Consider the following 53,628-nt stretch of genomic DNA (forward strand, 5'->3'; position numbering starts at 1 on the left):
GCTATGCCGGCTGTCCGGTCAAAATGGGGTGCGCTCCATTTCTCAAGGTCAGATCTGCTTTTGAAAGGAAAGCGCGATCTCACTTGATGGTCTTCCAGCATACGCAAATTGGCCAATGCACGGTCCAGAACGCGCTCGATCGGAAGTTCTTTGCCGCTTGCCCGAGCCAGAAGGGGCGCAAAGACAGTCACGAAGTCTTTCAGTCGATTTGTGGATGGGCCCCTGTTCCTAAGGTCGGGATGTGCGGCGAAATCACCAATCTCCCTGAAGCTTTCATGGTCCCCCGCATTGGAGCGCAGGCCTGCGAAAATATGGCCGACGTCGGCAGCCTCTGCACGCCCCTCCAGCAACCGCTTTACCCTAGATCGCAGACCCCTCTGATGGATCGACAATTCTTCCGTCGTCATGATGCCCCCCACACATTCAACCAGCGAGGAGCTCGACGTAGCACCTCATTTCCCCGCCGATGATATCAGCCGCTTTGTGCTGCGTCCGGATGGAGAAATGATCGGCGTTTAGGATCGACCCAAGGAATCTTGGAAATTAGCGAAATCGACCCATGATCCTTTGGAGCATCGACCCAAGAAAATTTGGCGGGTTGAGGAATCTCAACGGCTTAATCGCCCCAAGATTCATTGGTCCCGACAACATCCTCCGCACGCAACGGGCCCTTGATGCCGACTTTGGCGCGGGCCAGGGCGAAACCCCGACGGGCGGCATCGAGGACGGCGTCGGGCCGCGTGCAGAAATGCCAGAGAAAGGCCCCGCAGAAGGTGTCGCCGGCCCCAGTGGAATCACGGATCATTTCGGGCAATGGGCTTTCCGGCAGACGCCGGGTTTCCACGGGCAGACCTGCCCTGCCCTGATGCAGTGCGACGTCGTTATGGGTGCGGGCGACGATGAGCCAGCTTTCCCCATGGAGCCGCCCGCCCAAGGCGGCTATGGCGGTGGGATCGGAGCCGAAATGGGCCAGTTCCTCATTGTTGAGCTGAAGAATGTCGGCCTGCCCGAGCAGGCGTTCAAAACCCTCGCCACCGGGAACGATCCAGGCGGCGCCAGGATCCAGCGAGACCAGGAGGCGCGGATTGATCCGCCGGGCGGCGGCGAGCAGGTCGGCGGCCAAGCCCGGCGATTCCGGATCGAGAAACGAGGTGACATGCACCAGATCGCAGGCCGCCAGATTGCGGGCGAGTTCGCCGCTCCCATCGCGCAGATAGGAGGCTATCCCGGCATTCGCTCCGGCGGCCGTCAGCAGGGTTCGCCCCGCAGGCTCGACCATGGCGAGGCAGGTGGCCGGGGGAGCCGGGCTTCGCCGCACGCAGCCACCCGCAACGCCCCATTCCGACAATGCCTCCATATGCGGCGCCCGTCCGTCCACTTGTCCGGCAATGCCGAAAAAGGCCAGGTCGAGCTCGCGCCCCCGGGCATTCAGCAACGCCGCGATGCGTGCGGCATTGAAGGCCGAGCCGCCCAGATAATCGGCAGCGCCCAGGCCAGACAGGATGGCGGCGCCAGCGGCCGCCTGCTCATCGGAGATAGGCGTCTCGATCAGCGCAGGAGCATCGATACCAAGCTGTTTCAGCAGCGTGCCGCCAGCGATATCGACGACCAGGTCGCGGTTCATGGCGCCGAGAAAGGCAAGTCTTTTCATGACCGAGTGGTAGCGGGGGCCGAGGACGGCGACAAGCGGGTCTGGGCTCAATCCCGGCAAGGATTTCTAGAGTCCGTATTTCTCCAGCGTCGCGTAATATTCGTCGCGCAATTCTTCCATGTCGCGGCCGGACGACCAGGAGGCATCGATGGCCGCCTTCACCGCTTCGGGCATGGCTTTCCAGCGGGCTTCCCAAGCTTCGCCATCCTGAGTCCAGTAGCCGACGAGCTCATAGCGCTCGGGCGGCCATCTCAAGTCCTGCCGCACATATTTCCGGATGGCGCGCACCACTCTCTGCTCGCCGGCCACCCAGATATAGCCGGGCGTGGGCGAAAGCGGCATGGCCTTGACGACATCGACCATGCGGCTGGGCGCCACGCCATTGCCGCTGCGGTGCAACCAGGTCACTGTCGCGAATTCATGATGCGGCAGCGGTTGCTCGTGCTCGGCGGCCGCGATTTCGATGAAGACCCGCGACTGTACGTGCCTGGGCGTCTGTTCGAGAATGCGCGCCAGGGCCGGCAGGCCGGTGGCGTCGGAGACAAGCAATTGCCAGGTAATATCGGCGGGCGGCGCATAGAGGCCGCGCGGGCGGTTGATGGTGATGGCATCGCCAGGCCGGGCATTCTGCGCCCATTCACTGGCCAGGCCGCCTTCATGCACCACGAAGTCGATGTCGATTTCGCCCTCGTGGGGCCGATGCTGGCGCACCGTATAGGTCGAATAGCGGATGGCATCCTGGCCGTCGGGATAGGTCCAGCGGCCATCCTCGGTGATGATCGGCAGATGCAGCTTGCCAGTCTGCTCGTTGGGGAAGAACAGGCGCAGATATTCATCCGGAATGCCGGTGCCGAGGAAACCGGCCAGTCCCTCGCCGCCAAAGGTCAGCCGAACCATGCCGGGCGTCAGCACATGGCGCGCCAACACCCTGGCTTCGAAAAACATCTGACTCATGCGATTTCCCTGGGCGTCGCCAACCCGCCGAACTGGGCGGCGTGCAGATGGGCATAAGCGCCATTCCGCGCCAGCAATTCGTCATGCGGCCCCTGTTCGACGATGCCGGTTTCATCGACGACGACGATGCGATCGGCATGCTGGATGGTCGCCAGGCGATGCGCGATGACCAGGGTGGTGCGCCCGCGCGACAGCTCGGCCAGTGATTGCTGGATGGCAAGCTCGGTGGCGGTATCGAGCGCCGAGGTGGCCTCGTCGAGCACCAATATCGGTGGGTTCTTCAGGAAAATCCGGGCAATGGCGACGCGCTGCTTCTGCCCGCCGGATAATTTCACCCCGCGTTCGCCCACCATCGTATCGAGGCCGTTCGGTAACCGGTCAATGACGTTTTCCAGGCGAGCCCGCCGCACCGCATCGAGGATTTCCGCCTCGGTGGCACCGAGCCGTCCGTAGGCGATATTGTCCCGCAGAGTGCCGCCGAAGAGGAATACATCCTGCTGCACGATGCCGATCTGGCTGCGCAGGCTGGCCTGCGTCATGTCGCGGATATCGATGCCGTCGATGGATATCGCGCCCGCGTCGATCTCGTAAAAGCGCGGCAGCAGGGCGCAGAGCGTGGTCTTGCCGGCGCCGGACGGGCCGACAATGGCAATCGTTTCGCCGGGCGACACCGCCAGATTGAGGCCGTCGATGACTTTCCGGCCGCCACGCTCGTAGGCGAAGCTCACATCCTTGAAGGCGATATCGCCGCGCAGATGTGTGACCACCTTTGCGTCCGGCTTGTCGGCGATGTCCGGCGCGGAGTCGATCAACTGGGTAAAGCGGGTGAAGCCGGCAATGCCCTTAGGGTACATTTCCAGCACCGTGGTGATCTGGTCGATCGGCTTCATGAAGACATTGACCAGGAGCAGGAAGCTGACAAAGCCGCCATAGGACAGCTCGCCCGAGGTGACCAGCCAGGCGCCGAACAGCATGACGGCCAGTTGTACCAGCCGGGTGCTGAGGAACGTGACAACATTGCTCGCCGTCATCAGCGCATAGGCCTTGAGCTTGGTTACCCGGTAGGCTTCGTTATTGCCGGCAAACAGGGTCTCTTCGTGCCGTTCATTGGCGAAAGCCTTCACGACGCGCACGCCGCCGATGGAATCCTCCACGCGGGTATTGAAATCCCCTACCCGGCCATAGAGCTCGCGCCAATTGCGGTTCATGCGCGCGCCATAGGTACTGACCAGCCAGGTCATGATCGGGACGAGCACGACAGTGATGGAGGCAAGCTGCCAATTGGTGGCGAACATCAGCACGAAAGCGCCGAGAAACGTCATGATCGCAAGGAACAGGTCCTCGGGACCATGATGGGCCACCTCGCCGATATCCTCGAGGCCCTTGGTGACATGGGTGATCAGGTGCCCCGTCTTCTGGTTGTCGAAAAACCGGAAGCTGAGTTTCTGCAGATGGGTGAAGACCTGCTGGCGCATATCGGTTTCGATATGGATGCCCAGCATGTGACCGAAGTAATTGACCACGCCCCGCAGCACCGCCGTGAGGCAATAGATTACCAGCAGCGCGATGCCGGTAAGGACGATAAGCCCGAAATCGTTCTGCGGCAGGAGCGTGTCGATAAAATAGGCTACCGCCAGCGGGAAGGCCAATTCCAACAGGCCCGCAATGACGGCGCTGCCGAAATCGAGAGCGAAGAGGCCTTTATAGGGCGCGTAATAAGAAAAAAATCGCTTGAGCATGATAAGCTGACTAAGTGTGTCCGCTTTACCCAATGCCCCAATGGCCCCGCCACCACAAGCCCCCAAATCTCAAAAGCGGCCAATCGCTGCCTTCGGGCTCAGCTCTCGACATTGTGGCCCGCGCTGGACAAGGCCAGTTCCGCCTCGAACCGGGTGCCGTCCTGGGTGATGAAGCGATAGGTGCCGCCCATCTGCGAGACTACCCCGCGGATCAGGCGCAACCCCATGCTGGTCGGAACATCCGGCACCGCGCCGATCCCCTTGCCATTATCCGCGACAACCAGGGAGCAGCGGCCATTGCCCAAGTCGCGGAGCGTGACGGCGATTTCACCGCGCCGACCATCAACAAAGGCATATTTGAGCGCATTGGTGATCAATTCGCTCAGGAGCAAGGAGAGCGGCGTGGCGTGGTCGCGGTCCACCGCGGCGTGGTCGATATCATAGCGCAGGTCGATATCGGCGCCATAGGCCTGGACGACCTCGCCGGCAACGACCGGTATCAGGTCATGCGCGTCGATGTCTTCATAGCGATCGTGGCGATAGATGTGCTCATGCATTGCCGCCATGGCACTCAGCCGGCTTTGCAGGTCGATCCGGGCATTGGCCGGCATGTCCTGCATCCGCACGAGCGATTGTACCGATTGCAGATTGTTCTTCACCCGATGATGGATTTCGCGGAACAACAGCACATTGGTTTCCTGTGCGGCCTCCAGCTCGGCGCGGCGGCGGGCATCGCGACGCAGCAACAGCAGCGCCCAGGACCCGATGCCGATCAGCCCGAGCACGATAGGCGCAACGATGATCATCACCGTACGGATGGCCTCGTTCAGCGATCGCCAGGCGCCATCGGTGGCAATGGAGGCGACCGCCAATATTTCGGTGCCCGGCACCGCCCGATAACTCACCACCCGCGCAATGCCGTCGACGGGCGAGGCATCGGAGAAATAGGTGCCGAACTCGGCCTTAGGCAGATATTCGGTAATCAGCGGGTGATCGGAGAGATCGACCGAGCCGCCCGGCGCCGGGTAGCGCGCCATCAGGACGCCGTCGCGCCGGATCAGGCTGACGGTAGAGCCCGCCCCCAATTCGAGCGAGCCCCAGAACGGCTGCACCACGTCATCGGTGAAGGAGACCATGATGGCCCCGGCGAAGGCGCCATTGCGCTGCACGCGCTTGGAGAAGACGAAGATGTCGTCGCCGGTAATGCGGCTCGTCAGCAGCCCCGATGTATAAAAAAGCCGTCCATCCCGCAGGGCGGAGAAATAGTCCCGGTCGGAAACGCCGACCCGATCGGCACCGGGAACCGTCGAAAAGATCGTCCGCGCTTCGGCATCGATAATATAGACATCGATATTGGCGGGCAGCCCCTCGACAGCCGCCTGCAGCACCGCCACGTCGCTGGTCAGAGATGGACCGAGCGCGGCATCGACCCGGCGCAAGGTCTGCTGCGCCACCTCGGCGAGCCAGCCCGCATTGGTGGCAACGATCTGGGCGGCGGCCAGCGAGCGCTCTTCCAGTCTCGCGCGAGCCTGATTGACGCCTTCGGCGACGAAATAGGCGAATATGCCTATGAAAACGGCGATGCTGAGCAGAAGAAAGGCGATGGCCACGCTCATGGCCCGCACTTCGCGTCCCGCCTTCAATGTGCCCCCAGCCAGATCGGCCTCCCCACAATGCTGCCCCTTTTGCGCGGTTTCGTGCCGCCCGCCTCGGTCTACACCGACACCTTAACGTCACATGACGCCAAATGGCTCCCCTTGATCACGAAGATGACAGGGCGCCAGCCCATTAACGCCAATGAAGATGTCCGCTGTTATGGAGCGGACAATTGATCTCTCCTCCCAGAAGGAATGACATGACGATACGCCCGATCCTCCTGAGCACCGCCCTCGCCTCGGTGCTGGTCCTAGCCGGCTGCTCCTCCTTCGGCGGTGGCAATGCCTCCCCGGGCGCCCTGGCCCCCGCCCTCTCGGCGCGGATGGACCAGCCCAATGCCACGCTCGACAGCGTGCAGGCCATCAACCTCATCAACGCCTATCGCGCGACGAACAATATGCCGCCCCTGACCGCCGATGCCGGACTCAACGGCACCGCCCAGGCCCTCGCCAACCAATATGCCCAGACTAATAACGCGCCGACCAAGCCGCAGGCCCTGGTGCAGATGAAGCTTTCGGCCGGTTATTCCACCTTCGCCGAAACCTTCTCCGGCTGGCGCAACAATGCCGCCGACGCCGTGGCGCTCACCGCGCAGGCGACCAAGGCCGGCGTGGCCGTCGCCTATAACCCGTCGTCCAGCTTCGGCACCTATTGGGTTCTCGTGATTGGCAATTGAGCCCGACATCATCGACGCCAGGGGGCTCAAATGCCCCCTGCCCGTCCTGAAGCTGGAAAAGCGGCTCGCGACCGCGCAGCCCGGAACGATATTGACCGTTCTGGCCACCGATCCCATGGCCAGGATCGATATCCCCCTCCACTGCCGGCAGAACGGGCATGACTATGCCCTGGAAGAGGCCGACGGCGTGTTCCGGTTCACCATTACCAGAAGCAGTGAGGCTTAGAGGTCGGCGGGCCTCGGCCGCGGCAGGGTGATATTCATGCCGCCGAGCGCCGTCACGCCCGGGCGCAAGACGTCCTCTATATCGGCGCTTTCGACGGAAGCCGGCGCCGGGAACATCGGCACATGGGCCGGGCGCGGCCGCGGCAGGGCAATATTGTTGCGGACGCGGCCCAGATCGACGGCGGTGTATTCGCGCAGCGCAACCGTGTCGGTCAGATAGGTCGGCTGGTCCTTGAGCCCCATCGGGAACGCGGCTTCCTGCGCCTTCACATAGGTCTGGGCATCCTTGCCGCAGATATTGGGGCGCATATCGGTCGGCGCGCCGCCATTATTGGCCAGGGTCAGCACGGTCTGGCCCGTCGGGCTGACCCGGCCATTGAGCGCGTTGACGAAAAGCTCGGCGGCGCGCTCGTTCCGTTCCCGGCCCGAGGAGCCGCCCAGAACCACAGCCAGCAATTGGCGCCCGCCCCGATCCACCGTGGCCACCAGGTTGAGCCCGGACGCACAGACATAACCGGTCTTCATGCCGGTGGTGCCGGCGAAACCTTCCAACAGGCCATTATTGGATTCCATGCGCGTCTTACCGATCGTCACCACGCCGGTCGAGAACATGGGCATGTATTGCGGAAAGGTCTGCTCGATATAGAGCGAGAGGACCGCCAGATCGCGCGCCGTGGTCACCTGCGCGGGATCGTGCAGGCCATGCGCATTGACGAAATGCGTTCCCGTGAGGCCCATGCGCCGCGCCACATCGTTCATCATGACCACGAAGCGATCCTCGCTGCCACCGATGGTCTCGGCGATGGCAACGGCGATATCATTGGCCGACTTGACGATGAGGATATAGAGCGCGTCCTTGAGCGAGACCGAGCTGTCCACGGCAAGGCCGGACCGGCTCGGCGGCTGGCTGAATGCCTTGCGGGAAATGGTCACCGGCGTATCCAGCGTCACGCTGCCCTTGGCCAGTTCCTCGAACACCACATAGGCCGTCATCAGCTTGGTCAGCGATGCCGGATGCCAAGGATTGCCGGCCTCCTGCGCATAGAGCACCTGCAGGTTCGCGCGGTCGACAAGCAACAATGGCTGGGCCCAGGCGGGCATCAGGCTGGCAAGGCTCAACAGCATGGCCAGGACGAGGCGGCGCGCGATGATCAAACCGGAGGACTCCGTGGTGGAACGTGGACGGCGCCCCTCTTAACAGCGGGTTAAGGCAAGCTCAAGGAAGCCGGTCCGCACTGACACGCATGTGAAGGTGCTGACACGGACTGTCATGGCCCGGGAACAGAGTCCTGGAAACAATGGAGTTCCGCCATGACCAGGATCGTCACCATCCTCACTCCCGGCTTCGCCGACTGGGAAACCGCTTTGCTCAATGCCGGCGCGCGGGAATATTATCGCGTCGAAACGCGCTTTGCCTCCCCCGATGGCGAAATGGTGACCTCGGCGGGCGGCCTGCAGGTCGTGCCGCATATGTCGGTGGGCGATATCTCGGTCGATGATTTCGACGCGCTGCTGGTCAATGGCGGCACGGTCTGGCAGACGCCCGGCGCGCCCGATCTCGGCCCCCTGCTCCGTTCCGCCCAGGCTGCCGGCAAGACGGTGGGCGGGATCTGCGACGGTGTGTTGGCGCTGGCGCGAGCCGGCCTGCTCGACAATGTGCGCCACACGGCCAATGGGCCGGAAAGCCTCCCCGATACGGGCTATTCCGGCGGGAATTACTATATCGGCTCTCCCCGCGCCGTGCTCGACCGGCGCATCGTCACAGCCCCCGGAACCGCTCCCGTCAGCTTCATGGGCGCAGTGCTGGAATCTCTCGGACTGCGCAATGGTGACCTGGATTTCTACCTCGGTCTCTACGCGGCCGAGCATCAGGCCGGCTGAGCGTCGCCGCCGCTCAAATCGGCTTCTGCGCGACGGGACTGGTAACAAGTAGTAACTGTGTCTATATTTGTGCCTGAGTAACCGACGCAAGGAGGCGCAAATGTCGCTGACCGATACATCGCAGCAGGAAAACTGCTCCGCCATGTCCGATGTGCTGAACCGCATCGGCGACAAGTGGAGCGTGATGGTCGTGGGCATGCTGGGCCGCAACGGCACACTGCGCTTCAACGAGCTCAAGCGCATGATCAACGGCGTTTCGCAGCGCATGCTGACGCTGACCCTGCGCAATCTCGAGCGCGATGGCCTGGTGACGCGCACCATCTATCCGGAAGTGCCGCCGCGCGTGGAATATAGCCTGACGGCCTTGGGCAAGACCCTGCAGGGCCCGATCGCGGCGCTGTGGGACTGGTCGGCCGAGAACCACCACGCCATCATCGAGGCCCGCGCCGTCTACGATTCCCGCGAAAATGCCGTCGCCGCCGACGAGGGCCGCAAGATCGCCTATGCGCGGGGCTGACGCCTCGGGATTGCCGGCTTAGCTTTCGCCGCGCGCCATATGGGCGAAACGACTGGCTTCACCGGGCTGGCTGGCGAGGACCGCGCGGCGCGCCTCGGTGCGCTGGTTATCGGGCAGGTTCAAGGCATTGACCAGGGACCTATATTCCTGCCGCGCGCTCATATGCGACATGGAGGGCATGCCACCCAGCAAATCTTCGTCCAACGGATCGAAGATGGTCATGCCGGAGGCGAAGAGCGAGCGGAAAATGACGCGCTCGGCAATACCGTCGGCCACCCGGCAACCCAGGCGCGTGGCAATGCGCTCCAGCATGGTCTGCACCTGACGCATATTGCGCGAGGACAGCATGGAGATGCGGTTGCGCACCAGGATCCAGTCGATATTCCGGCCGTCCACGGCCAGCCGCTCGGAGCGGGCGCGCTGCACCAGGCGGGCATAATGGCTGAGATCGCGGGGCTCTCCGGTCACCGGATCGACCTGCGCCATGACGCTGAGATCGATGAGGCTGTCATTGACCGGCGTGACCAGCGTATCGGCGAGCGAATGGGCTAAGCGACTGAGATTGGTATCGAAACCCGGAGTGTCGATGACGATGAAATCGGCCTGGGCCTCGACCTCGCCAATGGCCTGGCGGAACAGGTCGAACTCGATGCGATGGTTTTCCTTGACCGAATCTCCGCGCGCCAGCGGCAGGTGGAAATGGGTGGTATGCGGCACGCTGACCCCGTGCGACCGCGCCCAGTCGCGGCGGTTGCGCATATAATGAGTGAGCGTCTGCTGGCGGCTATCCGCGTCGATCGAAGCGACCTTATGGCCTTGATATAAAAGGAAAATGGCCAGATGGAAGGCCGTGGTCGACTTGCCCGAGCCACCCTTCTCATTGCCAACAACGATGACATGCGCGCCTTGCCGCAACGTCGATTCCCCAAATCAGTTGGGCGGAGTTTGTTGGTTCGGGTGCTCTGGCACAAGGGAAATCTGGGTGGTTGCCCTGCCGGGAGAGGGATTGCGACGCTTTGGTGAATTTGCCATGCGCGCGGCGCATGTTGCGCGTGACCAATCGGGCATGGAGCGCCGGGGCCAAGGCGTTCATACTGACAAGTGTGCTGCAATGGCAACAAGGGAGACAGGCCCATGTTCGTGCGTGCCGTCTGGCGCCTCAGGCGCCTGGTCGACATCCGGCAGACCTTGCGGGAAATGGACGTCCCCGCGACGCGAGATGCCGACTTTCTGGGGATTTCCGGCCCCGACTTTTCCAAGATGACCCGGTCGCTATTCGACCGCTGACATCTTTACCATTTCCTAACCACGAGCAATGGCCGCCGGCTCGCCCTCCGGCGGCCATTTCTCCGCCCCAAGCCTGAATGCACAATGAACAGGCATGGCGAGCATCTTGCACAAAATGCATAGCTTCTTTGCCTAATCTCCATCTGCTCAATCGAGATCGATGCTCCTATCTTCCAGCTCGTAAGCGAAAGGAGATTTTCCGATGGACATCCGTAAGACTTTCAAGAAGTGGGCTGCCTACCAACAGACCGTCCGTGAGCTCGCCGCTCTCGACAATCGTCAGCTCAACGACCTGGGCATTGCGCGTACTGATATCAGCCGCGTTGCTCGCGACCATGCCAACTCGCTCTAAGCTCGTCGGCACCAATATTACGATCCGAACGCCCGCCTCTTTCTAAGACGCGGGCGTTTTCTTTTTTCTACTTGCCTCGCGGCGGCCGATGCCGCCTTTCGCATATCGTCGCATTTCCCACCATATCGTCAGCAGACTGTTGCCGCCGACACTGACGCCGAGAGTGATTGCGCGCAACAGCGCCGCTTGGTATCTCGCTGGCCATGTCAAACTCTCTCATTCACATTATCGGGGGCGGCCTCGCCGGCTCCGAAGCCGCATGGCAAGCCGCCGAAGCCGGGGTCGATGTCGTCCTGCACGAGATGCGCGGCGTCAAAGGCACCGATGCCCACCAGACCGATGCCTTCGCCGAACTGGTCTGCTCCAATTCCTTCCGCTCGGACGACCACGAGCAGAACGCAGTGGGCCTGCTGCACGAGGAAATGCGGCGCTGCAATTCGCTGATCATGCGGGCGGCCGACCAGCACAAGCTGCCGGCGGGCGGCGCGCTGGCGGTGGACCGGCACGGTTTTTCGGCCGCGGTGACCGAGGCGATCTCCAACCATCCCAGGATCACCATCCGGCGCGAGGAAGTGGCGGTCTGGCCGCCGGCGGACTGGCAGCATGTCATCATCGCCACCGGGCCACTGACCTCCCCTGCTCTGGCCGATGCCGTGCTGGAAAAGACCGGCGAGGACTCGCTGGCCTTTTTCGACGCCATCGCGCCGATCATCCATTACGACAGCATCGACCACGACATCGCCTGGAAGCAGTCGCGCTATGACAAGGCCGGCCCCGGCGGCACCGGCGCCGATTACCTCAACCTGCCGATGGACCGCGATCAATATTACGCCTTTGTCGAGGCCTTGAAGACCGCGCCGCTGCACGAATTCAAGGACTGGGAAAAGGTACCCTATTTCGACGGCTGCCTGCCCATCGAGGTCATGGCCGAGCGCGGACCGGAAACGCTGCGCCACGGGCCGATGAAGCCGGTCGGCCTGACCAATCCGCGCAACCCGACCGTAAAACCCTATGCCATCGTGCAATTGCGCCAGGACAATGCCCTGGGCACGCTGTGGAACATGGTCGGCTTCCAGACCAAGATGCGTTACGGCATCCAGACCGATATCTTCCGCATGATCCCGGGACTGGAAAATGCCCAATTCGCCCGGCTGGGTGGATTGCACCGAAACACATTCATCAATTCGCCCAAGGTTTTGTCGCCCGATCTTAAGCTGAAAGCTGACCCGCGCATCCGCTTCGCCGGCCAGGTGACGGGCGTGGAAGGCTATGTCGAAAGCGCCGCCGTGGGCCTGATCACCGGCCGCATGAGCGCGGCCGAAGCCAAGGGCGGCAGCCTGGCCATTCCGCCGGCGACCACGGCGCTCGGCGCGCTGATCGGACATATTACCGGCGGCCATATCGAAGCCGAAAGCTATAGCGGCGCCCGCAGCTTCCAGCCGATGAACGTCAATTTCGGCCTGTTCCCCGAAGTGACGATCACCAAGCCGGAAGGGGTGACCCGCTGGCGCGGCCCGGAAAAGACCATCGCCAAGCGGCGGGCCATCACCAGCCGGGCGCTGAACGACCTCAAGGCCTGGGCATGAACGAAGCGGCGCTGGCGGCCTTCCTGCATGACCATATCCCGCTCTCACGGGCCATGGACGTGTCGGTAATGCGCGCCAGTGCCGAACAGGTGGTGCTGGAAGCCCCGCTGCCGCCCAATATCAATGTGCATGGCACCATGTTCGGCGGCAGCGTTTCGACGCTCGGATTGCTGGCGGCCTGGTCGGTGCTGCATCTGCGGCTGGAGGCGGAGGGGATCGCCAACCAATTGGTGATCCATAAGACCGAGGTGGATTATCTGCTGCCGGTCAAAGGCCGTGTGCGCGCGGTCGCGGGTCTCGATGGGGCCGATTGGGAGAGTTTTCGCCATATGCTGGAGCGGCGCGGCAAGGCCCGGCTGAGCGTAATGGCCGAATTGCTGTTCGAGGGCGCGGTGGCGGCGCGGCTGAAGGGCGAATTCGTGGCGTTGGTGGAGCGCTAAGCGCATTTGCCCGTCTGCGCGATGTCATCCCCCCAAGGGGCGGGACTATCGCATATGGGCAAATGTCTCGTGCCTGCCGGCACCCCCTCCCATCCCCGTCAAGGGGGAGGTGCCGCATCCAGTGTGGCAGTATTTGTGTCTCATACACCGGCCGGGCACCCTCCCCCGCGAAAGCGGGGACCTCCGTTAGCAAACAGAGGTTCCCGCTTTCGCGGGAATGACCCGGTGGGTGGAAGGCGTTCGCCTGTGCCGGGCCGGGGTCGCGACACGCTTCACGGCATCGGCCTCAACCCGGTGAACGCCCTCGGGTCAAGCCCGAGGGTGACGAGCGGTGGGTGAGGGAATGGCGGTGGGTGCGGGAAAGATCGTGGGCATCTTATGCTGTATCCTGTTTTGCAGAGCGATCCCGCCTCACCACCAGTCGTCACCCTCGGGCTTGACCCGAGGGTTCTTCCTTGTCGAACTCCTCCCACACCGAGCCGCCCCTCAGGCCCGGCCCGAGGGTAAGAAGAGGTGGGTTAGGTCCGCGATGTAGAGCGGTTGGCCGCCTATCGGTTTCGCCAGGTCCACCAGGTCAGGCGGGCGATCTTGCGCCAGTCGGCTTCGTCCTGTGGCGGGGCGAAGGGGGCGGTGGCGCGCTGGTTCCAGGCCTGGAGCTGTTGCTCGAGCACGGCAATGGCGGCGAAGGCGGGGCGCAGGCGGGCGGGCAGCGCGGCGATGGCGGGACGGGCCTTTTGCAGATGGGCTTCGGCCAGTTCGGCAATCTGGCTCAGGGCCGCATGCAGGCCCTCGCTGTCCCGGGCGCGGAACAATTCGGTTTCGCGCACGCCATTGGCCTCGAGGATGCTCCAGGGCAGCATGATGCGCCCCTGGGACGAGACATGGCCGAGGGCGCGCAGATGACCGATCATGGCCTGGGCCACGCCGAGATGGCCGGCGGCATCCCCCTGCTCTACCGGCTCACCCTGATTGAGGATCATGGCGGCAAGCTGGAACAGGGTCGAGGCGGTTTCCCCCGCATAGCCCTCGAAGGTTTCGAGGTCCGGCATGGGATCGTCGTAGAGATCGAAGCGGCGGGCGCCGATCAACCTTTGCAGCGTCCCGACCGGCAGGCCGTATTGGGCGATGGTCTGCAACAGCGCATCGGCCAGGGGGTTCTGCCGGACCTCGCCATGGCCGGAGCCCGTCAGCGCGTCGTTCCACCATTGCAGACGGATTTCGCCGGGCTGCGGGCCGGAAACGCGCGCGCGGATGGCGGCGACGTCGGCGTTGAAGGCCAGCAAGGCCGTGATGTGGGGCCGGGATTCGGCGGGCAGGACGAGCGTTGCGAGATAGCGGTCGCGATCCTGCTCGCGCAGAGCCTGGGCGGCGAAGTCGTAGCTCCCGGGCATCAGCGCGCCTTTTCGACCGCGATAAGCGCGGCGGCCACGGCGCGGTCTTCGGCGAGCAGGACATTATAGGTGCGAATGGCGCCACCGGTCTGGGTGGCTTCGACGATGATGCCGCGCTCACGGAAGGCGGCGCGGATATTTGGGTCGATGGCGACGATATCGGCGCCGAGACCGATCAGCAGCACATCGACAGGCTCGGCCAGGTCGAGAACCGGCTGCAGGCTGGCCAGGGTGAGGCCGGCGCTATCCGTCACCTCCCAGGCCTGCATGCGGCCGGGCAGGCAGAGCAACGAGCCCTTGTGCGAGAGGTCCGCGAAACGGAACCCGCCATTGCCATAGGCGTCGATGCCCACCTGTTGGGGGAAATGGCGGAAGGAAGAGCTCAAATCGTTCTGGGGTTCGGCCACGGCGTCATTCCCGCGCAAGCGGGAACCTCCGTTTCGGGATCGTCAATTGCAAACAGGGGTTCCCGCTTGCGCGGGAATGGCCCGGTGAATGTTGCATCTCCTGCCCTAAACCGAAGCCCCGTCCGGCGAACGCTTCTTCTTTTCGGCGTCGGCCTTCTCATCGTCGTCGGTCTTCTGCTTGAGGCCGAAATTGATGAGGATGGGGCCGTTGATGATGACCGAGGAATACATGCCGACAATCGAGCCGAAGGTCATGGCGATGGTGAAGCTGCGCAGCGCCTCGCCGCCGAAGAAAACCAGCGGCAAGAGCGCCAGGAGCAGGGTGAACTGCGTCAAGGACGTGCGCACGATGGTCTGGTTGATCGAAAGATCGATCAGCTCGGGCAGCGGCATCTTGCGGTGTTTTCGCAGATTTTCGCGGATACGGTCGGAGACCACCACCGTTTCGTTGAGCGAGATACCCACCAGGGTCAGCACCGCCGCAATGGAACTGAGATTGAATTCCATGCCGGTCAGCGAGAACAGACCGATGGTCATGATCAGGTCGTGCGAGGTGGTGGTGACCGCCGCCAAGGCGAACTGCCACTCGAAGCGGAACCAGATATAGATGAGGATACAGACCAGCGCGATGATGACGGCGATGGTGCCGGTCCAGGCCAGTTCGCCGGACACGGTGCCGCTGACGGCCTCGACGCGGCGCACTTCGTAGTTTTCGCCGGCCAGGGCCTCCTGCACCTGTTGCACCGCGACCTGGTCGGCCGACTGGCCGCCTTCCTGCGCCTGGACGCGCACGAGCACGTCCTGCGGGGTGCCAAAGCCCTGGACCTGGATTTCGCCGAGATCAAGGCCGCCCAGCAGCTCGCGCACCTGCCCCACATCGGCCGGGCCGCCGACATGCTGCACCTCGATGGCGGTGCCGCCGACGAAGTCGATGCCGAGATTGAAGCCCTTGGTGAAGGCCGAGCCGATGGACACCAAGGTCATGACGATGGAGAGCGCGATGACGACGCGCGAAATCTTCATGAACGGGATCTTGGTGCCATCCGGGATGAAGCGGAACTTCTGGATGTTCAGCTTCTTGGGACGAACGCGCTTGTACCAGAGGTTCACCTGGAAGGAGGTGACCGTATAGGCGGTGAACAGCGAGGTCAGGATGCCCAGGCCAAGGGTGACGGCGAAGCCCTGGATCGGGCCGGAACCCATGAAATAGAGCACCACGGCCGCGACGAGCTGGGTCAGGTGGGAGTCGATGATGGTGCCCCAGGCGCGCTGGAAGCCGGCATTGATCGCCTGCAAGGGCGATTTGCCCGAGGCCTGCTCTTCGCGCATTCGTTCATAGATCAGCACGTTGGCGTCCACGGCCATGCCGATGGTGAGCACGATGCCGGCAATGCCGGGCAATGTCAGCGTGGCGCCGAGCGTCGACAGGGCCGCGAAGATCAGGATGATGTTGAGGATCAGCGAGATATTGGCGAAGACGCCCCAGAGCCCATAGGCCACGACCATGAAGGCCAGGACCAGGATGGAGGCGACGACGCCGGCGGTGAAGCCGGCCTGGATGGAATCCGCGCCCAGGCTCGCGTCCACGGTGCGCTCCTCGATGACATCGAGGCTGGCGGGCAGCGCGCCGGCGCGCAGCAGTACGGCCAGGTCATTGGCCGAGGCGGTGGTGAAGGAGCCGCTGATCTGGCCCGAACCGCCGGTGATCGGCTGCTGGATGACCGGGGCGGTGATGACGGTGTTGTCGAGAACGATGGCGAAGCGCTGGTTGACATTGCGCGAGGTGAGTTCGCCAAAGGTGATGGCGCCGCGCGTGTCGAACTTGAAGCTGACCACGGGGATGCCGCGCTGCTGGTCATAGGCAGGCTGGGCATCGACCAGGGATTCGCCGCCAATGGCGACATCCTCGTAGAGCAGTTCGCGGCCGCCGTCCTGGCTGGGCAGGATCATGGTGCCGGCCGGCAGGCCCTGGGCCTCGGCCTGGTCGGCGGTCATGCCCGGATAGACCATGTGGAAGGTGAGGCGCGCGGTCTGGGAAATGATGTTCTTGAGGCGCTCGCTGTCGCCGAAGCCGGGCACCTGCACCATGACGCGGGTATCGCCCTGGCGCTGGATGGTGGGCTCGGTGGTGCCCAATTCGTCGATACGCGAACGGATGACTTCCATGGACTGGGCCACCAGCGAGCTCATGCGCTGGTTGATGCCGTCGGGGGTCAGGGTGATGGTGAGCCTGCCGTCGCCGGTTTCCCCAAAGCTCAGCTCATCCACGCCGACGCCGGAGAACATGAAATCGGAAAGCGTGTTCTGCAGGCCCCGAATGGCGGTTTCGGCCTGCGCCTTCTGGCTGGGATCGGTCAGCTCGATATTGAGCGTGTTGCGGGCGACATCGGTGGTGATGATGTTGCCGATGCCGTTCTGCGTGGCCAGGACATTGCGCGCGTCGCGGCGCAGGTCGCTCAGGCGCTGGCTGACAATGCTCTCCTGATTGACCCCGAGCAGCAGATGCGAGCCGCCCTGCAGATCGAGACCGAGAACCAGACCCGGTTGCGGCAGCCATCCGGGAAGCGCTTCCTGAACGGATTTGGGCAGGAAATTGGGGGCTGCAAGCAGGATACCCGCGATCGCGACGAAGAGAATGACGAAAACGCGGAACGGCGACTGGTTCATGTAGGACGTCCTGGAAAGGCGGAAGGCCGGAGCCCTGAGGCTCCGGCCATTGGATCGAGCCGCTTAGGCGGGCTTGTTGTCGTTGACCGGCTCCGACTTGGAGCGCACGTCGGCGATCATGTGGCGCACCACCTTGACCTTGACGCCCTGGGCGATCTCGACCTCGAGATCCTCGCCCTCGACGGCCTTGGTGACCTTGCCGATCACGCCGCCGGTGGTGACGACGGTGTCGCCGCGGCGGATGGCGCTCAGCATGGCCTGCTGCGCCTTGAGGCGCTTCTGCTGCGGACGGAAGATCAGCAGCCAGAAAATGACGACCAGCAGGGCGATCGGCATGAGCTGAATGAAAATGTCAGCCATGCCACCGGGGGCCCCAACCGCATCCTGGGCATAGGCGGGCGTTACAAACATCAAGCGGTCTCCTAAGTGTTTTTCTTTTTCGTTTCTGGTGGAATGGGGCGGCCCGGCGCTGACATCTCAGGCGGTGGACGCTAATGGGCATGCCTGCACTTGCGCCCCGGCCAAAATCGCGCGGACTATACATTTGGGTATCCATGATTGCAAAGCCAATCCGGGTGCGGCAATCGCGACCGAATACACAAGGACGAGACCGGTGAAGACCAAGGACTATATGGGCAGGATCGCTGACGCGCTGGAGCGTATCGCCGGGGCGCTGAACCGGGACACCGAGGCCGCGGCCTTCACGCTCGGCCCGGAAAACGCCTATCACTGGCAGGGCGAAACCGGCACCCTGCTGCCGGTGCCCAAGGTCAGCCGCGTGCCGCTCGCCATGCTCAAGGGCATCGACCATGTGCGCGACCTGCTGCTGGCCAATAGCGAGCAATTCGCGCGCGGCCACGGCGCCAACAATGCCCTGCTCTGGGGCGCGCGGGGCATGGGCAAGTCCTCGCTGGTCAAGGCGATCCATGCCGATATCGAATCGCGCGACGGATTCGAGCGGCTGGTGCTGGTCGAAATCGCGCGCGAAGACCTCGAAACCCTGCCCCGCCTGATGCGCGCCATTGCCGGCCAGACCGCCCGCTTCATCGTCTTCTGCGACGATCTCAGCTTCGACAGCGGGGAAACCAGCTACAAATCGCTCAAGACCATCCTGGATGGCGGGCTCGAAGGGCGCCCGGACAATGTGCTGTTCTACGCCACCTCCAACCGGCGCCACCTGATGCCGCGCGACATGATCGAGAACGAACGCTCGACCGCGATCAATCCCAGCGAGGCGGTGGAGGAAAAAGTGTCGCTGTCCGACCGGTTCGGTCTGTGGCTGGGCTTCCACAATTCCGACCAGGACAATTACCTGGCCATGGTCTCCGGCTATGCCGATTATTACGGCCTCAGCATCGACCGCGACACGCTGCGCGCCCGGGCCATCGAATGGGCGGCAACGCGCGGCGCCCGCTCGGGCCGGGTGGCGATCCAATTGGTGCGGACGCTGGCGGGCGAAGAGGGCAAGGCGGTCTGAGCCTCGTGCTTTGGCAGCACGCCCTGCCCCACCGCTCGTCACCCTCGGGCTTGACCCGAGGGTTCTGTTTTCATTGAGGGATCGGTAAGTGAAGAGCCCTCGGGGCGAGCCCGAGGGTGACGATCTGTGGGCGGGATGACGATCGAGGTCTCAAAAGCAAAAAAGGCCGGGTGCACCACGCCCCGGCCTTTTCGATTCTGGAGGTCTATGCGCCTTAGCTGGCGAGCAGCGGCATCGGGTCGACCGGGGTGGCGCCCTTGCGCAGTTCGAAGTGGAGCTGCGGACGGGAGACCGAGCCGGTCTGGCCGACCGTGCCGATGGAGTCGCCGCGATTGACGACGGCACCCTTGGCCACGCTCATGTCCTTGAGGTGGGCATAGGCCGACACATAGCCGTTCGGGTGACGGACCAGGACGAGATTGCCATAGCCCTCGACGCCGGAGCCGACATAGATGACGGTGCCGTTCTCGGCCGCCTTGACGCTGGAGCCCTCGGGCACGTCGATATTGATGCCGGTGCCGCGCGAGGCTGCGAAATCGGTGATGACGCGGCCCGAAACCGGCCAGCGGAACTTGTCATTACCCGACAGGGCCGGCTCAGCAGCCGGCTGCACGGCGGCAACCTGGGTGGGCGCGGCCTGCGCCGGCGCGGTGGCAGCGGGTGCCGGCGTGGTCGTGGTGGGCGTCGTGGCCGCCAGATTGGTCGGGGCCGGAGCCGGGGCCGTGAGATTGCTCGGGCGGGCATCGGGCAGCGTAGTTGTGGCGCTCACCGGCGCGGTGCTGGCCACCTGGGTGACCGGCGCGCTGGTATTGAGGTCGCCGCGACCCGGAATGGTGATCTTCTGGCCCACCACGATCTTGTCGGGCGAGGCCAGACCATTGGCCTGCACGATGGCCTGAGTGGTCACATCGTATTTGCGGGCGATGGTATAGAGCGATTCCCCGGCGGCGATGGTGTGGGCATAGCCGTTACCATTGGCTGCGGCCTGCACCGGCACGCTGGAATTGACCGGCAAGGCGGTGCTAGGCGGCAAGGCAGCGCTGGGCGGCAGGGTGGAGCCGGCGGGGGTGCCCATGGCGACGGCCGGAGGCGTGGCCGGCAGCGGGGCGAAATTCTGCTGAGCGGGCATGGCTTGGGTTGCTCCCATTGAAGGCGACGAGTTCAGAGGAGGAAGGGCCTGAGTCTGGACGGTGGGAGCGGGCGCCCCCATGCCGATCGGCGAAGTGGCGCCGGCCGGCTGCACGAAACCGTTGCCGACCGGAGCCGGCGGCAGCGTATTGCCGCCGCTCCATCCACCACCGCCGACCGGAGCGGGCGGCAGATATTGGGAAGCGGCAACCTGTACCGATTGCGGAGCACCAAGACTTGGCGGCATCTGCTGATTGAATGTCGGGGGAGCAGACTGGTTGACAGAACCAGTCACCGTGGAGTCGCCGATCGTGCGGCTGCCAAGGCTATTGCAACCGGAGAGGCCGACAGCGGCCACGATAATTCCGGCAATGGCGACCGCTTTTCCTGGCCGCGGAGAGACGCGAATACTCATCGGCTTACTCTTACGCAGGTACTCAACAACTGATTGTGAGACTAGGCCGGTAAGGTAAAGACGAGTTTAAAGCCGATGCGATTTGAGTGAAATCGCGCGGGAGAGATTCAGGGATGGGTAAGGTTAAGATCGGGAAGCGATTACCCGCTGCCCTCTCCCAGACCTCATGGTGAGCTTGTCGAACCAGGAGGTCGCAGCCACCGCGTTCCCGACCTCGTCCTTCGACAGGCTCAGGATGAGGTCTACGGGGACATGGCCAATATCTCGCGCGTGCCGCCACCCCCTCCCATCCTCCCCCATCAAGGGGGAGGTGCCGCATCCAGTGTGGGGCAGTATTTGCGCCTCATACGCCGGCCCGAAACCCTCTCCCTTGCAGTGAGACGTGGGAGGGAGAGGCCCTCGATCTTATCGGCCCATAGGCGATAGCCCTGCCCCGCAACGGGCGCGGGAGCATCCAGGTCGAGACGAAACTACCGCCCCTTCAGCCCGATCGTCCCCAGCCGTTCCAGCGCGCCGCGATGGGTTTGTTGCAGGGCGAAGGGGGTGACGGTGATGGCATTGCCGCGGCGGAGCACTTCGTAATCGGCCTTCGGGTCCAGCGGCAGCGGGGTTTCGGGAATCGCCATGAAGAATTCGCCATCGTTATCGCTGGGATAATAGCGAATCGGCGAGCGGGAGAATCGCTGATGGGCGACGGCGGCGAGGCCGGTCACTTCCGTGGTGCCGCAATAGGGGAAATTGACGTTGTAGAAGACGTCGTCATCGCCATGCGCCGCCAGAATGGCCTCGACCACTTCGGCGCCGAAACGGGCCGCATTGGACCAATCCGGCTTGCGGGTGATTTCATAATCCATGGACTGGCTCATGGCGATGCCGATGGCGCCTTGCAAAACCCCTTCGCGGGCGCCGGCGGCGGTGCCCGAGCAATTAACGATGTCACCCAGATTCTGGCCCGCATTGACGCCGGAGAGAACCAGGTCGGCGGGCTTGTCGCCCAGGATATGGGTCATGCCGGCGACGACGCAATCGGCCGGGGAGCCGCCCTTGACCGCAAAGCGGCGGGGGCCGTGTTCGACGAAGGACAATTCGCGGCCGAAGCTGAAGCGGTGCCCTGCCCCGGATTGATTGCCATCCGGGGCGACGATCCAGACATCGTCCGAAAGCGCATGGGCGATCTCGGCCATCACGGCAAGGCCCGGCGCATCCACGCCATCGTCATTGGTGAGGAGGATGCGCAGCGCCATGTCAGCGGCCGCCGATGGCGGTGAGGCCATTCATGTAGGGCTGCAAGGCCTCGGGAATGAGGACCGAGCCGTCTTCCTGCTGGTAATTTTCCAGCACGGCGATGAGGCAGCGACCCACGGCGGTGCCCGAACCGTTGAGGGTATGCACATAACGCGGCGCCTGCTTCTCGCCGGCGGGCCGATAGCGCGCTTCCATCCGGCGGGCCTGGAAATCCCCGCAGACCGAGACCGAGGAAATCTCGCGATAGGTATCCTGGCCCGGCAGCCAGACCTCGATGTCATAGGTCTTGCGGGCGCTGAAGCCCATGTCGCCCGTGCACAGGTTCATCACCCGGTAATGCAGGCCCAGCCGCTGCATGACGGTTTCGGCGCAGGCCAGCATGCGCTCGTGCTCGTTGACCGATTCTTCGGGCGTGGTGACAGAGACGAGCTCCACCTTGTTGAACTGATGCTGGCGCAGCATGCCACGCGTGTCGCGGCCGGCCGAACCGGCCTCGGACCGGAAGCTCGGGGTCAGCGCGGTGAAGCGCAGCGGCAGCTCCTCCTCGGCGAGGATGGATTCGCGGACGAGATTGGTCAGCGGCACTTCGGCCGTGGGGATCAGCGCCAGGCGGCTTTCGCCATGGGCGGTGAAGAAGAAGTCGCCGTCGAACTTGGGCAATTGGCCGGTGCCATACATGGCCTCGTCGCGCACCAGGAAGGGCGGCTGCACCTCCAAATAGCCGTGCTCATTGGTGTGCAGGTCGAGCATGAACTGGCCCAGGGCCCGTTCGAGGCGGGCGACCTGGCCCTTGAGCACCACGAAGCGGCTGCCCGAGAGCTTGGCGGCGATCTCGAAATCCATGTTCTTGTCGGCAACGCCGATATCGAAATGCTCCTTTGGCGCGAAGGCGAAGCTCGGCTTGGCCGGGCGCATGCCGGCCGCCGTCGCAGGCGAACCATTGAGGCCGAAATATTCGACATTGCCGCTCTCGTCGTCGCCCACGGGCACATCGTCGAGCGCCATATTGGGGATGGCCGAAAGCGCATCGCGCAATTCCTTTTCGACCGCGCGCTCCTCGGCCTCGCCGCTGGGGATGAAATCCTTGAGGCGCGCGACTTCCGCCATCAGCTCGGCGGCCTTGGCCTCGTCCTTCTGCGCCTTGGCCTGGCCGATCTGCTTGGACAGCGTATTGCGCTTTTCCTGCGCCTCATTGAGGCGGACGATGACCTGGCGGCGACGCTCGTCGATGGCGATGAGATCGGCGGAACGGACGGACAGGTTCTTGCGCTGCGACATGGCCTTGTCGAAGGCGTCAGGATTGTCTCTGATCCACTTGATATCGAACATCGTTGCTACGGGCCGTGCCCGCCTCTGCGGTCATGCAGGCTGGGAAAGGGCCCCTTGGCATGCCTGCATCGGCCAGGGGCACAGCGAAGCGCGCCCCGGGGAGCGCAGCTATTCGGAGGATGAACCGGACAGTTCCGCGTCCTGGGCGGCCAAGGCCGCTTCACGCCGCTTCTGCACCATCCGCACCGAAATGATAGCGAGTTCGTAGAGAGCATACATCGGCATGGCAAGACCGATCTGCGAGATCGGATCGGGCGGCGAAACGAAGGCCGCGACCGCCAGAATGCCGACAATGGCGTAGCGGCGGCCTTTCCTGAGCATGTCGACATTGACCAGGTCGATCTGCGCCAGAAGCGTCAGAATCACCGGGAGCTGGAAGCAGATGCCGAAGGCGAGAATGAGCGTGGTGGCGAGGCCGAGATATTCGGACACGCGCGGCAGCAGCTTGATCTCTTCGGTCTGCATATTGGTGAAGAAGCCGAGCGCCAGCGGCAGGACCACGAAATAGACCATCGCCGCACCCAGGAGGAAAAACACAGGCGTGGCCACCAGATAGGGGATCAGCGCCTTGCGTTCATGCTTGTAGAGCCCCGGCGCCATGAAGCGGTAGATCTGGGTGGCGAGATAGGGAAAGCCCAAGAAGATCGCGCCGAAAAAGGCCAGATTGAGCTGGGTGAAGAAGAATTCCTGCGGCGCAGTATAGATCAGCTCCATATCGCCCGGATTGGGATAGATGGAGCGATAGGGATTGAGCAGCACGTCGAAAATCTGCCCGGCGAAGAGGAAGCAGAAGATCATCAGCAGCACGATGGCGATGGCGCTGTGAATGAGCCGCTTGCGCAGCTCGATGAGGTGCTCCATCAGCGGCGCTTCGCTGCCCGCGAGCTCGTCCCCGGGCGCGCCAGCCTTGGTCTTGTCCTCGATCTGCTTGGTATCGGCCATCGTCTAGCTCTTCTCGGCCGTTTCGGCAGGTTTCTTGCGCGGCGCGCGCGGCTTTTTCACCACAGGCGCGTCCACGCCGGGCTCGGCAATGGCGGCGCGCTTGGCCCGCGGCTTGGGCGCGGGCTTGGCCGCGCTATCGGCTGCGGGCGCAGCCGTCTTGGCGGCAGCGCGCGGGCGGACGGCCTTGACCGGCTCGGCAGGCGCATCGGCAGCGGCGGCCTTGGGCTTTGCAACCTTGGCCGCCTTTGCCGTGGCCGGCTTTGCGGCGGCCTTTGCCGTGGCGGTGTCGCTGAATGCAGGCGGGGTGGTCTTCTTGCCCGCAACCGGCTTGGCGGCAGTCGGCTTGAAGCCGTATTCGCCGGCCAGCTCGGTGCCGGATTTGGCCGGAGCCATGCCGGCCTTTTCCTTGATCGCGTCGGCGACGCTTTCCACCTTGGGATCGGTGGGCTTCAGGGCGCCGGTCGGCGTCTGCTGCCCATCCTTGCCGATAGCATTGAATTCCTTGCGGATTTCATCGGCGGTCTTCTTCAGCGGATCGGCGATGCTGTTGCGCAGATTGCGCACTTCATCCAGCCCCGTCGACTTGTTGATCTCGCGCTGGAACTCGCGCCCCATGCGCTGAATCTGGCCGACCACCTTGCCGATGCGTCCCATGACGATCGGCAGGTCCTTGGGACCGATGACGATCAGCGCCACGACGCCGATCACCAGCATCTCTGTCCAGCCTATGCCGAGCATCGCAATAGTCTCCGCGGGGCGGCAGGCCCGCCCCTAAATCTGTCGGTGTGAAGACGGCCGGGCGCGGATCAGGCGTCCTTGCTCTTGTCCACTTCGCGCGCATCGACCTCGGCGGTGGTCTGGATGCGCTCGGCGGGCTTGTCATCGTCCCGCATGCCCTTCTGGAAGGCTTTGATGCCGGAGGCGACCTCGCCCATCATGCCGGAAATCTTCCCGCGGCCGAACAGCAGGATAACGACGACGGCGACAACGAGAATGCCCCAAATAGACGGCGCGTGCATGATAGTCTCCCTAGAACTCCAGATACGCTTTACGCGCTATAGATAGACCGAGAAATAGGTTTAATCGCGCCCAAACACAAGAACGTGTTCCAGATTGAGCACGACGGAGACGTCCTGCCCGAGCCGGAGCGCGCCATCGGCCGGCTGGCGGATGCCCAGCGGCACATCGAGACCGTCGAGCTTGACCTCGAACAGGTCGATGCCGATGGCATCGCGGCGCGAGACGATGCGGCCCGGAATACCGGGGCCTTGCGCCGCGATCCGGGCGCCGCCAACCGGCCGGATCGCCACGGTGACGCGCGCGCCATCGGCAAAATCGGGCGCCGGAACCGGCCCCAGCGGCGTCTCCGCCATGCCGGCGCGAACCGCTGTTTCGATCTCGCCCAGCGGCGAAAGGAAGCGGGCGGCCGCCAGGTCGACGGGCCGCGAATAAATCTCCGCGGCGGTGCCGATCTGAGCGATGCGCCCCTGCCGCAACAGGGCGACGCGATCGCCCATGATCATGGCTTCCTCGGGATCGTGCGTCACCACGAGGCTGGTGGCATTGGTTTCGCGCAGCACCGCCAGCGTCTCGTCGCGCACGGTCTCGCGCAGGCGCGCGTCGAGGCTGGAAAAGGGCTCGTCCAGCAGCAGCAGGCCGGGACGCGGCGCAACGCTGCGCGCCAGGGCCAGCCGCTGCTGCTGCCCGCCCGAAAGCTGATGGGGATAATCGTTCTCGCGCCCGGCAAGGCCGACGCGACGCAGGGACACGCGAGCCTGTTCCAGAGCCGCCGTGCGCCCGAGACGCTTCAGCCCATAGAGCACGTTCTGGAGCACGGAAAGATGCGGAAAGAGCGCGTAATCCTGGAACATGAGGCCGATTCCGCGCCGGTCGGGCGTGACGGTGCGGCCGGGCGCGGACATGAGTTCGCCATTGATGCGCAGGGCCCCGGCGCTGACCGGCTGGATGCCGGCCGCGACCCGCAGGGCAGTCGATTTGCCCGACCCCGATTCGCCGAGCAGGCAGACGATCTCTCCGGGGCGCAGCGACAGGCGGAAATTATCGAGGACCGGCCGGCCGCCGAGCTCGACGCAGATATCGTCGAATTCCAGCGATGCCGCGAAGGACACCCCCGCCGTGCCGCGCGGGCCCCAATTCTGCGGCTCGACCGCCTGCGCCGCTTCGGCCATCACTCTTCCTCGTTCTCGTTTTCGCCCGGATCCGATGGGTCCAGCGGGTCTTCGTCGTCGCGCAAGGCGCCATCGAAGGGCAATGGTATCTGCATGTCCGGCGGCAGGCGCCCCGAAAGCAGGCCCGATCCCTTCAATTCATCGAGACCGGGCAGGTCGGACAGGCCCTCCAGCCCAAAATGATCGAGAAAAGCTTCCGTGGTGCCATAGGTCACCGGCCGCCCCGGCGTACGACGGCGACCGCGCATGCGCACCCAGCCAGCTTCCATCAGGAGGTCCAGCGTGCCCTTGCCGGTGGCGACGCCGCGCACTTCCTCGATTTCGGCGCGCGTGGCCGGCTGGTGATAGGCGATGATGGAGAGCGTTTCGAGCGCCGCCCGGGACAGCGGCCGCGTTTCGTGCTCCTCCCGCCGCAGCAGGAAGCCCAAATCCTCGGCGGTGCGGAAGGCCCAGCCCTCGCCGCGCCGGACCAGGTTCACCCCCCTGCCCGCATATTCGGCCTGCAAGGCTGCGAGCAGGCCTTTGACATCGACGCCTTCGCCCAGATAGGGCGCGATATCGACGGCCCGCAGCGGCTCGGCCGAGGCAAACAGCAGGGCCTCGACGATGCGCAGGTGGCGGCGCAGCACCTCGCCTGTTTCGGAATCGCGCTCGATTTCGGTCACGTCTGGCTCCGGCGGCGGCGCAGGAAAAGCGGCCCGAACGTCTCGCCCTGGCGCAGCTCGATCTCCCCCTGGCGCACCAGTTCGAGACTGGAGGCGAAGGTGGAGGCGCGCACGGTGGCCCGCTCGTCCGGTCGGGCGAGATAATCGACCAGATAGGCGTCCAGCGACACCCATTCCTGACTCTCGCCGATCAGCCGCATCAGGATGTCCCGCGCATCCTGCAGCGACCAGACGGTGCGCAGCACGGGCGAATAATCGGTCGATATATTGCGCTCGCGCTGGGCGGAATAGGCCTTGAGCAGGTCGTAGAAACTGGCTTCCCAGATAGAGCGGCGGGCGATCTCCAGCGGCTCAGGCGCGCCGCGCGCATAGATCTGGAAACCCAGGCGCGGGCGGTTCATCAGCCGGCTGGCCGCTTCGCGCATCGCCTCGAGCCGCTTGAGGCGGAATTGCAGCATGGCAGCGAGCATTTCGCCGCTCGGCTCCTCGTCGCCGGGCGCCTGCGGCACCATGAGCCGGCTCTTGAGATAGGCGAGCCAGGCCGCCATGACCAGGTAATCGGCGGCAACCTCGATGCGGCGCTCGCGCACCTTGTCGATGAAGGCGAGATATTGCTCGGCGAGCGCGAGGACGGAAATGCTGGCGAGATCGACCTTCTGCCGCCGGGCCAGGTCGAGCAGCAGGTCCAAAGGCCCCTCATAGCCCCCCACATCGACATGCAGGATTTCATCCGCCGGCGGAGGCGACGGCGTGTCGAACCAGTCGGTTTGCGGGCTCGTCATGGAAAGGCCGGGCCGATGAATGTCATGACCCATCCTTGGCCGCTGGCGCGCCCAGCGTCAAGCGAGGCGCGCAAGCCGATCACAGGGTCAGAGGAGCAGGCAATCGCCGCCCGCGGCCCTGACGTTGGTGCAGATATTGGCGGCGGCTTCCCGCGACGGCGCCGGCACCAGCACGCGGTAATAGATGCCGCGCTCGCCCAGATCGACGCGCTGGATTTCCGGGCTCACGCCGCTGAACAGCACGCCATAGCGCGTGGCCATGGCCTGTGCTGACTGGCGCGCCGCATCTTCGCTGCGCTGGGAGGCCAATTGCACATAGGCCGCCGCGCTGCCGCCGCTGGCGGCGACGGGCTGCTGCGTGGTCGCGGCCTGTGCCGGCGGAGCGGCAAGCGCATTATTGGCGCTCGTATTGGCCGCTGCCGGGGGCACTGCCGCCGCGGCGAGGGCAGCGGAGGCAAGCTGGGCGAAATCGGCCGGGCGATCCACCGGCACGGTGACATTGCGGCCGGGAATCGTGGCGCCGGACGCATCGACGACGGGCACGACAGCGCCCGAGGTTACCGGCGTGACGGCCGGAACCGGGGTGGTTTCAGCGCTCGGTGCGGCAGGAGTCGCGCTTTCGGCGGCGATAGTGCTGGCAATGAGATCGGGCGTCGAGAAATCGGCGCCGGGCACGTCGGGCACGTTCGGGCGCTCGACCGGCAGGATCGAGGCGCCGGCCATGCTGTCCGTGCCGCTGATGATGGTGCCGTCGGGCCGGACGGTGACCGTGCGCACCTTGCGGTTCACCAGGCCTTCCTGATTGGGGTCGATGGCCGTGCCGTCATCGCCGGCCAGAACGCCGGGCCCACCCGTGCCGGCAGCAGCCTCGGTGAGGGCGGCTTCATCGGCCTGGTCACGCGGCACAAGCTGTTCGTCCGCAGGGTTGGTGCCGCCGGAAATCTCGTTGAAGACCACCGATTGCTGGCCGGATTGCTCCACGGGCTCCGGCACGTCCTTGACCGCGGCATTGTCGGCCAAAACCAGGGGCGCCGGGCCGGACGGCGCGCCGCCCTGCCCCAGGACCCAATAGAGGCCCACACCGGCGACGGCGAGCAGACCCACGGCCAACAGCGGGCCGGCAACGGCGCGCGACATGGTGAAACCGCGCCGGGGCGGCGGCGCCATGGCCGCCAGTTCGTCCACGCCAGCATCGTCGCGGTCGATCTCGGAATTGACCCATTCCACCTGCGCGCCGGTCGCGGCGGCGGCAGCCAGGATGGCATCGTCCACCGAGCCGGGCTCGGACTGACGCGAGGCCGGCGTTTCGACGCGCGGTTCGGCGGCCGGCAAAGTGGGCGTGGCAAGGCTGCGCAAGGCCGGGCTCGGCGAACGCGCGGCGTCCTGCTGGGCCTTCTGCACCACCGGCGCCAGAAGGCGCTCGATATCGGTCAGCGGATCGGTTGCGGCGGGCTCGGCCGGGCGCACCGGCGCCTCCGGAACCGGCTCGGCCGGCAGGAGAGGTTCGTCGGCAACCGGCTCGACGGCCACGATGACCGGAGCGGGCGTCTGTTCCGGCATCGGAACGGGCACGGCCTGGGCCGTGGTGGGCGCGCCCAGCCCGAAGACCGGCGGCACCCCGAAATTGTCCGTCCCGCGCGCCGGGCCTTCGGCCACCGGGGCCGGCTCGGCCGGGGCCAGGTCATTGGCCAGCTCGGCCGCGATCAGGTCCGCCAGCCCATCATGATCAAGCTCTTCGCTTTCGCGCTGCACCGGGGCCGGAGCGGCCGGCTTTGCCTCAACGGGCGACACAGGCGTGGCGGGCCCGGCATGACGCGGAGGATCGTTGAGAACGAAATCGAAATTGAACGGTTCGCGCTTTTCCTCGGGCGCGGGCGCGGCGCCCGGAATTCGCACTGGAGCCGGCTTTTCCGCCTCGACACGAACCTCGCCGCCAGGAATGCGGACCGGTGCGGCATTTTCGGCGGCGGGGGCCGGCGGCGTGCGGGTATTCTGATCAGAAGAACGGGCATCGTCGGCCATCAGCCGGGCAAGCTCGGCAATAAGGTCGTCCGGTGCATCAGTCTGTGCGGCCATCGATTGCGGTTTCGCTGACGTCATCTGGCAGCGCCCCTTTAGTATGGATCGGCCCTGTCAAGAGCCGGCCCGCGAGTGTTCACACCAATACGCCCGAATTATGAAAGCTCCTCGGGCGCGGTGACACCCAGAATACCCAAGCCATTGCGGATCACTTGGCGTACAGCGTCCACGAGCGCGAGTCGAGCCAAAGTCAAATTCGCGTCCGAAAGGTTAACAAATCGCAAATCATGCTCATCCTTGCCCTTGGCCCAGAAGCCATGGAAGGCCGCTGCCAGCTCGTGGACATAGAAGGCAACCCGGTGCGGTTCATGCGCAAGAGCCGCTGCCGCAACCAGGCGCGGCCAGGCGCCAAGCAGGCGGATGAGCTCGATATCGGCGGCGCTGTCCAGCCGCTCGATCGGCGCCCCGGCCAGAGCGGCGGGGGAAATATCGAGCTCGGGCATGTCGCGCTGGGCGGTGCGGAAAATCGAGCAGGCCCGCGCATGCGCATATTGGACATAGAAGACCGGATTGTCGCGCGTCTGTTCCTTGACCAGCGCGAAGTCGAAATCCATCGCCGCGTCGTTGCGCCGGAACAGCAGCATGAAGCGGGTGGCGTCCGGCCCCACTTCCTCGACCACGTCGGACAGCGTCACCAGATCCCCGGAGCGCTTGCTCATCTTGAACGGCTCGCCGTTCTTGAGGAGGCGCACGAGCTGGCAGATGCGCACGTCGATATCGGCCTCGCCTTGCGATACCGCCTTCACGGCGGCCTGGAGGCGCTTCACATAGCCCGAATGGTCAGCGCCGAGCACATTGACCATATGCTTGAAGCCGCGCAGGTATTTGTTGCGGTGATAGGCGATGTCGGCGGCGAAATAGGTATAGGAACCGTCGGACTTGATCAGGGCGCGATCGGTGTCGTCGCCGTAATCCTTGGCGCGGAACAGGGTCTGCTCGCGGTCTTCCCAATCCTCGGGCGTCTTGCCCTTGGGCGCTTCGAGGCGGCCCTCATAGATCATGCCCTCCTCGCGCAGCCAGGCCAGCGTCTTCTCGATATCGCCACCGGGCCCATGCAATTGCCGCTCGGAGAAGAAGACGTCGTGATGGATGTTGAGCTGGGCCAGGTCGGCCTTGATCAGCACCATCATGGCGCCCAAGGCGGCTTCACGCGCGATCAGCACCGCCTCTTCCTCGGGCTTGTCGAGCAGCGCAGTGCCCCATTCGGCCTTCAGCGCCTCGCCCACGGGGATGAGGTAATCGCCCGGATAGAAGCCGGGAGGAATATCGATCTTTTCGCCCAGCGCCTCGCGGTAGCGCAGCATGGCCGAGCGGCCAAGAATGATGGTCTGCCCGCCGGTATCGTTGATGTAGAATTCGCGCGTCACGTCATAGCCTGACCAGGCCATCAACGAAGCCAGCGCGTCGCCGAACACGGCGCCACGGGTGTGGCCGACATGCATGGGCCCGGTGGGATTGGCCGAGACGAACTCGACATTGACCCGCTCGCCCTGCCCGATATCGGAGCGGCCGTAATTGTCGCCCTGGGCGCCGATGGCTTTCAAGACCTGGTGCCAGATGGCGTTGGACAGGCGGAAGTTGATGAAGCCGGGGCCGGCGACTTCGACCGATTCCACGTCCGGCGCATGGGCGAAACGCCCGGCCAGGCCCATGGCCAGCTCGCGCGGATTCTTGCCGAGCGGCTTGGCCACCACCATGGCCGCATTGGTGGAGAGGTCGCCATGGGCGGGATCGCGCGGAGGCTCCATCACCACGCGCGCCAGCAGAGCCTCGTCGAGCTCGGGATAGTCTGCACGCAGGGCCTCGATGACCCGGGTGGTGAAAAGGGCGAAGATATCCATGGCAAACCTACGGAAATTAATCGGGCCGGGTTAACGGAATTCCGGTCGAGCGTCAAACAGGCGCTGGTGTTCGTCCAGGGCATAGGGGTCGGTCATGCCGGCGATGAAATCGGCGACGATGCGGGCGCGCGGGGGGCCATCTACCGCCCTGCCCGCCTGGCCCCAGCGGCCGGGCATGTCCGGATCGTCCATATAGCGGGCAAAGAGCCGCTCCACCACGGCCTCACTCTCGCGCACCGGCACCATCACCGCCTCGTGCCGATAGACGCGGGTGAAGAGGAAGCGCTTGAGGCCCCTTTCCGCCTCGGCCGTGGCGGGCGAAAAGGTAACCAGCGTTCTACCGGCCAGGCGGACATCCTCGGGGGATGCCACGCCGGAGGCGGCGATATTGGCGGCGCTCGTGGAAATGACATTTTCCACGGCGCGGGTGATCATGCGGCGCTGCACCTCGTGGGTCTGGCGCTTGACGGCGATATCGGGATAGAGCCCGAGCACTTCGGCCACGATGGGGCCGGCCATGGGGACGTCGAGAAAATCCTCCAGCGCCACGAGGCCGGCGCGCAGGGCGTCGTCGATGTCGTGGGCATTATAGGCAATGTCGTCCGCCACGGCCGCCACCTGCGCCTCGAGGCTGGCATGGGTGTCCAGACGCAGATCGGCCGGACTGGCGATGGCGTCGAGGCCGCTCGGCAGGCCCTCCTCGGCATAGCGCCCATAAGGCGAACCATCGGCATGCAGCAGTGGGCCATTATGCTTGAGAATGCCTTCGAGCGTTTCCCAGGTGAGGTTGAGACCGTCATGCTCGGCATAGCGGTTTTCCAGCCGGGTCACGACGCGCAGCGCCTGCACATTGTGATCGAAGCCGCCATAGGGAAGCATGGCCCGGTGCAGCGCCCGTTCCCCGGCATGGCCGAAGGGCGTGTGGCCCAAATCGTGGCTGAGCGCCAGGGCCTCGGCCAAGTCCTCATTGAGCCGCAGGGCGCGGGCAATCGAACGGGCGATCTGGCTGACCTCGAGCGTATGGGTCAGGCGATTGCGGAAATGCCGTCCCTCGTGATGCAGGAAAACCTGCGTCTTGTGCTGAAGCCGGCGGAAGGCGGTGGAATGGATGATGCGGTCGCGGTCGCGCTGGAATTCGGAACGCGTCGGGCTGGGGCCGGTGCCGTAGAGGCGGCCCAGGGACAGGTCGGGCCGGCTGGCATAGGGGGCGGTCTCGCTCATGTGTGGTCGCGGGCCTTTGCAAGGACGCCAGGAGCGCCTATCTTAGCTTCAGTGTTATGACATTACGACCGTCCGGATTTCTCCATGACAGACGCTGCACTCGCCGTTTCTCCCGCCGTAACTCTTTCGGACCGCGCCGCCAAGCGGGTCGCGCGCATCATTTCCAAGGAAGCGCCCGGCACCGTATTGCGCATTTCGGTGGCGGGCGGCGGCTGCTCGGGGTTTCAATACGAATATAACCTGGTGCAGGAAACCGCGAACGACGACGATCTCGTGCTGCAAAAGGGCGAGGCGACGGTATTGATCGATTCGCTGAGCCTGGAATTCATGGGCGGCGCCGAGATCGACTTCGTCGATGACCTGGTCGGGCAGAGCTTCCAGATCAAGAACCCCAATGCGGTCGCCTCCTGCGGCTGCGGGACCAGCTTCGCCGTCTGATCGCCTTTCCCTCCCCGCGCGCAGCCACTAGGCTGAAGCCCGGCAGGGAGGATTCGTCATGGCGTTGGAAAGCGCACTCGATGCGGCCGTAAAGACGGCCATGGACGAAAAGCGCATCGTCGGCGCGGTGCTGCTGGTCCGGCACAAGGGCGAATTGCTCTATGAGAAGGCGCATGGCTGGCTGGATCGCGAATCCCGCCTGCCCATGGTCCCGCATGCCATTTTCCGACTTTCCTCGCTCACCAAGCCGATCGTCGCCGCCACGATCCTGGCCATGAAGGACCACGGGCTCCTGCGGTTCGACGACCCGGTGACGCATTTCCTGCCCGATTTCCGGCCGAAGCTGCCGGATGGCTCCGCACCTGAAATCAATATCGGCCAATTGCTGACGCATAGTTCCGGCCTCAACAACGCGCCCATGGCGACGCCGGACGAATTGCGCGCCGGCACCTCGCCCTGGCACCGGGGAACGGAAGCCGTGCTGGCGCGAATTGCCGAGCGACCATTGCTTTTCCCGCCCGGCGCCGGCTGGGCCTATGGTCCCTCCATCGATGTGCTCGGCGCCATTGCCGGCAAGCTGATCGATGGCCAGCCGCAGGACGCCATCCTGAAATATGTGCTCGATCCGCTGGGCATGATCGACACCAGGTTCGCCGTGACCGACCAATTGCGCCTGGCCGTGCCCTATGGCGATGCGCCGGAAGGGCCAGAGCGCATGGGGGACGTGCATGTCGTCACCGCGCCCTGGGGCGGTGAGGCAACTTATGACACGTTGCGCATTTTCGATGCCGCCACGTTCCAGTCGGGCGGCGGCGGCATGGCGGGCACAGCGCAGGATTTCATGCGCCTGCTGGAAGCGCTGCGCGCCGGCGGCGAACCCATCCTGACCCCGGAAACCGCCGCAATCGGGCTGGCCAATAACACGACACAGCTCGCCCAGGCGGCCGGCCCGGGCTGGGGCTTCAGCTATTTCGGCGCCTGGCTGGACGACCCGAACCTGGCCAATCATCCCGGCAAGCGCGGAACCAACCGCTGGGGCGGCATTTATGGCCATAGCTGGGTCCTGGATCCCGCCAGTGAGCTCAGCATCGTCTCCATGACCAATACCGGGCTCGAAGGCTCGGATGGCCGCTATCGCGACGATATCTGCAAGGCGGTCTATTCCGCCCTTGGCCTGTGAAGGTCGTGCCCAAACCGACGACTTAGGCTAGTATGCCCGGATTCTGACCGAGCTGGAGACGATCATGGCCCTGCGCATCGCCACCTGGAACATCAACGGCATCAAGGCCCGGATCGAATTGCTGCTGCGCTGGCTGGAGGAGGAAAAGCCGGACATCGTCGGATTGCAGGAAATCAAGACGGTGGACGAGGGCTTTCCACGCGCCGAGATCGAAGCGCTGGGCTACAATATCGAAACCCATGGGCAGAAAAGCTGGAACGGAGTGGCGCTGCTCTCCAAGATACCTTTCGACGAGGTGCATCGCGGCCTGCCGGGAGAGGCCGAAGACGAGCAGGCAAGGTTGATTGAGGGCGTGTTCTCGGTGGAAGGCGGGGTGGTGCGCGTCTGCAATATCTACCTGCCCAATGGTAACCCGGTGGATACCGAAAAATTTCCCTACAAGCTGCGCTGGATGGATCGGCTCAACCGCTTCGTGGAAGGGCGGCTGGAGCTGGAAGAGCCCTTCATCCTCATGGGCGATTTCAATCTCATCCCCGCTCCCATCGATGCCCATGACCCCAATGCCTGGTGGGGCGACGCGCTTTATCGGCCGGAAAGCCTCGAAAGATTCCGCATTCTCAGCAATCTGGGCATGACGGACGCGCTGCGGGCCATCAGTGCCGAACAGACTTTCACCTTCTGGGACTTCCAGGCCGGGGCCTGGCGGCGCAATGCCGGTATCCGCATCGACCACCTGATGCTCTCGCCCCAGGCGGCAGACCGGCTGGACGACGTCACCGTGCACAAGGACGTGCGCGGCTGGGACAAGCCCAGCGATCACGTGCCAGTGGAAGGCGTGTTCAGTTTCTGAGGGTTGGGTAGCGCCTCACCCACGGAGAAATCTCGGCCCAGTAGACCTCATCCTGAGCCTGTCGAAGGACGAGGTCGTGGCAACCAGCTTTCGGCGTGCCCGACCTCGTGGTTCGACAGGCTCACCATGAGGTCTCTGAAGAGCTTGTCTCAGTATGCGGTTGCGGCGAAGTCAGTTGAACTCGATGCCGAGTTCGACGCTGTTGCTGGTGCTCGCGCTGGCCATGGCCTGGGCGGCGGCGCGGTCTTCGGGGCTGGCGCTGGAGAGCGCGCGGTTGAGCATGTCGTCGGCAACGGCCTGATCGACGGTGCCCAGGCAGGTATTATGCGCCACATTGAGCCACATCAGGCCTTCTGCAGGGCGCGGCGGATAGGAATCCATGCCGTTGAACAGCAGATTGCCGAGGCCCGCCTGGGCCAGGCAATGGCCCTTGCTGGCGGCGGCCTGCAACCAGCGGGCGCTGAGCGTGGGACTGACGCCCAGTCCGTCTTCCTGCTGATAGAGCAGGCCGACGCGATATTGGGCTTCCGCATCGCCAAAATAGCTAGCGGCGTGCATCAGCATGCGGTGGGATTCCACCGGATCCTGCTTGAGGCCCACTTCCGGGGCGCCCTCGCGGAAATAATCGCCCAGCTTGACGAAGGAGCGCGCCACGATATCGGCTTCGAGTCCCTTGGGGGCCGTATCGGCATGCTGGATGGCGATCTGCGAATAATAGCCGAAGGCCTTGACCGGGTCCTTGTCCACGCCCTCGCCGTTTTCATACATGGTGCCGAGCTGCCACAGAGCCAGCGGGCGGCCCGCCTCCGCGTCGCTTTCCAGCGCCGAGATGAAGGTGTCGTTGGGCACGCCGATGCTGTCCATGGAGGTGATGCCATCCATGGAACGGGCAAAATCGGACGCGGCGTCGATAGCGGTCTGCGCCTGGGCCGGAGCAGCGGCGCAGACGGTAAGCACAGCAATGGCGACATGGGACAAAGTCCGCATGATACTCCTTTCGCCCATGGGGCCATGGGCGGGCACAAAGTGCGGCTTCCGTTTCTCCGGACCCGCTGCGGCGCCGGCACCTGCCGACAGACCGCTGATGTTCATCGATAATCCTGCCCGGACACTGGCGATGGGCAAAGCTAAGTCTGAACAATAGGTAAACATGCTTTGTGGCCGCATTCGGCCAAAGTCATCACAACCCGGCGCGCGAGCCCGCGCAGTGGCCGTTTCGCCACACATCGCCCTGCCCGATAGCCGCATTCTTGCGTTCATATCCACCACTTCAGGCGGACGATCATCCGCCATTCGTCCAGAAAATCCGGGGGAGTCGGCACCTATCCACCCGCGAAGACGCGCGGGATGCACATGGCCGGCATCCGCCCCCGAATGCCCAATCCTTGAGACGATCCGTTCGGTACGCGCCACGCGCAAACCCGTTTCAGACCGCTCTGGCCGTCTTGTTTAGGGTCAGATTGTGGCGGGAAACATCGCCAAACCCTTGCCGTCCGCCCCGCGGCGCGTGAATCCGTGCCTTTGTTGCGAAATCGTCACAGAGACAACTTTGTGACCGAAGCCGGTTGCGGAGCGTTCAGACCCCGACCATATTTTGCGCCTCACCGTTTGGGAGACCTGAAATGAAAAATGTCCTGTCCAGCAAAACACCTTCCAGTCTGCAACAGGACATGATCATTCATGACTTCTCAGGTTCTCAACGGGGCCGGCCGCGCGCGAAAACCCCGTAACAATCGCCTTTTCCGCTTCTTCCCCGCCCGCTCTGACGATCCGGAGGCCCGGCGCAAAGGGCGTGCGCGCTTTGCACGCTTTCTCGGCTATTACCGGCCGCACCTGCCGCTGTTGACAACCATCCTGGCCAGCGCCGTGCTGGTCGCCGCCACCGCCATAGCAATGCCGCTGCTGGCCAATCACATCGTGGCCCGGCTGCCCGAACTTGCCGACAGCCCCGATGCGACGCGGCAATTGCTGTTCATCGGCGGCGTCATGCTGGTCATCTTCGTACTCCAGGCCCTGGCGACCTATTTCGTCGACTATCAGGGCCACGTGATGGGCGCCCGCATCGAAGCGCAGGTGCGCCGGGAATTGTTCGAGCATTGCCAGAAGCTCTCCTTCACCTTCTATGACCGACAGCGGACCGGGCAATTGATGAGCCGGATCAGCAATGACTCGCTGTGGCTGGGCGAATTGTTCCACCACGGCCCGGAGGACGTGGCCATCAGCCTGCTGAAATTCGGTGGCGCCATGGCTGTCCTGACCTGGATCGATCCGATGGTGGCGGGCACGATCGCCCTGATGGTCCCGTTCGCAATCGGTTACGCAATGATCTTCAACCGTCGCATGAATGTTGCCCTACGCACGAGCAAGGAACGCATTGCCGGCGTGAACGAAAGAGTCGAGGACGCGCTGGGCGGTATCCGCGTGGTGCAATCCTTCGCCAATGAGGCCGACGAACTGCGCCGCTTCGAGGTGCAAAACCAGCATTTCCTGCAAAGCCGCAAGGACGGCTATCGCAGCGAGGCGCTGCTGTGGAGCGGTATGGATGGGTTTGCCCAATTGGTCACCGTGGCGGTGATCGTCATCGGCGCCTTCCGCATCCTGCACGCCGACCTGTCGGCCGCCGAGCTGCTGACCCTGCTGCTCTGCGTCGGCGTGTTGCTCGATCCGATCAAGCGTTTCGACAATTTCATCCGGCTCTGGCAGGAGGGCTATACCGGCTTTACCCGGGCCATGGAATTGCTGGAGGAAGAGCCCGACATCGCCGACAATCCGGACGCCCGGCCGCTCGGCGATGTGAAAGGCGCCATTGCCTTCCGCGATGTCCGCTTCCGCTACGAGGCCGATGTGCCGCTGGTGCTGGACGGCATTTCGCTCGATATCCGGCCCGGAGAATTCGTGGCGCTGGTGGGGCCATCCGGCGTGGGCAAGAGCACGCTCTGCGCGCTCATTCCGCGCTTCTACGATGTCGATGGCGGCAGCGTCAGCATCGATGGCCACGATGTGCGCTCGGTTACGCTGGCCTCCCTGCGCCGCAATGTCGGCATGGTGCAGCAGGACGTCTACCTGTTCAGCGGCACCGTCTGGGAAAACCTGCTCTATGGCCGGCCCGGCGCCAGCGATGATGAGGTGATCGCGGCGGCCCGTGCCGCCAATGCCCATGACTTCATCACGGCGCTGCCGCAGGGCTATGACACCGATATCGGTCAGCGGGGCGTCAAGCTCTCGGGCGGGCAGAAGCAGCGGCTGACCATCGCCCGCGCCTTTCTCAAGAACCCGCCGGTGCTGATCTTCGACGAGGCGACCAGCGCCCTCGACAATGACAGCGAACGGGCGGTGCAGCAGGCGCTGCTCGGCCTGGCGCGCGGGCGGACCACGATCGTCATCGCCCACCGCCTCTCCACAGTCCGCCACGCTGACCGCATCCTGGTGCTGACGCGCGAGGGGATGGTGGAGCAAGGCACCCACGACGCGCTGATGGCGGCCGGCGGCGTCTATGCGGGCCTGCACAGCACGCAGGGGCGGATCTGAGTTCAGGACCCATCACAAACACCCTCGGGTCAAGCCCGAGGGTGACGATCTCTGGCCGAGGATGACGGCCTGCGGGAGAGGAACTCAGCTCACATGCTTGAGCGCTTCGAGGATTTTCGAGCGGCGGTCGATCGCCGTTTCGCGCCGGGCCTTCTGCTCCTCGATCACCTCTTCGGGGGCCTTGGAGACAAATTGCTCATTGCCGAGCTTCTTGTCGATCTGGGCGATTTCGGCGTCGAGCTTGGCCACTTCCTTCTCGAGGCGGGCCTTTTCGGCACCGAGATCGATGACGCCGGCCAGCGGCAGGGCATAGGTGGCGTCGCCGACGACGAATTGCGCCGATTCACCGGGCACCTCGTTGCGCGGGGAGATTTCTTCCAGCCTGGCCAGGCGGGTGATGAGCGAAGTTCCGGCCACGAGCCGCGCCAGCGTCTGTTCCCCTGCCCCGCTGACCACCAATTGCAGCTTGGCGCCTGCCGGCACGTTCATTTCGGCGCGAACCGAACGAACATTGGAAATGACGTCGACCAGCCAGGCCAGTTCGGCATCGGCTTCGGCATCCTCAAGGCCTGAAAGGTCCGGCCATTCGGTCAGGATGAGCAAATTTTCGCGCTTGGGACCGAATTCGCCGGTCTTCGCCCACAATTCCTCGGTGACGAAGGGCATGATCGGATGCAGCATGATCAGGATCTGGTCGAGCGCCCAGGCGGCCGTGGCGCGGGTCTCCGCCTTGGCACCCTCATCCTCGCCGTTGAACACCGGCTTGGCGAATTCCACGTACCAGTCGCAGAACGTGCCCCAGACGAAATCATAGGCGCTGTTGGCCGCTTCGTTGAACTTGTAGTCCTCGATGCCGCTCCGCACGGCGGCCATGGCCCGGGCGGTGGCGCCGACGATCCAGCGATTGAGCGGCAGTTTGTTGGCGCGCGGATCGTAGCCTTCGACGCGGCGCGCCTCGTTCATTTCGAGGAAACGCGCGGCATTCCAGAGCTTGGTGACGAAGTTGCGGTAGCCTTCCACGCGGCTGATGGCGAGCTTGAGATCGCGCCCCTGCGCAGCCATGGCGGCCAGGGTGAAGCGGGTCGCATCGGCCCCGTATTCATCCACGAGCTTGAGGGGATCGATGACGTTCCCCTTGGTCTTGCTCATCTTCTGGCCTTTTTCGTCCCGGACCAGGGCATGCATGTAGACGGTGTGGAACGGTTCCTTGTCGAGGAATTCGAGCCCCATCATCATCATGCGGGCGACCCAGAAGAAGATGATGTCGAAACCGGTGACCAGCACGCTGGTCGGATAATAGCGCTTGAGCTCGGGCGTTTCGTCGGGCCAGCCCAGGGTCGAGAAGGGCCAGAGGGCGGAAGAGAACCAGGTATCGAGCACGTCCGGATCGCGGGTCAACGTGACCGGCTTGCCATAATGCTTGTCCGCCGCCGCCTGGGCTTCGGCCTCGCTATGGGCGACAAAGGCCTCGTTGTCCGGACCATACCAGGCCGGAATCTGGTGGCCCCACCAGAGCTGGCGCGAAATGCACCAGGGCTTGATGTTCTCCAGCCAGGCGAAATAGGTGTTTTCGTATTGCTGCGGCACGAATTTGGTGCGGCCCTCGCGCACTGAAGCCAAAGCCGGCTGCGCCAGCACATCGGCCTTGACCCACCACTGGTCGGTGAGAAACGGCTCGATGACGACGAGTTTGGACTTCTCGTCATGCGGAACCATGATCTTCTTGTCTTCGATATGGTCGAGGCCGCGTGTTTCGTTTTCCTCGGCCATGGAGGTCAGGTCGGCGATGATGGCCTTGCGGGCCTCGAAGCGGTCGAGACCACGATATTTCGCCGGAATGAAATCGTCCTCGACGATGGCGCCACGTGTGGTGAAGACGTTGATCGGCTCGAGGCCGGCCCGGGCCCCCACTTCGAAGTCGTTGAAATCATGCGCCGGCGTGATCTTCACTGCGCCAGTGCCTAGGGCCGGATCGGCATATTCGTCGGCGATCACCGGAATGCGCCGGCCGACCAGCGGCAATTCGACGAACTTGCCGATCAGGCCTTGATAGCGCTCATCGTCGGGATGCACGGCCACGGCCACGTCGCCCAGCATGGTTTCGGGGCGGGTGGTGGCGACGATTATATAATCGCGCGTTTCGGTGCCGGTGACATTGCCCTCTTCGTCGGTGATCGGGAACGCATAGGTTACCCCATCGGCGAGCGGATAGCGCAGATGCCACATATGGCCCTTGATTTCGAGGTTCTCGACCTCAAGGTCCGAGATGGCCGTTTCCAGGCCCGGATGCCAGTTCACCAGCCGCTTGGCGCGGTAGATCAGGCCCTTCTTGTGCAGCTCCACGAAGACCTTGGTGACGGCGCGCACCATCTGGTCGTCCGGCTGGCCTGCCGCGCCCATGGTGAAGCGCTCGCGCGAAAAATCGGCGGAGGCGCCGAGACGCTTGAGCTGGTTCATGATGGTGCCGCCGCTTTCGGCCTTCCATTCCCAGACGCGCACGATGAACTTTTCGCGGCCGAGCGTACGACGATCGACCTGCTGGGCGGCAAGCTGGCGCTCGACGATCATCTGGGTGGCGATGCCGGCATGGTCGGTGCCCGGCTGCCAGAGCACGTCCTTTTTCAGCATGCGGTTGAAGCGGATCAGAATGTCCTGAACCGTATTGTTGAGCGCATGCCCGATATGGAGCGAACCGGTGACGTTGGGCGGCGGAATGACGATGGTGAACGGCTCCGCACCGGGCTTGGCCCCTGCCCCGGCCGCAAACGCATCGGCCTCGAGCCAGCCATCATAGATGCGGCCTTCCACGGCGGCGGGTTCATAGGTCTTTTCAAGCATCACGTCACTCGCAACAACAGCGACCCGCCCGGCGAGACCGTGGCGGGTCGGAAAATGGTTGGCAGACTTCAAGCAAATGCGGGGTTCGGGGTCAACAGCAACCCGTGGTGACGGGATGACGTTTGAATTGCAATGCCTATATCTAGGTCTTGCAGACGACACATCCGGGTGCAGCCATGAGAAACGCCGCCATTATCGGCATGACCATAGCGGGATTGCTTGCCGCACCGGCCTTTGCGGCCTGCCCGCCGCCGACGCCGGGCGACACGCCCGCGGAAATCAAGGCCAATGCCGAACGGCTGGTTTGCCTGCAGAGAGAAATTTCGGCCGACACCGAGCGCCGCCGCCAACAGATGGAAATCGATGCGCTCAACAACCGCTTGCGCGATCTAGAGCTGCAGCGGCGGTTCGACAACCTGCCGAAGCCGCCGGTGATCGTGGTGCCGCCGCCGATGACTCTCTAGGTCACTCGCCGCGCGATACGCGGGCGATTTCCTTTTCCACCATGCGCTCGACCACGGCGGGCAGATTTTCATCCAGCCATTCCTTGAGCATGGGGCGCAGCATGTCGCGCATCATGGCTTCGATGGTCAGGCCCGGATTGCCGATGCCCAGGGCATTGAGCTTGCCGATGGAATTGCGCACCGCGGCCTTGGTGGCCGGCTCGAGCAATTCCTCGGTCATCTGCGTGGTCAGCGTCGGATCGGGAAGCGGCGCAGCCTGAGCCACGCTCGGCTGGAACGGGGCGGCCGACGGCTGGGGCTCGGGCGCCACCTCGACCTCGGCGAGCGCGGCCATTTCAGGCTCGGCCTCCGGCTCAGGTTCGGGCTGGCGCGCCGGCAGCGGATCGAAGCTCGGCAGGTCGTCGTCGATATCGAAGGCCACGTCCTCGGCTTCCACCAGGCTCGGACCTTCGTCGTCGGCCTCGGTATCGGCCAGGATGGAATCGAAGCTGACGCTTTCGGGCTCCCTGCCCTCTTCCACGATCTGCGAAGGCGACAGGGCCAGCGGCTCGATATCCTCGAGCATATCGGAAAGGTCCCGGTCGGCCTGGTCGCTCAACGGCTTGGCCGGCGCTGCCTGCATGGGCGGCGGAGCGGCCTGGAACGCGGGCCGGCGCGGCGTGGCCGCCGCGTCGTCATCGGCGATGATCTGCCGGATGGACGACAGGATTTCGTCCATGGACGGTTCTTTGGGTGCCGGCTTGTTCATTGGTGCCTCTTACTCATGCGCCCGATAGGCAAAGGCGCCCGCAGCCGCCTCCCCCTGATTCGTAAACAATAGCTTAGCGGCAAGGGGCCCGATTAGGAATCGCCCCAAGGAGGAACAATTGCGTCTTCCACGAAAAGTTATGGCCGGGACAAGCCCGGCCATGCATTCTCTCATCCCGCAAGGGGCGCCTTATTCGGCGATGGTGCGCAATTCCTGCCACACGTCCTCGACCGCCTGCGTATAGGGCACGGCGGTCTTGACCTGAACCGGCAGGCCGAGATCGGTGGCGGTCAAGCGGCCCATGGCGCTCAGCAGGGCGAACGTGGCCACGACCTTGCTGTTGGAGGCATTGATGAGGCTTTCGCGAGCCGTGGTCAGGTCGGCCTGGGCATTGAGTACGTCCAGCGTGGTGCGGGTGCCGAGATCGCGCTCCTGGATGACGCCGTCCAGCACCGTATTGCTGGACGAAACGCCGGCCTGGGCCGCACTGATCTGCGCATCGGCGCTCTGGATGCCCGTCCAGGCGGAAATCACCGCCTCGCGCACCTGATCATAGGCGGACATGGCGTCCACCTCGGACTTGATCTGGTTGAGATTGGCCTGGCGCACGGCGGAGCCGATGGCGCCGCCCGCATAGATCGGGATGCGCACCTCAAAGCCCAGGGAGCCGCGGATACCGTCCTGCGGACCGCCGGATGGGCCGGTCCAGCTGGTGCCGACCGATCCCGAAATGCTGGCCGTAGGCCCGAAACCGGCCTGCGCGGCATCGCTGCCGGCCTGGGCGGCGCGAATACCGGCCTTGGCCAGCAGAATACCCGGATGGCCGATTTCAGCCTCGGAAATGGCCGAATCCAGCGAACGCGGAATGAGGTTACTGTACTGATGGCTGGTGGAAAGGCCCTGCGGCCGGACACCCACGAGCCGCTGGAACGTCGCCTCGGCCGTCTGCAGGCTACCCAGCGAGGCCTGATAGGCCGCCTGGCCCTGCGCCAGACGCGCCTGAGCCTGGGCAACGTCGATACGCGTGCCCTCGCCCACATCGAGACGGTCCTGGGCGGCCTGGACCTGGGCCTGGAAGAAGCTGATATTTTCCTGGCGCAGGGCCAGCAATTCCCGCCCGCTCAGCACCGACATATAGGCCTGAACGACTTCCAGAAGCACGTTCTGCTCGGCATTGCGGATTTGGTGTTCGGCCACTTCGGCGCTGGCGCGGGCCGCCTCGACCTGGGCTTCGGTGCGGAAATTGTCGAAAATGGTCTGGCTGTAGGAAAGCCCGGTGGTGAGGGAGGAGCCCGATTGCCAATTGCCACCCACGAGCGAGGCATTCTGCGAGCCGCTCACGGAGGCGCCGAGGGTCGGCATCATGCCCGATTTGGCCTGGACGATGCCTTCCGCGGATGCCTTGGCGCTGAGCAGGGCGGCCTGCAAATCGGGCGCATGATCATAGGCGGCGGCGAGCGCCTGCGAAATGGATTGCGCCTGGGCCGCTCCAACCGAACCACACGCCATAGCCAAGGCAAGCAGGCTTGCCCCCAAGAACCCGCGATACTTCATTCACCGCCTCCAGACCCCATCACACTAACGCCCGGCAGATGGGGTGCACAACCAATCCAGACAATCCCTACAGAACTTTAATGATCTCTTCATGTCCGACCGTCACCCGATGGCAACAGAAACGCGCCCAAACCCTGCTTTGTCCACAGTCGAACCATTGCGGCGCGATGCGGACAGCAGCGTCAGGCGCGCATCGCCAGACCCTGACCATATGCTCGACGTGAATATGCCCGCCCCGCCGTTTTGGCAACCGGGGACGCGCATCCGCGACAATTTTGCTGCGATTATCGACGCTTGGGCTTGTCGTCCTTGTTCTTGCCCTCGTCGCCATCGACCGGCTGATCCTGTTCGGTACCGTCGGGGCGATGGCCCAGATCGTCGATATTGTCGTCCTTTTGCGTGCCGGGCTCGGTTTCGAGCGGCGCCGGGGTGGATTCCTGCTTGCGGCTGGACATCGTGCTCTCCTGAAAAGGTCTCACGAACCAACTTTCGGGCCGTCGCGACGTTCCATCGGGAGCGGTGCATGCAGGGAGAATATCGAAGGAAGATGGAGGCCGCGTCCGGAATCGAACCGGAATACACGGATTTGCAATCCGCTGCGTAACCATTCCGCCACGCGGCCTCTGGGCGCCAGTACCTATTGGAGCCAAATCGCTTATGCAATAGGCTGATTGCCAAGACGTGAATATTCGCCAACAGCGGCGGCTCCCGACGCCGGAACTAGCGTTGATCACGGCAACAGATTAGCGTCCCCGGCGTCCATTGCCGGGAATCGCCATGACTGCTTCCGCCGCCCGCTCCGACTACGCCCAGCCGATCCTGGCCGGCATCCTGGCCGCCATTGTCGGTTATGCCAGCACCTTTACCCTGATGCTGGCGGCGCTGAGCGCAGCGGGGGCCAGCCCGCAACAAGCGGGATCGGGCCTGTTTTCCGTATGCATCGCCATCGGCATTCTTAATATCGTAGTGGCCTGGCGGGTGCGAACGCCGATCAGCTTCGCCTGGACCACGCCCGGGGCGGCCTTCCTGCTCACCGTGGGCGAACCGATGGGCGGCTATCCGGCCGTGGCGGGCGCCTTTCTTGCCTGCGCCGCGCTGATCGCCCTGACCGGGTTCATCCGCCCCCTCGCCCGGTTGGTGGCGGCGATTCCCTCGGCCCTTGCCAATGCCATGTTGGCCGGCATGCTGCTGGCGCTGTGCCTGGCGCCGGTCGAGGCAGTGGCCGAAATGCCTTTCCTCGCCCTGCCGATTCTGGCGGCCTGGGCACTGGGCCTGCGCTTTGCGCGCCGTTATGCCGTGCCCATCGCCGTTGCGGTGACCGGCATCGTGCTCGCGACGACCACGAACCTGCCCGCCGGCACGTTCGACGGCGCCTGGCCGAGCCTGGCATTCGTCATGCCCGAATTCACCCTGGACGCACTGATCCGCATCGCCCTGCCGCTCTATGTCGTCACCATGGCGTCCCAGAACCTGCCGGGCGTGGCGGTCATGAAGGCTAATGGCTACCAGTTGCAGCCGGCGCCGATCTTCGTGCTCACCGGCTTCGCCAGCGCCGCCACGGCGTTTTTCGGCGGCATCACCAGCAATCTGGCGGCGATCACCGCCGCCATCTGCGCCGGCCCCGAAGCTCATCCCGATCCCGCGCGGCGTTGGCCGGCCCCGGTTTCGGCCGGATTCACCTATCTGGCCCTGGGATCGCTCGCCAGCCTCGCGGCTGCCTTCATTGCGGCCTCTCCGCCGCTGCTGATCCAGGCCGTGGCCGGGCTCGCGCTCTTTTCCAGCCTGGCCTCGTCGCTGGCCGGGGCGTTGGCAGACGAAGATTCGCGCCTGCCGGCGATTCTGACTTTCGTGGCAACAGCCTCCGGAATCACCATTATCGGCGTCGGCGCGCCTTTCTGGGGATTGGTCGGCGGCATCGTGCTGCTGATATTGCTGCGCAAGGCCAGGCCCGCATGATTGTGCACGCGCTCATCCTGGCCGGAGGGCGCGGCAGCCGCCTGGGCGACGTGCGCAAGGCCGGAATTCGCATTGGCGGCCGCACCTTGCTGGCGCGGGTGGCGGAGAGGATGTCCGGCATGCCCCTGCTGATTTCCACAGGACCGGGGCCGGCGGAAGCCCCCACCGAGGGGATCGCGCTGGCCGATCAGGATACCGCCCATAACGGCCCCATGGCCGGGATCGAAGCGGCGCTCCGCCATCTCCGGGGCCGTGCGCACGAAGACGATCTCCTGCTCACCGTGGCGGTGGATACGCCCTTCCTGCCCGCCGATTACCGCGCGCGCATGATTGCCGCGCTCGATGCGGGCGCGCCGGCGGCCTATGCGGCCTGGGGTTCGGACATCTATCCCACCAATGCCATCTACCGCCTATCGGCGCTGCATGCCCTTGCCCCGGCAAATCTGCCGGACAGTCCAAAGCGGCTATTGCAGAATCTGGGCGCAGCGCCGGTCGACTGGAGCGCGGCATGCGGGGACAATCCCTTCGCCAATCTCAATATTCTGGCCGACCTCGTCGCCCTTGGCCGGCGTGCCCGCCAGACGGGCCAATGACAACTTATTCACATCGCGTTGCATTGGGGGCTTGGCAAAGCGGATCAGTTTGGGTACACGGACCTCGCTTCGCCAAACGGCGCAGCAAGAAGTGTTCCGCGATAGCTCAGTTGGTAGAGCGTTCGACTGTTAATCGAATGGTCGCTGGTTCGAGTCCAGCTCGCGGAGCCATCTCTCTTTCCTCCCCCTTGCCCATATATTGTGCAACCCTGATTGCACTTGCGCGCCCGGCGGGGTAGGACAAGCCAAATTGTCCTGAAGTTTTTTTCCCATGACCAGTGTTTCCTCCGCATCTGCGCCCGACGCGCAGCGCACAGCCCTGAGCATCATTCTGGCGATCAGCGGCGCGCATCTGCTCAACGACCTGCTGCAATTCCTGCTGCCGGCGCTCTATCCGATGCTGAAGGAAAACTACGGGCTATCCTATCTGCAGATCGGCCTGCTGACGCTGGGACAGCAGATCACCGCCTGTCTCCTGCAGCCGATCTTCGGGCTCTCCGGCGATCTCAAGCCCAAGCCCTATTGGCTGGTTCTCTCCATGACCATCATCGCCACCGGCGTCGCGCTGCTGGCGGCCGCCAACGGCTTCTGGCTGCTGTTCATCGCGGCGGTGATCATGGGCACCGGCTCGGCGCTGTTCCATCCGGAAGCATCGCGCGTAGCGCGCATGGCCTCGGGCGGCCGGCTGGGCTTCGCCCAATCCCTGTTCCAGGTCGGCGGCAATGCCGGCACGGCTCTGGGCCCGCTCGCCGCCGCGCTGATTCTTCTGCCGCTCGGCCAGTCCAGCGTCTTCTACTTCCTGGTCGTCGCCATTGTCGGGCTGGCCCTGCTCGCTTATGTCGGCCGCTGGTTCGTCGAACATCAGCGCCAGGCGGCCAGCCGCCCCAAGGTCGCGGTGCAGAAGCCGGCCTTGTCGCGCCAGCGCCTCATCGTCGCCTTCGCGGTCATCGGCGCGCTGCTGCTCAGCAAGTTCATCTATATCGAAGGGCTGAAGAGCTATTACGCCTTCTTCCTGATCGAAAAATTCGCGCTGACGGCACAGGAAGCCCAGTTCTACCTCTTCGCCTTCCTCGGCGCGGTGGCCGCCGGCACCTTTATCGGCGGGCCGGTGGGCGACCGCTACGGCCGCCTGGCGGTGATCTGGGTGTCGATCCTGGGCGCGCTCCCCTTCACCCTCGCCCTGCCCTATCTCGACCTGTTCTGGACGGCAGTGATGAGCATCATGGTGGGCCTCATCCTCTCCTCGGCCTTTTCGGCCATGGTTGTCTATGCCCAGGAACTGGTGCCCGGAAAGGTCGGCATGATCGCCGGCTTCATCTTCGGCTTCGCCTTCGGCATCGGCGCGCTGGGCGCCGCCGCCATGGGGGCCCTGGCCGACTGGATCGGCATGATCGCCGTGTTCCAGATTTGCGCCTTCCTGCCCGCTCTTGGTATCCTGACGATCTTTCTGCCGAAAACGGCCGAACTCCACCCCGAAAGGAGCGCCGCATGAGCGATGGATCGGAAATCGACGGCGAGAGCCAGATCACCCTGACGCGGACCATCGCCGCCAATGTCAGCGACGTGTTCTCCGCCTGGACCGATCCGGCGCTGATCGAGCAATGGCAAGCCGACGAGGCCGAATTCGACGCCTTTGAGGGCGGGCAATATCACTTCATCACCTATGCCGAGGACGAAGACGAGGCCGACCACGAGGTTTCGGGGGAAGTCCTGCAATTCGTCGAGGACCAGCGGCTGGTCTTGTCCTGGGTGCACAAGGACGAGGACGATGAACTGATCTTCGTGCTCGATCTGATGTTCAAGGCCGTGGGCGAGGATGCCACCAGCATCACCCTCACCGAGCGCGGTCTGCCCCATGCCGATGCACAGACGCGGATTTTCTCCATGGAAGCCTGGAGCGCCGCCCTGGAGCAATTGGCTGAATTGATGGAATAGGCGGACGCGGACAGCAGCCTCCGGGGAATTCTATTCCCCTGCCGCCGGAAGGCGCGACCGCGCCTTGCGCCGCGAGCCCCGGCGGAGAAAACCCCTGCCCGGACGGCCATTTACGCCTTGCGGCTCGCTGCGACGGCACCTACCATTGGCGCTTGATCCTCCAGCAGAAGACCCATGGCCAAGCACGAAGACCTCATTTCCGCCATCGGCAATACGCCGCTGATCCGCCTCAATCGCGTTTCGACCCTGACCGGTTGCGACATCTGGGGAAAGGCGGAATTCCTCAACCCCGGCCAGTCGGTGAAGGACCGTGCCGCGCTCTTCATCATTCATGACGCGGTGAAATCGGGCAAGCTGAAGCCCGGCGGCACCATCGTGGAAGGCACGGCGGGCAATACCGGCATCGGGTTGACCCTGGTGGCCAATTCGCTGGGCTTCAAATCGGTGATCGTCATCCCCGAAACGCAGAGCCAGGAAAAGAAGGACGCCTTGCGCCTTTACGGCGCCGAGCTGATTGAGGTTCCAGCCAAGCCCTACAAGAATCCCAACAATTACATCAAGGTTTCCGGACGCCTGGCTGAAAAGCTCAATGCCGAGCTGCCCAATGGGGCGATCTGGGCCAACCAGTTCGACAATGTCTCGAACCGCCGGGCGCATGTCGAGACCACCGGGCCCGAAATCTGGCAGCAGACCGGTGGCCGCATCGACGGCTTCATCTGCGCCGTGGGCTCCGGCGGCACCCTGGCCGGCGTGGCCGAGGCGCTGCGGTCGCGCAATCCGGACGTCAAGATCGGCCTCGCCGATCCCGAGGGCGCCGCGCTTTATGAATATTACGCTCATGGCGCGCTGAAATCCTCGGGCAATTCGATCACCGAAGGCATCGGCCAGGGCCGCATCACGGCCAATCTGGAAGGGCTCAAGGTGGATATGCCCTACCAGATTTCCGACGCCGAGGCCCTGCCCTATATCTACGACCTGCTGCAGCACGAAGGCCTGTGCCTGGGTGGCTCCAGCGCCATCAATATCGCCGGCGCGGTGCGCATGGCGCGCGATTTGGGGCCGGGCAAGACCATCGTTACGGTGCTCTGCGACTACGGCAACCGCTATGCCAGCAAGATCTTCAACCCCGAATTCCTGCGCGGCAAGAACCTGCCCGTGCCGCCCTGGATGGACGGCCGCACACCGATCGACATCGCCAGCATCATGGAGCCCGAACCGGCCTAGTTGGGATTGCGGCCTTCGCGCCGCCTGCTAGAGTGCTCCTGCATTTGCGCTGAAGGGGCAACGTGTTCGGTATAGACGACATTCTCGGCGCTATTTTCGCGGACATGCATATCGTGGCGCTCATCATGGGCGCCATTTATGTCCTCGCCTTCATCTGCGCGGTGCGGGAAATCCTCAATTCCCGCACCTCCCAAGGCTCGATCGCCTGGCTTTTATCATTGATTTTGCTGCCGATTCCGTCGGTTCTGCTCTATCTGATCTTCGGCTGGAAGCTGTTCGACGATTACGCTACGGACCGGGTGCAGAACGGCCGCGCCGATCGCCCCCTGCGCGCCAAGGACCTGGCCCTGATCGACCGCGAGACCGATGCGCTCTGGCCGGTCCAGGTTCACGTGTCCGAACTGCCCTTCCTCAAGGGCAATGATGTCGAGCTGCTGATCGACGGCAAGGCCACCTTCGATTCGATCTTCGCCGGCATCGAGGCGGCTGAGGAATATCTGCTGGTTCAATTCTATATCGTGCGCGACGACCGGCTGGGACAGGAACTGGCCGAACGGCTCATCGCCAAGGCCAAGGCGGGCGTCGCGGTCTTCCTGCTCTATGACGATATCGGCAGCTCCGGCATGCCTAAGCGGTATAGGCGCGAAATGCGCGAGGCCGGCGTCAAGGTGGCCGGCTTCAACCACCGGCACAAGCTGCTGCGCCTCTATGGCCCGACCCGCATCAATTACCGCAATCACCGCAAGATCGTCGTCGCCGACGGCAAGCATGCCTGGGTAGGCGGGCACAATGTGGGGGTGGAATATCTCGGCGAGGATCCGCGTTTCGGCCATTGGCGCGATACCCATGTGCGCGTCTCCGGCCCGGCGGCGCTCGGCTGTGCGCTGCTGTTCCGTGAGGATTGGGAATGGGCGACCGGCGAACGCCTGCCCAATCGGCCGCCCAGGGAATTGGAGACTTTCGGCGAACAATCCGTGCTGGTCATGGGCAGCGGACCGGCGGACAAGCTGGAAGAATGCGCCATTGCCTATACCGACCTGATCGGGCGGGCGCGGGAGCGGTTATGGATCGTCAGCCCCTATTTCGTGCCGGATACCGATATCCGTACCGCCCTCTATGCGGCGCGGTTGCGCGGGGTAGATGTGCGGATCATGCTGCCGGACAATCCGGACCACAAACTGGTCTGGCTCGCCAGCCTCGCCCATGCCGACGCCATGGTGCAGCACGATATCGGCGTCTATCGCTACACCGATGGTTTTCTTCATCAAAAGGTCGTTCTGATGGACGACCAGATCGCCACGGTCGGCAGCGTCAATTTCGATAATCGCTCGTTTGCGATCAATTTCGAGATCACCTTGTGGTTCACCGATCCGCAGATGATCGCGGAAGTGGAGGCCATGCTGCTCAAGGACTTCGAGGCCTGCCGCCAGGTCGGCGTGGCCGAGGTGGAAAGCCGGCCCTGGCCGCTTTATGTTCTGACGCAAGCAGCGCGTCTATTGTCCCCTGTTCTCTAGGTTTTTCCGATGACCGAATTCCTGTTCCGCGACGATGCCTATCTCCGCTCGGCCGAAGCCAGGATCGTCGCCATCACGCCCGAAGGCGGCGTCGTACTGGACCGGACCCCGTTCTACGCGACCTCCGGCGGACAGCCCGGCGACAGCGGCACATTGACCGATAGCGCTAACAGACTGTTGACGCTGAGCACCGCCATTCATCCCGACGGCGACAAAACGGCGATCGTTCATGTGCCGGCCGACGGTCAGGCCCTGCCCGCGGTGGGAGAAACGGTGCGGGTCGAGATCGATTGGGCGCGTCGCTACCGATTGATGCGGATGCATACGGCCCTCCATCTGCTCTCGGTGGTCTTCCCCTTCCCCGTCACCGGCGGGCAGATCGGCGAGGACAAGGGCCGGCTCGATTTCGACATGCCGGACGTTCCTGAGGACCTCGATGGGCTCGAGCGGCGGCTCAACGACATGGTGGCGGCCGATCATGCGGTGAGCACCGAATGGATCACCGATGCCGAAATGGCGGCCAAGCCGGACCTGATCAAGACCATGAAGGTGAAGCCGCCCATGGGCCAGGGCCGGGTGCGGCTGGTGCGGATCGGCGATGTGGACCTGCAGCCCTGCGGCGGTACCCATGTGGCGCGGACGGGCGAAATCGGCCGGCTGGCGCTGGGCAAGATCGAAAAGAAGGGCAAGCAGAACCGCCGCGTCAGCCTGCTCTTCGCCTGATCGGAATGGTTACATTATCGGCGGGGCATAGAGCAGCCCGCCATTGCTCCACAGCGCATTCTGCCCGCGCAGCATGGCGGCGCCGGTCTGCGGACCGAAATTGCGGTCGTAAAGCTCGGCATAATTGCCCACGGCGCGAATGGCGTCGCTCATGAAGGTGGGGCGCAGGCGAAGCGCGCTGCCATAATCGCCTTCCAGCCCCAGAATGCGGCGGACGGCCGGCGTGCGCGCGGCCGAAAGGGAATCGATATTGAGGCTGGTCACGCCCACTTCCTCGGCGGTGATCAGGGCGAACATGGTCCAGCGGACGATCTCGAACCATTCATCGTCGTCCTGCCGCACCACCGGGCCCAGCACTTCCTTGGAAATCCGCTCCGGCAGGATGCGATGCAGGGCCGGATCCTGAAGCTCGCGGCGAAAGGCCTGCAATTGCCGGCCGGACGCCGAAATCACCTGGCAGAGCCCGGCGCGATAGGCGACCAGGAGGTCGGCCGCTTCCTCATAGACCACTTCCTGGAACGTGGTCTGGTTGGAGAAGAAGAAATCGTCCAGCGCCTGCAATTCCCCGAAACCATCGACGACGCAGATGCTGACATTGTCCAGTTCATAGGCCGACACGACCCCGAGCGATTGCGGCACGAGGAAGGCCTGGCCATCGAAGAAGCTGGGCGCCACATAGCGGGCGCCGTAGCGGGTGTCGCGCCCCGCCGTCCAGGCGCCATTGCGCATCAGCACATCGACGCTGCCGGTCTGGAGCGGCGCAAAGCGCGCCTCGCCGCGATAGGAGCGGAATTCGATAAGATCGGGATTGCCGAAAATGGCGGCCGCCAGCGCCCGGCACAGATCGACATCGAAGCCGGACCAGCGGCTGTCCGTATCCAGTTGCGAGAAGCCGGAGAGCGGATTGCTCGACCCGCAGACGAGAAAGCCGCGATCGCGCACCGCATCCAAGGTCTGCGCCATTGCCGGCTGCCCCGCCGTTCCGAACAGAAGGGCGGCCAGAAGCATGGCTGGCATGAACAGGTTGCGCAAAATCGAGGCTTTCTTTTCTCCGCCCAATATTGGCGGGGCGAAAAGAGGGGTCAAGCCGAGCACCGGCCCGCCCCCCGGATAATTTCGTATGTCTCGCGGATAAATGAGCCGATATGATCGAGTGACCATCCCCCTCCCCGGCCATCCCCGCACGGGCGAGGGAGCGAAATAGCTGTGATTTTAGCTGGATGTGGGCTGCCAAAGGCACCTAACCCAGTCCGGATCGTCACCCTCGGGCCTGACCCGAGGGTTCTTTGTTTTGGTGCATCACAAACACCCTCGGGTCGAGCAACCGTGGATGGTTAGGCG

General features: G+C 64.2%; 50 protein-coding genes and 2 tRNA genes. 22 read left to right on the plus strand and 30 right to left on the minus strand.

Annotated features, from left to right (window positions below):
- From A3840_RS19840 to A3840_RS06055, 5 genes are all read right to left on the minus strand, one after another.
- Window positions 1–407, minus strand: a 407-nt coding sequence (locus tag A3840_RS19840; RefSeq protein ID WP_205633342.1) for a hypothetical protein, incomplete at its 3' end; no start/stop codon positions are given.
- 209 nt (window positions 408–616) lie between these two features.
- Complete coding sequence (locus A3840_RS06040) at window positions 617–1,651, minus strand: carbohydrate kinase family protein (RefSeq protein ID WP_082903684.1); 1,035 nt, start codon at window positions 1,649–1,651, stop codon at window positions 617–619.
- Between the two features lie 66 nt (window positions 1,652–1,717).
- Window positions 1,718–2,605, minus strand: a complete 888-nt coding sequence (locus A3840_RS06045) for a siderophore-interacting protein (RefSeq protein ID WP_082903685.1) — start codon at window positions 2,603–2,605, stop codon at window positions 1,718–1,720.
- Complete coding sequence (locus A3840_RS06050; RefSeq protein WP_067453433.1) at window positions 2,602–4,344, minus strand: ABC transporter ATP-binding protein; 1,743 nt, start codon at window positions 4,342–4,344, stop codon at window positions 2,602–2,604. Before A3840_RS06050 ends, A3840_RS06045 begins: the two co-directional genes overlap by 4 nt.
- A gap of 98 nt (window positions 4,345–4,442) precedes the next feature.
- Window positions 4,443–5,987 (minus strand): sensor histidine kinase, encoded by a 1,545-nt coding sequence (locus tag A3840_RS06055; protein ID WP_067453435.1) that lies wholly within the window; start codon window positions 5,985–5,987, stop codon window positions 4,443–4,445.
- A gap of 212 nt (window positions 5,988–6,199) precedes the next feature.
- Here A3840_RS06055 and A3840_RS06060 point away from each other — a divergent pair, with 212 nt between their 5' ends.
- Both A3840_RS06060 and A3840_RS06065 read left to right on the plus strand, forming a co-directional pair.
- Complete coding sequence (locus tag A3840_RS06060; protein WP_067453438.1) at window positions 6,200–6,676, plus strand: CAP domain-containing protein; 477 nt, start codon at window positions 6,200–6,202, stop codon at window positions 6,674–6,676.
- Complete coding sequence (locus A3840_RS06065) at window positions 6,666–6,902, plus strand: sulfurtransferase TusA family protein (protein WP_067453442.1); 237 nt, start codon at window positions 6,666–6,668, stop codon at window positions 6,900–6,902. Before A3840_RS06060 ends, A3840_RS06065 begins: the two co-directional genes overlap by 11 nt.
- Here the strand turns inward: A3840_RS06065 and A3840_RS06070 are convergent.
- Window positions 6,899–8,056, minus strand: coding sequence for a D-alanyl-D-alanine carboxypeptidase family protein (locus A3840_RS06070; RefSeq protein ID WP_067453445.1), 1,158 nt, complete (start codon window positions 8,054–8,056; stop codon window positions 6,899–6,901). The two genes, A3840_RS06065 and A3840_RS06070, sit on opposite strands and share 4 nt — an antisense overlap.
- A 156-nt stretch (window positions 8,057–8,212) precedes the next feature.
- Here A3840_RS06070 and A3840_RS06075 point away from each other — a divergent pair, with 156 nt between their 5' ends.
- Together A3840_RS06075 and A3840_RS06080 are read left to right on the plus strand one after the other, a co-directional pair.
- On the plus strand, window positions 8,213–8,782 hold the full coding sequence (locus A3840_RS06075; protein WP_067453449.1) for a type 1 glutamine amidotransferase family protein: 570 nt from the start codon (window positions 8,213–8,215) through the stop codon (window positions 8,780–8,782).
- A 100-nt stretch (window positions 8,783–8,882) separates the two neighbouring features.
- The gene (locus tag A3840_RS06080; protein ID WP_067453452.1) at window positions 8,883–9,299 is read left to right on the plus strand and encodes a winged helix-turn-helix transcriptional regulator; all 417 of its coding nucleotides are present in this window, start codon (window positions 8,883–8,885) and stop codon (window positions 9,297–9,299) included.
- 18 nt (window positions 9,300–9,317) lie between these two features.
- Here A3840_RS06080 and A3840_RS06085 read toward each other — a convergent pair whose 3' ends face one another.
- Complete coding sequence (locus A3840_RS06085; protein ID WP_067453456.1) at window positions 9,318–10,214, minus strand: division plane positioning ATPase MipZ; 897 nt, start codon at window positions 10,212–10,214, stop codon at window positions 9,318–9,320.
- A 219-nt stretch (window positions 10,215–10,433) separates the two neighbouring features.
- On the opposite strand from A3840_RS06085, the gene A3840_RS19630 reads away from it, so the two are divergent.
- The 4 genes from A3840_RS19630 (at window position 10,434) to A3840_RS06095 (ending at window position 12,964) form a co-directional block, all read left to right on the plus strand.
- The gene (locus A3840_RS19630; RefSeq protein ID WP_165603131.1) at window positions 10,434–10,586 is read left to right on the plus strand and encodes a hypothetical protein; all 153 of its coding nucleotides are present in this window, start codon (window positions 10,434–10,436) and stop codon (window positions 10,584–10,586) included.
- A 202-nt stretch (window positions 10,587–10,788) separates the two neighbouring features.
- A complete protein-coding gene (locus A3840_RS18960; protein ID WP_082903686.1) occupies window positions 10,789–10,938 on the plus strand; it encodes a DUF1127 domain-containing protein in 150 nt (49 codons plus the stop codon).
- A gap of 203 nt (window positions 10,939–11,141) precedes the next feature.
- Complete coding sequence (gene trmFO / locus A3840_RS06090; protein WP_425388838.1) at window positions 11,142–12,524, plus strand: methylenetetrahydrofolate--tRNA-(uracil(54)-C(5))-methyltransferase (FADH(2)-oxidizing) TrmFO; 1,383 nt, start codon at window positions 11,142–11,144, stop codon at window positions 12,522–12,524.
- Window positions 12,521–12,964 carry a YiiD C-terminal domain-containing protein gene (locus A3840_RS06095; protein ID WP_067453459.1) on the plus strand — a complete coding sequence of 148 codons (444 nt, stop codon included), beginning with the start codon at window positions 12,521–12,523 and terminating at the stop codon, window positions 12,962–12,964. Before trmFO ends, A3840_RS06095 begins: the two co-directional genes overlap by 4 nt.
- 548 nt (window positions 12,965–13,512) lie before the next feature.
- On the opposite strand, the gene A3840_RS06100 is transcribed toward A3840_RS06095, so the two are convergent.
- From A3840_RS06100 to yajC, 4 genes are all read right to left on the minus strand, one after another.
- Complete coding sequence (locus A3840_RS06100) at window positions 13,513–14,355, minus strand: phytoene/squalene synthase family protein (RefSeq protein ID WP_067453463.1); 843 nt, start codon at window positions 14,353–14,355, stop codon at window positions 13,513–13,515.
- Window positions 14,355–14,762, minus strand: coding sequence for an Mth938-like domain-containing protein (locus A3840_RS06105; protein ID WP_245676559.1), 408 nt, complete (start codon window positions 14,760–14,762; stop codon window positions 14,355–14,357). The genes A3840_RS06100 and A3840_RS06105 overlap by 1 nt, the downstream gene beginning before the upstream one ends.
- A 105-nt stretch (window positions 14,763–14,867) precedes the next feature.
- On the minus strand, window positions 14,868–17,429 hold the full coding sequence (secD, locus tag A3840_RS06110; protein WP_067453466.1) for a protein translocase subunit SecD: 2,562 nt from the start codon (window positions 17,427–17,429) through the stop codon (window positions 14,868–14,870).
- A 63-nt stretch (window positions 17,430–17,492) separates the two neighbouring features.
- On the minus strand, window positions 17,493–17,840 hold the full coding sequence (yajC, locus tag A3840_RS06115) for a preprotein translocase subunit YajC (RefSeq protein ID WP_067453469.1): 348 nt from the start codon (window positions 17,838–17,840) through the stop codon (window positions 17,493–17,495).
- Between the two features lie 220 nt (window positions 17,841–18,060).
- Here yajC and A3840_RS06120 point away from each other — a divergent pair, with 220 nt between their 5' ends.
- Complete coding sequence (locus A3840_RS06120; protein WP_067453551.1) at window positions 18,061–18,906, plus strand: ATP-binding protein; 846 nt, start codon at window positions 18,061–18,063, stop codon at window positions 18,904–18,906.
- A 214-nt stretch (window positions 18,907–19,120) separates the two neighbouring features.
- On the opposite strand, the gene A3840_RS06125 is transcribed toward A3840_RS06120, so the two are convergent.
- From A3840_RS06125 to A3840_RS06180, 12 genes are all read right to left on the minus strand, one after another.
- Window positions 19,121–20,449 (minus strand): M23 family metallopeptidase, encoded by a 1,329-nt coding sequence (locus A3840_RS06125; RefSeq protein ID WP_131798260.1) that lies wholly within the window; start codon window positions 20,447–20,449, stop codon window positions 19,121–19,123.
- A 470-nt stretch (window positions 20,450–20,919) separates the two neighbouring features.
- A complete protein-coding gene (gene surE, locus A3840_RS06130) occupies window positions 20,920–21,693 on the minus strand; it encodes a 5'/3'-nucleotidase SurE (RefSeq protein WP_165603132.1) in 774 nt (257 codons plus the stop codon).
- Between the two features lies 1 nt (window position 21,694).
- Window positions 21,695–23,023: a serine--tRNA ligase gene (gene serS, locus A3840_RS06135; protein WP_067453479.1), complete on the minus strand. Its 1,329-nt coding sequence runs from the start codon at window positions 23,021–23,023 to the stop codon at window positions 21,695–21,697.
- A gap of 108 nt (window positions 23,024–23,131) precedes the next feature.
- Window positions 23,132–23,965, minus strand: coding sequence for a twin-arginine translocase subunit TatC (tatC, locus tag A3840_RS06140; protein WP_067453482.1), 834 nt, complete (start codon window positions 23,963–23,965; stop codon window positions 23,132–23,134).
- A 3-nt stretch (window positions 23,966–23,968) separates the two neighbouring features.
- Window positions 23,969–24,703: a Sec-independent protein translocase protein TatB gene (gene tatB, locus A3840_RS06145; RefSeq protein ID WP_067453485.1), complete on the minus strand. Its 735-nt coding sequence runs from the start codon at window positions 24,701–24,703 to the stop codon at window positions 23,969–23,971.
- A gap of 68 nt (window positions 24,704–24,771) precedes the next feature.
- Window positions 24,772–24,984, minus strand: a complete 213-nt coding sequence (locus A3840_RS06150) for a twin-arginine translocase TatA/TatE family subunit (protein WP_067453488.1) — start codon at window positions 24,982–24,984, stop codon at window positions 24,772–24,774.
- A gap of 60 nt (window positions 24,985–25,044) precedes the next feature.
- Entirely contained in the window at window positions 25,045–26,154 is a 1,110-nt protein-coding gene (locus A3840_RS06155) for an ABC transporter ATP-binding protein (RefSeq protein WP_067453491.1), read from the minus strand.
- Window positions 26,154–26,819, minus strand: a complete 666-nt coding sequence (scpB, locus tag A3840_RS06160; protein WP_067453494.1) for an SMC-Scp complex subunit ScpB — start codon at window positions 26,817–26,819, stop codon at window positions 26,154–26,156. The genes A3840_RS06155 and scpB overlap by 1 nt, the downstream gene beginning before the upstream one ends.
- Entirely contained in the window at window positions 26,816–27,601 is a 786-nt protein-coding gene (locus A3840_RS19955) for a segregation and condensation protein A (protein ID WP_067453498.1), read from the minus strand. The genes scpB and A3840_RS19955 overlap by 4 nt, the downstream gene beginning before the upstream one ends.
- 87 nt (window positions 27,602–27,688) lie before the next feature.
- Complete coding sequence (locus A3840_RS06170) at window positions 27,689–29,677, minus strand: SPOR domain-containing protein (protein ID WP_067453501.1); 1,989 nt, start codon at window positions 29,675–29,677, stop codon at window positions 27,689–27,691.
- 98 nt (window positions 29,678–29,775) lie between these two features.
- Window positions 29,776–31,521, minus strand: coding sequence for an arginine--tRNA ligase (argS, locus tag A3840_RS06175; protein WP_067453505.1), 1,746 nt, complete (start codon window positions 31,519–31,521; stop codon window positions 29,776–29,778).
- A 30-nt stretch (window positions 31,522–31,551) separates the two neighbouring features.
- Complete coding sequence (locus A3840_RS06180; protein WP_067453508.1) at window positions 31,552–32,742, minus strand: deoxyguanosinetriphosphate triphosphohydrolase; 1,191 nt, start codon at window positions 32,740–32,742, stop codon at window positions 31,552–31,554.
- An 84-nt stretch (window positions 32,743–32,826) separates the two neighbouring features.
- Between A3840_RS06180 and erpA the strand changes: the two genes are divergently transcribed.
- The 3 genes from erpA (at window position 32,827) to xth (ending at window position 35,210) form a co-directional block, all read left to right on the plus strand.
- Window positions 32,827–33,180, plus strand: a complete 354-nt coding sequence (erpA, locus tag A3840_RS06185) for an iron-sulfur cluster insertion protein ErpA (RefSeq protein WP_067453511.1) — start codon at window positions 32,827–32,829, stop codon at window positions 33,178–33,180.
- A 58-nt stretch (window positions 33,181–33,238) separates the two neighbouring features.
- Entirely contained in the window at window positions 33,239–34,360 is a 1,122-nt protein-coding gene (locus A3840_RS06190) for a serine hydrolase domain-containing protein (RefSeq protein WP_067453514.1), read from the plus strand.
- 70 nt (window positions 34,361–34,430) lie between these two features.
- Window positions 34,431–35,210, plus strand: coding sequence for an exodeoxyribonuclease III (gene xth / locus A3840_RS06195; RefSeq protein ID WP_067453558.1), 780 nt, complete (start codon window positions 34,431–34,433; stop codon window positions 35,208–35,210).
- 171 nt (window positions 35,211–35,381) lie between these two features.
- On the opposite strand, the gene A3840_RS06200 is transcribed toward xth, so the two are convergent.
- On the minus strand, window positions 35,382–36,197 hold the full coding sequence (locus A3840_RS06200; RefSeq protein WP_067453562.1) for a tetratricopeptide repeat protein: 816 nt from the start codon (window positions 36,195–36,197) through the stop codon (window positions 35,382–35,384).
- Between the two features lie 693 nt (window positions 36,198–36,890).
- On the opposite strand from A3840_RS06200, the gene A3840_RS06205 reads away from it, so the two are divergent.
- The gene (locus A3840_RS06205) at window positions 36,891–38,738 is read left to right on the plus strand and encodes an ABC transporter ATP-binding protein (RefSeq protein WP_082903691.1); all 1,848 of its coding nucleotides are present in this window, start codon (window positions 36,891–36,893) and stop codon (window positions 38,736–38,738) included.
- 84 nt (window positions 38,739–38,822) lie between these two features.
- On the opposite strand, the gene A3840_RS06210 is transcribed toward A3840_RS06205, so the two are convergent.
- Window positions 38,823–41,576, minus strand: coding sequence for a valine--tRNA ligase (locus tag A3840_RS06210; protein WP_067453517.1), 2,754 nt, complete (start codon window positions 41,574–41,576; stop codon window positions 38,823–38,825).
- Between the two features lie 200 nt (window positions 41,577–41,776).
- On the opposite strand from A3840_RS06210, the gene A3840_RS06215 reads away from it, so the two are divergent.
- The gene (locus A3840_RS06215; RefSeq protein ID WP_131798261.1) at window positions 41,777–42,040 is read left to right on the plus strand and encodes a hypothetical protein; all 264 of its coding nucleotides are present in this window, start codon (window positions 41,777–41,779) and stop codon (window positions 42,038–42,040) included.
- Window position 42,041: 1 nt separating this feature from the next.
- Here A3840_RS06215 and A3840_RS06220 read toward each other — a convergent pair whose 3' ends face one another.
- The 4 genes from A3840_RS06220 to A3840_RS06230 form a co-directional block, all read right to left on the minus strand.
- Complete coding sequence (locus tag A3840_RS06220; RefSeq protein ID WP_245676560.1) at window positions 42,042–42,788, minus strand: DUF2497 domain-containing protein; 747 nt, start codon at window positions 42,786–42,788, stop codon at window positions 42,042–42,044.
- Window positions 42,789–42,977: 189 nt separating this feature from the next.
- Window positions 42,978–44,342: a TolC family outer membrane protein gene (locus A3840_RS06225; protein WP_082903692.1), complete on the minus strand. Its 1,365-nt coding sequence runs from the start codon at window positions 44,340–44,342 to the stop codon at window positions 42,978–42,980.
- Window positions 44,343–44,626: 284 nt separating this feature from the next.
- Window positions 44,627–44,797: a hypothetical protein gene (locus A3840_RS19635; protein ID WP_165603133.1), complete on the minus strand. Its 171-nt coding sequence runs from the start codon at window positions 44,795–44,797 to the stop codon at window positions 44,627–44,629.
- A 93-nt stretch (window positions 44,798–44,890) separates the two neighbouring features.
- A tRNA-Cys gene (locus A3840_RS06230) sits at window positions 44,891–44,964 on the minus strand.
- Window positions 44,965–45,119: 155 nt separating this feature from the next.
- Between A3840_RS06230 and A3840_RS06235 the strand changes: the two genes are divergently transcribed.
- From A3840_RS06235 to A3840_RS06270, 8 genes are all read left to right on the plus strand, one after another.
- On the plus strand, window positions 45,120–46,298 hold the full coding sequence (locus tag A3840_RS06235) for a benzoate/H(+) symporter BenE family transporter (protein ID WP_067453525.1): 1,179 nt from the start codon (window positions 45,120–45,122) through the stop codon (window positions 46,296–46,298).
- Window positions 46,295–46,891, plus strand: coding sequence for a molybdenum cofactor guanylyltransferase (mobA, locus tag A3840_RS06240; RefSeq protein WP_067453528.1), 597 nt, complete (start codon window positions 46,295–46,297; stop codon window positions 46,889–46,891). Before A3840_RS06235 ends, mobA begins: the two co-directional genes overlap by 4 nt.
- Before the next feature lie 95 nt (window positions 46,892–46,986).
- A tRNA-Asn gene (locus A3840_RS06245) sits at window positions 46,987–47,062 on the plus strand.
- Between the two features lie 100 nt (window positions 47,063–47,162).
- Window positions 47,163–48,383, plus strand: coding sequence for an MFS transporter (locus tag A3840_RS06250; RefSeq protein WP_067453530.1), 1,221 nt, complete (start codon window positions 47,163–47,165; stop codon window positions 48,381–48,383).
- Entirely contained in the window at window positions 48,380–48,826 is a 447-nt protein-coding gene (locus A3840_RS06255) for an SRPBCC family protein (RefSeq protein WP_067453533.1), read from the plus strand. The genes A3840_RS06250 and A3840_RS06255 overlap by 4 nt, the downstream gene beginning before the upstream one ends.
- A 174-nt stretch (window positions 48,827–49,000) precedes the next feature.
- Window positions 49,001–50,050, plus strand: a complete 1,050-nt coding sequence (locus A3840_RS06260) for a cysteine synthase A (RefSeq protein WP_067453536.1) — start codon at window positions 49,001–49,003, stop codon at window positions 50,048–50,050.
- A 62-nt stretch (window positions 50,051–50,112) separates the two neighbouring features.
- Window positions 50,113–51,564, plus strand: coding sequence for a cardiolipin synthase (cls, locus tag A3840_RS06265; protein WP_245676561.1), 1,452 nt, complete (start codon window positions 50,113–50,115; stop codon window positions 51,562–51,564).
- 9 nt (window positions 51,565–51,573) lie between these two features.
- Window positions 51,574–52,287, plus strand: coding sequence for an alanyl-tRNA editing protein (locus A3840_RS06270; RefSeq protein WP_067453541.1), 714 nt, complete (start codon window positions 51,574–51,576; stop codon window positions 52,285–52,287).
- A 9-nt stretch (window positions 52,288–52,296) separates the two neighbouring features.
- Here the strand turns inward: A3840_RS06270 and A3840_RS06275 are convergent, their stop codons facing one another.
- Window positions 52,297–53,304, minus strand: coding sequence for an amino acid ABC transporter substrate-binding protein (locus tag A3840_RS06275; protein ID WP_067453571.1), 1,008 nt, complete (start codon window positions 53,302–53,304; stop codon window positions 52,297–52,299).
- Window positions 53,305–53,628 lie beyond the last annotated feature (324 nt).

Source organism: Devosia elaeis, from assembly GCF_001650025.1.
GTDB lineage: Bacteria > Pseudomonadota > Alphaproteobacteria > Rhizobiales > Devosiaceae > Devosia > Devosia elaeis.

Bases quoted from the DNA above. Each gene is read 5' to 3' on its own strand.
- A3840_RS06040 (WP_082903684.1), bottom strand. From the start codon at position 1,651: ATGAAAAGACTTGCCTTTCTCGGCGCCATGAACCGCGACCTGGTCGTC.
- A3840_RS06045 (WP_082903685.1), bottom strand. From the start codon at position 2,605: ATGAGTCAGATGTTTTTCGAAGCCAGGGTGTTGGCGCGCCATGTGCTG.
- A3840_RS06050 (WP_067453433.1), bottom strand. From the start codon at position 4,344: ATGCTCAAGCGATTTTTTTCTTATTACGCGCCCTATAAAGGCCTCTTC.
- A3840_RS06060 (WP_067453438.1), top strand. From the start codon at position 6,200: ATGACGATACGCCCGATCCTCCTGAGCACCGCCCTCGCCTCGGTGCTG.
- A3840_RS06075 (WP_067453449.1), top strand. From the start codon at position 8,213: ATGACCAGGATCGTCACCATCCTCACTCCCGGCTTCGCCGACTGGGAA.
- A3840_RS06080 (WP_067453452.1), top strand. From the start codon at position 8,883: ATGTCGCTGACCGATACATCGCAGCAGGAAAACTGCTCCGCCATGTCC.
- A3840_RS19630 (WP_165603131.1), top strand. From the start codon at position 10,434: ATGTTCGTGCGTGCCGTCTGGCGCCTCAGGCGCCTGGTCGACATCCGG.
- A3840_RS18960 (WP_082903686.1), top strand. From the start codon at position 10,789: ATGGACATCCGTAAGACTTTCAAGAAGTGGGCTGCCTACCAACAGACC.
- trmFO (WP_425388838.1), top strand. From the start codon at position 11,142: ATGTCAAACTCTCTCATTCACATTATCGGGGGCGGCCTCGCCGGCTCC.
- A3840_RS06095 (WP_067453459.1), top strand. From the start codon at position 12,521: ATGAACGAAGCGGCGCTGGCGGCCTTCCTGCATGACCATATCCCGCTC.
- A3840_RS06100 (WP_067453463.1), bottom strand. From the start codon at position 14,355: ATGCCCGGGAGCTACGACTTCGCCGCCCAGGCTCTGCGCGAGCAGGAT.
- secD (WP_067453466.1), bottom strand. From the start codon at position 17,429: ATGAACCAGTCGCCGTTCCGCGTTTTCGTCATTCTCTTCGTCGCGATC.
- yajC (WP_067453469.1), bottom strand. From the start codon at position 17,840: ATGTTTGTAACGCCCGCCTATGCCCAGGATGCGGTTGGGGCCCCCGGT.
- A3840_RS06120 (WP_067453551.1), top strand. From the start codon at position 18,061: ATGGGCAGGATCGCTGACGCGCTGGAGCGTATCGCCGGGGCGCTGAAC.
- A3840_RS06125 (WP_131798260.1), bottom strand. From the start codon at position 20,449: ATGAGTATTCGCGTCTCTCCGCGGCCAGGAAAAGCGGTCGCCATTGCC.
- surE (WP_165603132.1), bottom strand. From the start codon at position 21,693: ATGGCGCTGCGCATCCTCCTCACCAATGACGATGGCGTGGATGCGCCG.
- serS (WP_067453479.1), bottom strand. From the start codon at position 23,023: ATGTTCGATATCAAGTGGATCAGAGACAATCCTGACGCCTTCGACAAG.
- tatC (WP_067453482.1), bottom strand. From the start codon at position 23,965: ATGGCCGATACCAAGCAGATCGAGGACAAGACCAAGGCTGGCGCGCCC.
- tatB (WP_067453485.1), bottom strand. From the start codon at position 24,703: ATGCTCGGCATAGGCTGGACAGAGATGCTGGTGATCGGCGTCGTGGCG.
- A3840_RS06150 (WP_067453488.1), bottom strand. From the start codon at position 24,984: ATGCACGCGCCGTCTATTTGGGGCATTCTCGTTGTCGCCGTCGTCGTT.
- A3840_RS06155 (WP_067453491.1), bottom strand. From the start codon at position 26,154: ATGGCCGAAGCGGCGCAGGCGGTCGAGCCGCAGAATTGGGGCCCGCGC.
- A3840_RS19955 (WP_067453498.1), bottom strand. From the start codon at position 27,601: ATGACGAGCCCGCAAACCGACTGGTTCGACACGCCGTCGCCTCCGCCG.
- A3840_RS06170 (WP_067453501.1), bottom strand. From the start codon at position 29,677: ATGGCCGCACAGACTGATGCACCGGACGACCTTATTGCCGAGCTTGCC.
- argS (WP_067453505.1), bottom strand. From the start codon at position 31,521: ATGGATATCTTCGCCCTTTTCACCACCCGGGTCATCGAGGCCCTGCGT.
- A3840_RS06180 (WP_067453508.1), bottom strand. From the start codon at position 32,742: ATGAGCGAGACCGCCCCCTATGCCAGCCGGCCCGACCTGTCCCTGGGC.
- erpA (WP_067453511.1), top strand. From the start codon at position 32,827: ATGACAGACGCTGCACTCGCCGTTTCTCCCGCCGTAACTCTTTCGGAC.
- A3840_RS06190 (WP_067453514.1), top strand. From the start codon at position 33,239: ATGGCGTTGGAAAGCGCACTCGATGCGGCCGTAAAGACGGCCATGGAC.
- A3840_RS06200 (WP_067453562.1), bottom strand. From the start codon at position 36,197: ATGCGGACTTTGTCCCATGTCGCCATTGCTGTGCTTACCGTCTGCGCC.
- A3840_RS06205 (WP_082903691.1), top strand. From the start codon at position 36,891: ATGACTTCTCAGGTTCTCAACGGGGCCGGCCGCGCGCGAAAACCCCGT.
- A3840_RS06210 (WP_067453517.1), bottom strand. From the start codon at position 41,576: ATGCTTGAAAAGACCTATGAACCCGCCGCCGTGGAAGGCCGCATCTAT.
- A3840_RS06215 (WP_131798261.1), top strand. From the start codon at position 41,777: ATGACCATAGCGGGATTGCTTGCCGCACCGGCCTTTGCGGCCTGCCCG.
- A3840_RS06220 (WP_245676560.1), bottom strand. From the start codon at position 42,788: ATGAACAAGCCGGCACCCAAAGAACCGTCCATGGACGAAATCCTGTCG.
- A3840_RS06225 (WP_082903692.1), bottom strand. From the start codon at position 44,342: ATGAAGTATCGCGGGTTCTTGGGGGCAAGCCTGCTTGCCTTGGCTATG.
- A3840_RS19635 (WP_165603133.1), bottom strand. From the start codon at position 44,797: ATGTCCAGCCGCAAGCAGGAATCCACCCCGGCGCCGCTCGAAACCGAG.
- A3840_RS06235 (WP_067453525.1), top strand. From the start codon at position 45,120: ATGACTGCTTCCGCCGCCCGCTCCGACTACGCCCAGCCGATCCTGGCC.
- mobA (WP_067453528.1), top strand. From the start codon at position 46,295: ATGATTGTGCACGCGCTCATCCTGGCCGGAGGGCGCGGCAGCCGCCTG.
- A3840_RS06250 (WP_067453530.1), top strand. From the start codon at position 47,163: ATGACCAGTGTTTCCTCCGCATCTGCGCCCGACGCGCAGCGCACAGCC.
- A3840_RS06255 (WP_067453533.1), top strand. From the start codon at position 48,380: ATGAGCGATGGATCGGAAATCGACGGCGAGAGCCAGATCACCCTGACG.
- A3840_RS06260 (WP_067453536.1), top strand. From the start codon at position 49,001: ATGGCCAAGCACGAAGACCTCATTTCCGCCATCGGCAATACGCCGCTG.
- A3840_RS06270 (WP_067453541.1), top strand. From the start codon at position 51,574: ATGACCGAATTCCTGTTCCGCGACGATGCCTATCTCCGCTCGGCCGAA.
- A3840_RS06275 (WP_067453571.1), bottom strand. From the start codon at position 53,304: ATGCCAGCCATGCTTCTGGCCGCCCTTCTGTTCGGAACGGCGGGGCAG.